Origin of the sequence: Sphaerisporangium flaviroseum (genome assembly GCF_039537005.1) — a bacterium.
GTDB classification, from domain to species: domain Bacteria; phylum Actinomycetota; class Actinomycetes; order Streptosporangiales; family Streptosporangiaceae; genus Sphaerisporangium; species Sphaerisporangium flaviroseum.
Genome location: NZ_BAAAZR010000043.1, coordinates 127,214 through 184,884 on the forward strand (window position 1 = coordinate 127,214; position 57,671 = coordinate 184,884).

Below are 57,671 nucleotides of genomic sequence, written 5' to 3' on the forward strand. Positions count from 1 at the left end.
CCGGAAACGGGCGGTCCTCAGGTCGCGGGTCATCGAAGTTCCTTTCAAAGGTTCATGAGCAGGTGGGATGCGGGCGTGCCGGTGCGGCACTCCTGGGCACGCCGGTGAGGCGCAGGGGGACAGGGGGAGCGGTGGGAGGCCGAGCCGAGCAGGCAGGACATGCTCGGGGGCGGTGCTGAGAGGGAACGACCCTGGCCGTCGGGGGGACGCCGGGCGCGGGAACGGCCCTTCCGATGTGACAGGAAGGGTGAGGGCTCAGCGGACGACGGGCCGGGAGGGGGAAGGCTCAGCGGACGACGGGCCGGGAGGGGGAAGGCTCAGCGGACGACGGGCCGGGAGGGGGGAGGCTCAGCGGTCGACGGGCCGGGAGGGGGAGGGCTCAGCGGGGTCACGGGCCGGCGAGGAGGGCGAGGAGCCGCTGGCGCAGTTCCTCGTAATGGGCCTCGTCGTACAAGCCCGGATCGTGGGTCGTCACGTCCCACAACCCCTCGCAGGCGAGCCGGACGATGCGGGCCGCCATGGGATCGGGCTCGGTGTCCATGCCCTCGCGATGCCACCGGGCCATCGCCTCGCGCAGGGGGGCGAGTAATGCCGGGTCACCGGCCGCGCCGGTCACCACCGCCCAGCGTCTCAGCCGTTCGCTCTGGACCGCGACGAACGTCGCCGCGAGATAGGCGCGGCTGTACGAGCTTTCGTCCTGAGAGGCGACCAGCTCGTCGAAGTCGGCGATGAGCCGCTCGATCATGCCCCTGACCAGGGCTTCCTTGGTGCTGAAATGATAGAGGAGACCGCCTTTGCTGACGCCGGCGCGCTCGGCCACGGCCGACAGGGTGAGACACTGGGCCCCCTGGTCGGCCAGCAGCCTTTCCGCCGCGTTCAAAAGCTCGTCTTTCCTCATGTCCGTAACTATACCGGCTGGACGGTACAGTTCTCAAACTGGGTACCCTGAGTAGGTCATGGCTTACCTAGACCACGCGGCGACGACGCCGATGCTCCCCGAAGCGATCGAGGCGCTGACCGCACAGCTCGTGCGGGTCGGCAACGCCTCATCCCTCCACGCGGCGGGCCGCCGCACCCGCAGGGTCGTCGAGGAGTCGCGCGAGACCATCGCCGGCGCGCTCGGAGCACGGCCGAGCGAGGTCGTGTTCACCTCCGGGGGCACGGAGGCCGACAACCTCGCCATCAAGGGGCTGTTCTGGAAGCGCCAGGCCGCCTCCGGTGCCAGACGGGTGCTCGTCAGCGCCGTCGAGCACCACGCCGCTCTCGACCCGGCCCACTGGCTGGGTGATCGGCAGGGGGCGTCCGTCGAGCTCCTCGACGTCGACGAGTTCGGCCGCGTCCATCCCGGCACCCTGCGCGCGGCCATCGAGAGCGACCCGGGAAGCGTCGCCCTGGTGAGCGTCATGTGGGCCAACAACGAGGTCGGCACCGTCCAGCCGATCCCCGCGCTGGCGGCCATCGCCCGCGAGCACGGCATCCCGTTCCACACCGACGCGGTCCAGGCGGTGGGGCAGTTGCCGGTGTCGTTCAAGGAGGCCGGCGTGGAAGCGCTGACCCTGTCCGGGCACAAGCTCGGCGGGCCGATGGGCGTCGGAGCCCTGCTGCTGGCGCGGGGCGTCGACCCGGTTCCGGTGCTCCACGGCGGCGGTCAGGAGCGCGACGTGCGTTCTGGCACCCTCGACGCCCCGGCGATCGCCGGCTTCGCCGCGGCCGTACAGGCCACGGTCGAGCGGCGCGAGGAGAGCTCCAAGCGGCTGGCGGCCCTGCGCGACGAGCTGATCGCCCGGGTACGGGAGGCCGTGCCCGACGTGGTGCTCAACGGCCATCCGGACGATCGCCTGCCCGGCAACGCCCACTTCACCTTCCCCGGCTGCGAGGGCGACGCGCTGCTGATGCTGCTCGACGCCAAGGGCATCGAGTGCTCCACCGGGTCCGCGTGCTCCGCGGGCGTCGCCCAGGCGTCACACGTACTGCTCGCCATGGGGGCCGACGCCGTACAGGCACGCGGGTCGCTGCGCTTCTCCCTGGGGCACACCTCGACCCGGGCCGACGTCGACGAGTTGATCGGCGTGATCGGCGTCGTGGTCGAGCGGGCCCGCAGGGCCGGGTTGACCTAGTCCGACTCCTTCGGCCCATCGAGCGGGTGAACCGTCCAGTTACTGGAGGCCCGGCTGGAATAATGGGCGCATGGTTCGGCGGGGCGACACCTACACCATCGGGCAGCTCTCCAAGATCTCCGGGCTCCCGGTGAAGACCATCCGGTTCTACTCCGACGTCGGCGTCCTTCCCGAGCAGGAGCGGACACCTGCCGGATACCGCATGTACGGCGAGAACGACCTGGCCAGGCTCGAGCTCGTCCGCACCCTTCGGGAGATCGGCGTCGACCTGGCGACGATCCGCTCCCTGGGCGAGCGCGACCTCCGTCAGGTGCTCGCCCTCCACCTGCGAACGGTGGAGATCCAGCTCAAAAGCCTGCAGCGCACCCGCGCGGTCCTGCGGGCCACGCTCGACCGGGGCGATCCCTCCGAGGAGGACCTGCGCAGGCTCAACACGCTCGGCCGCCTCGGCTCCGCCGAGCGCGACGCGCTGATGGACTCGTTCGTGGCGGAGGTCGGGGGCGGCAACCGGGCCCGCGAGCAGTGGCTGGCGTGCCTTCGGGAGGCCATGGTGCCCGAACTGCCCGCCGAGCCGACCATCGCCCAGCTCGACGCCTGGCTGGAGCTGGTCGAGCTGCTCTCCGACGACGACTACCGGGCCACCCTCCGCCAGATGGGCACCGAGTTCTGGAAGGCGCAGGAGGCCGGCGGAGGGCCCGACCTGGAGGGCTGGAAGGACGCCGGCGACAGCGTCGTCGAGATCGTGCTCACCGCCATGGACGACGGCGTGGAGCCCGGTTCGGCCGCCGCGGGCCCGGTCCTCGACCGGGTCGTGCCCCAGCTCGGGCAGATGCACGGCGCGGTCGACGGCCCGGAGTTCCGCGAGTCGCTGTCACGGGCCTACGAGGAACACGATCCGAGGGCCGAGCGCCACTGGGAGCTCGTGGCCGCCATCGAGAACACCCCGTGGCCACACCCGCAGACCCTCGCCCACCGCTGGATCGCCGAGGCGCTGCGCGCGCGAGCATGAGCCAAGGCGCCGGTCGAGACGGGCCGGCTCAGGAGCCGGGGAGCGTGTCGGCTCGGGGGCCGGGGGGTCAGCTCTGGAACCGAGGGGGCGGGTCGGTTCGGGGCCGGCGGGTCAGCTCTGGAACCGGGGGCGGGTCAGCTCAGGAACGGGGAGATCGCGATCCAGCCGGGGTCGCTCACCACGTCGACGCGGGCCGGTCCTTCCTCCCAGCCGACGATCAGCTCCTTGGCGTGGATCGCCGCGTCTCCGGAGGGATCGGCGTAGACGTGCAGCACGCGTGCGCCCTCGGCGCTCATGTGGGCGGCGAGCACGGCGGTGCCGTTGAGCCGGTCGATGCGGTAGGCGAGGCGCTCCTCGAACTCGCGGAGCGCGGCCGACGACCCGCCGGCGGGCAGGCCGTCGTCGTCGGCGTCGATGTACGGCAGGGTGATCGCGATGTGCTGGTCGAACAGCGGATAGTCGACCGGGCGCAGGGGATAGCGGGTGGTGGCGATCAGGCGCGCCCCGCTCGCCGTCTGCCCCTCCATCAGCGCCCACTGCTCCTCCTGGTATTCGGAGGCGAGGTCGGCCACCACGGAGGGAAGGTGGACGGCGGCCACGGCGTCGAGCGGCTGGAACGAGGCGGCGACGATCTCACCGACCCAGCGGGCCACCTCGTCCTCCCCCAGAAGCCAGTCGAGGGCGAGCATCGTGGCCTCGATGCGGGTCTCGTCCTCCAGGTCGGGAAATATCGGGTGATAGGCGGCGACGTCGATGCGAGGCGTCCCCTTGGGCACGCGCAACCCCAGCACCAGTTTGTCGAGGTCGAACTCGTGCCCGCCCACGTCGAGGGTCAGTTCCATGGCCCCGGGGTTGGCCTGACGGGACGGATGGAACTCCCACAGCTCGTCGGGCGGCGGGGCGGCGAGCGCCCAGCGGTGGGCGAGCGGGCGCAGCTCCGGATTGCCCGCCGACGACACGATCAGGGCCTGCTGGGCCGTCTTGCCCGGCGTGATGTCCCAGACCAGTGCCGGATCGAGCGCCGTGACCGCCGGGGCGATCTCCTCCGCCAGCCCTATGGCGTCGCCCGCCTCCAGCAGCGCGTCGGCCCTCGGCCGGGCCTCGGCCCACCACGCCCAGAAGTCGGCGATCCCGTCGACCGGCTCTCCCGGCTCACTTCTCCGCCCGAACAGTCGCATGGCCCTCGATCCTCCCAGGTGTCCGGCACGGACGCCAACGCCGATACCCGCCATTCCCCGCCGGGCGGGTAACCTCGGGGTGTTATGAGTCTTCGTGTGCTTGCCGCCATGTCGGGTGGTGTCGACTCCGCGGTGGCCGCCGCCCGCATCGCCGAGGCCGGCCATGACGTCACGGGTGTCCACCTGGCGTTGTCCGCCAATCCCCAGTCCTACCGCACCGGTGCCCGTGGGTGCTGCACCCTGGAGGACTCCCGGGACGCCAGGCGGGCCGCCGATGTGATCGGCATCCCGTTCTACGTGTGGGACATGGCCGAGCGGTTCCATCGTGACGTCGTCGAGGACTTCGTCAACGAGTACGCCGCCGGCCGCACGCCCAACCCGTGCCTGCGCTGCAACGAGAAGATCAAGTTCGAGGCCGTGCTCGACCGGGCGCTCGCGCTCGGGTTCGACGCGGTGGCCACCGGCCACCACGCCCGGCTCTCCGACGGGGTCCTGCGCAGGAGCGTCGACGCCGGCAAGGACCAGTCGTACGTCCTCGGGGTCCTCACGCGCGAGCAGCTCTCCCACGCGATCTTCCCGCTGGGCGGCTCCACCAAGGCCGAGGTCCGTGAGGAGGCCGCCGCCCGAGGTCTCGCGGTGGCCGACAAGCCCGACAGCCACGACATCTGCTTCATCGCCGACGGCGACACCCGGGGCTTCCTGGCCGAGCGGCTGGGCGCCGCGCAGGGGCCGATCGTCGACGAGGAGGGCGCCGTCGTCGGCAGCCACGCCGGGGCGTACGGCTTCACCGTGGGCCAGCGCAAGGGCCTGCACATCGACCGGCCCACCTCCGACGGCCGCCCGCGCTACGTGCTGTCGATCGAGCCGGTGTCCAACACGGTCACGGTGGGCCCGCGCTCGTCGCTGGCCGTCGGCTCCATCGTCGCCGAGCGTCCGGTCTGGAACGGCCCGGTGTCCGCGCCGTACGAGCCGCTCGCGTGCCACGTGCAGCTGCGAGCCCATGGCGAGGTGTACGGCTGCCGCGCCCAGCTCTCGGGCGGTGTGCTGCACATCGAGCTGGACACCCCCGCGACGGGGGTGGCGGCGGGCCAGGCGGCCGTCCTGTACGACGGGGACACCGTCCTCGGCTCCGCCACCATCGCATCGTCCTCCTGACCGCCCGACCCGGGGCCTGGTCCTCCGCTTCCGCGGAGCCCGGCCGACCGGCTCTCGCCGGGAGCGTCAGGAGCCCAGGGTGACGCTCTCGCCGGTCTTCAGGCGGCGGAAGTCGCCACCCTGCGCCTCGCCCCGGCGGGTGAGGATGCCGTCCACCAGCATCAGCCCGATGTCGTTGTAGAGGCCGTCGTGAATGGAGTACGCCCGCTGGGGCGCCACCTCCAGCAGGTAGTCGACCATCTCGGAGGCCTTCATCCACGGGCCGCTGGTCGGCGTGAGCAGTGTGCCCACGCGCTGCTCGGGCACGGTGAACGCGTCTCCGGGGTGGAACACCTCGTCGTCGACCAGGAAGCCGACGTTCTGCACGACCGGCATGTCGAAGGCGATCACCGCGTGCTCACGGCCGACCACCCCGACCTCGAAGCCCGCCGCGGTGAAGGAGTCGCCTTCGCCGATGACGTTCACCTTCGCGCTCAGGCCCTCCAGTTGCCGGGCCACGGCGGCGCAGGTCCAGATCGGCACTCCGGAGCCCAGGGCGGCGAGGCGCTTGACCTCCAGGTGGTCGAAGTGCTCGTGGGTGATGAGGACGGCGTCGGCTCCTTGGAGCGCGGACTCCTCGGTGAGGCCACCGGGGTCGATGACGAGGGTGGACCCGTCCTTCTCCAGGCGCACACAGGCGTGGCCGTGTTTGGTGAGCTTCATACCTCCATCATGGCCCGCGTGAGATTCTGACCCGCGACCAGAGTCGCGTACTCGCCCCCGAGGGCGAGCAGGTCGGCGTGGCGCCCGCGCTCGGCGACCCGACCGTCACGCAGGACCAGGATCACGTCGGCGTCCCTGATGGTGCTGAGCCGGTGCGCGATCACGATCCGGGTCTGCCGCAGTTCCGACAGGCGCGTCTCGATCGCGGCCTCGGTGGCGGAGTCCAGGTGGCTGGTGGCCTCGTCGAGGACGAGCATCCGGGGCTCGGCGAGCAGTGCCCTGGCCAGGGCCAGCCGCTGGCGCTGGCCTCCGGACAGGCCGTGGCCCTCCGGTAACGGCGTCTCGTACCCCAGGGGCATGCGTGCGACCTCCTCGTGGACACAGGCCAGCCGCGCGGCGGCGATCACCCGATCCAGGGGGGCGCCGGGGTCACCGAGGGCGATGTTCTCCCTGATCGTGCCGGTGAACAACGCGGGCTCCTGGGTGACCACCCCGAAGCGGCGGCGCAGCGCGGGCATCCGCCCGGCGGCAACCGGCGCGCCGTCGTACCGCACCTCGCCTTCCACAGGTGTGTACAACCCGAGGAGGATCCGGGCGAGCGTGCTCTTCCCCGACCCGGAACGGCCGACCAGCGCGATCTTCTGGCCGGGCTCGGCCGTGAAGGAGATGTCGCGGAGGGTCCATCCGTCCCTCGGGCCGTACCGGAAGCCGACCCCGCGCACCTCGACCGCGCCCTGGACCTCTGGGCCGGGACCTTCAAGCAGACCTTCCGCTTCCGGCTCGCTGTCCAGGATGTCGGCCAGCCGCCCGATCGCCGCACCGGCGACCTGGAGCCGCTGCAGGGCGCTCATCAGGGAGTTCAGCGGGGTCAAGGTGGCCAGGGCGACGGCGTTGAGCGCGAGCAGGGTGCCGAGGGTCATGCTCCCGCCGATCACCCGCCAGGCTCCCACCCAGAGCAGGAGCATGGGCGTCAGCGCGTGGATGGCGTTCTGCGCGGCGACCACCCCGCCGATCGCCACCGTGCCGCGGGCGGTGGCGTCGAGCTGCCGGGCGAAGAGCGCGGACCACCGGTCGACCACGCGCGACTCGGCACTCATGGCCTTGAGCGACTCGATGCCCTTGATCGACTCGATGAGCCGTCCCTGGGCCTCCGCCTGGGCGGCGAGCCGGCGCTGGACCAGCGCGCCCGTACGGCGCCTGCTCGCGAACAGCAGGGTCCCGTGCGCGGCGACGGCCGTGAGCAGGCAGGCGCCCAGCCCAGCAGGGGATCGAAGGCCGTGACGAGGGCGATGTACGCGAGGGCGAGCGGGCCGTCCAGCAGCGCGGGCAGCACCTGTCCGGTCGCCAGCTCACGGATCGCCGTGACGCCCTCCGTCCGCGCCACCAGGTCACCGGTGCCGCGCTGGGCGAAGAAGCGGTAAGGCAGCGAGAACAGGTGCCGTACGGCCTCGGTGGTGAGGTCGCGATCGGCCCGGACCTGGAGCGCCGAGAGCGTCCTGACGCGCAGGTGGGCGAGCGCGAGCTGTGCCGCCACCGCGACGGCGATGCCCGCTCCGGCGAGCGGGAGCGCCTCCGCCGACCCCGAGGGCAGGATCCGGTCGACGATCAGGCCCGCGCCGAACGGAAGGACGAGCCCGAGCGCCTGGAGCAGCAGAGAGGCCAGCAGGGCCAGGGCGACCAGCCCGCGTGAGCGCCGCAGGACGTCGGCGGGCATCCGCCGCCGCCACGGGCGTGTGGGGAGGCCGAGACGCCGGGGCAGGAAGCCCGGTCCAGGCGTGGCCACCAGGACCACGCCGGTGAAACCCGCCGCGAACTCCCCGGGTGCCGGGCGCAGCCGCCCGCGCGCGGGATCGACGATCTCCACGCGCCCGCGGCGGCATCGCTCGACGACCACGAAGTGACTCCCCCGCCAGTGAGCGATGGCGGGAAGGGCGACCTCGCCCAGGCGTTCGGGGTCGATCTTGAGGGCGAGGGTGTCCAGGCCGTACTCCCGGGACGCGGCCACCAGCGCCCTGGCGGTCGTCCCGTCGCGGGAGACCCCGATCCTCTCGGTCACCTCGTGCAGGGTCGTACGCAGGCCGTGGTGGCCGAGGACCATCACCAGGCAGGCGGCTCCGCAGTCGGTCAGCGTGTTCTGCCGGACGACGCGCACACGACGGCTCATGATCTCCTCTCAGCGTGGTCCCGGGCCTGGAACGGCGGCCCCGCCCCAGGCCCGCGTCATCGTGCACGGGTCACCGGCTCCCGGGCGTCAGGCCCCCGGTCCGCCGGGTCGTCTCAGCCGGGCACGCAGATGCCGGGCGGGTCGATGTAGATGCCCACCTCCACCTTGACCTGACCACCGCTGAGCTGGTCGAGCTCGCCGTCGTCGAGCACCTGTCCGATCGTCTCCGGGTTCTCCACGCTCACCCCTCCTTTCGTCGCGCCGGGAAAGCCCGGCGGCTCAAGAGATAGGAGAACGCTCTTGGATCCGGCTTGTATCACGCTGAACGGCCCACGCGGCTCCCTGTGTCACCCGCCGCCGTAATGCTCTCTAAGCTTGCGTTTCGTGAGCGAGTTCCCGTGGAAAGCGGCCAGTGCGACCGGCGTCGGCTCCCATCCAGGCGATGACCCGGCCGAGACGCTGCGTATGGTGCTGGGCGAGCTTCCCGACCTGCCGTACCTTCCGGAGCTGCCTGCCCGGGGCGTGGGCGCGGACATGGTCGGGCGCACGGCCTCCTTGCTCGTCGACCTTTCGGTGGAGGTGCAGCCGTCCGGGTGGCGCTTCAGCGACCGCCCGGGACGCGACGCCGGCCGCGCGAGGGACCACCTGGCCCGAGACCTGGACGCGCTCGAGGAGCTCGCGCAGGGGTACGAAGGGCCGTTCAAGATCCAGGTGTGCGGCCCGTGGACCCTCGCGGGCTCCATCGAGCTGCGGTACGGCGACAAGACGCTCGCCGATCCAGGAGCGGTGCGCGACCTGACCGAGTCGCTGGCCGAGGGACTGGCCCAGCACGTCGCCGGCGTGCGTGCCCGCGTGCCGGGTGCCCAGGTGCTGGTCCAGCTCGACGAGCCGGGCCTGCCGGGGGTGCTCGCCGGCTCCGTGCCGACCGCCTCGGGTTTCGGGCGCCTCGACGCCGTCGAGGCGCCGATCGCCGCCGACCGGCTCCGCGCCGTGCTGCCCGCGGACACCTTCACCCTCGTGCACTGTTGCGCGCCCGAGGTGCCCTTCCGGGTGCTCAGCACGGCCGGGGTGAGCGCCATCTCGCTGGACGCGAGCCTGCTGCGCAGGAAGAGCGAAGATCGGATCGGTGAGGCGATCGAGGCAGGGACGGCGTTCTTCCTCGGCGTCGTCCCCGGCACGGAGACCCGGCTCCGGGACATCGGCGAGATCGCCAAGCCCGTCGCCGGGCTGTGGCGGAGGCTGGGCTTCGATCCCGCGCGGCTCGCCGGGCAGGTCGTGCTCACGCCGTCGTGCGGGCTCGCCGGAGCCTCCCCCGCGTACGCCCGGGCGGCGCTCGAGCGGTGCAGGGAGGCGGCGCGCGCGCTGGCGGAGGACCCCGAAGGCCTGGCCGGATCGTGAACGCCCCGTCCTCCACGGCCTAGGCGGCGCGGGGCGCCTCCACGGGGTGCGAACCGGATGATGATCTCGGTGGTCTCGATCCGGTCGACATCGGGCGTCATCGGACATGGCGTGCGTAGCATGCCTGCATGCCCCCCAGGGAAGACGACGGTGGCGACTTCGCCGGTATCGATCCCGTCCTGATGCGCGCGATGATCAAGGATTTGGAGACCGCCAAGGGCCTGGTGGACGCCAAGGTCCCCGGCCTGAAGGACGCCTTCGGCAAGGTGGGCCTGTCGACCAAGCCGATCGTCACGCTGACCGGCATCGCGGGCTGGATCAACGGCGAGCTGCCGATGCTGAACCGGCGCCAGGGCATGGCCGAGCAGCTCTCCAAGGAGAACAACCAGTTCGGCTTCACCGGGACCATGGTGGAGACCGATTGGGAGGGCCTGTTCAAGAGCAAGGCGGAGGCCGAGGCCAAGGCCAAGGAACTCGCCGCCCAGTACGAGGAGCCGGCCGGCTTCCCCGACGACGTCTGGGAGCAGATCGAGAAGTACCAGAACGACCCTGACTTCGCGGAGGCCTTCCTCAAGGCTCTCGGGCCGGAGAAGGCGGCGAGGGCGGCCACCTGGGCGCGCGATGGGGCCGATTCGGGGAACCGCGTGGCCGCCTTCGCCACCCTCATGGCCACGGCGAGCCACCGGGGCGTGATCGACGACGCCTGGCTGAAGAAGTTCGGCGTCATGGCCCCCGGCACCGCCCCTGGCGGCGGCGAAGGCCCGGACCTCCATCTGCTGGCCACGCTGATCAAACATGGCGTGTGGAACACCGACACCCTGGTCACCATCGGCACCAAGGCGTTGACCACCACGCAGCCGCACGACGACAACCGCCTCAAGGCCGACATCCTCGACGGCATCTCGAACAATCCCCTGGCCGCCAACAGGCTCTACTGCGACAACTTCGATCTGATCAACGCCATGGCGTCCGGCGGGATGGACGGCTGGACCTCCGGCGATCCCAGGTTCGGCGACCCGCTGGGCAGGTTCATGGCGGCCGCCACCACGGGGGCCAGGGAGGTCTACGGCCGTATGCAGCCCACCGGCCGGCCGAACCCGGCGGACGTCCTCATCTCCCGCCTGCTGCAGCGGACACAGATCAGCAGCGGCTTCCCGACCGACTTCGAGGGGGTCAAGAAAGCGCTGGACGGGGTCGCGGGGCTCGCCGGTGAGGTCGCGGTGCCGAACCCCGCCCTGGACGTCCAGGACGGCGAGAAGTTCGAGTTCGCCTACACGCAGCCGCAGCCGGACCCGAACACGCCCATCGACTGGGCGTCGGTCTCGCAGGGCATGCTCGGCGACTGCTACTTGCTCGCCGCCGTCCAGGCCGAGCTGAAGCGCAATCCGTACTTCCTGCGCGACCGTATGGTGCGCAACCCCGATGGCACCTACACCGTGACGTTCTACAAGGACGGCAAACCGGTCAAGATCACCGTCACCGGCGACACCGCGAAGTACAAGGGGGCGAACGACAAGGCCTTCGTGGACCCGCCCCTGCTGGCGATCTACGAGAAGGCGTACGCCCAGTTCAAGGGTTCGGGTTCGTACGCGAAGATCGAGGGGGGCGAGGCCGTCGAGCCCTGGCCGGACATCAACGGCAAGAAGGTCGAGGAGCTGGAGGACCTCAGCTTCAAGAACCTGAAGGCGATGAGCGACCAGGGTGTGCCGATGACCGTGAGCACTCCGGGCGACGGGATGTTCGACGACGACGCCCGCACGGGTCCGGGCGGCCAACTGGTGACCGACCATGTGTACTCCGTCAAGGAGGTCAAGATCAACGACAGGGGAGAGGAGGTCGTCGTGCTGGTCAACCCCTGGGGCAAGAACGCCTCCGCTCCGCACGAGGTCGAGGTCCCGTTGAGCTGGCTCAAGGACGGGGTCGGCGAGTGGGCTCCGAGGTGGCAGGTCAAGGTGGCGGCGAAGCAATGACCCACCGGTGGGCGGCCACCGGGGGGCGACGGAGGGATGGGGACAGCGTGACAGCCGACCGGACGGTGCGGGTGCGCCGGGGGATCGACACTCCCGCCTGGGGACTCCAGGTGGGCATCCGCCAGTTGAGGTACAAGGACGGCGTCCCGGCCGTGCTCCTCGGCGTCCGCGAGAGCGGCGCGCAGGAGCCGGAGGCCTTCCTGCTCGGCGTCGGTGAGACCGCCCAAGTGGGGGAGCATGTCCTCGCCGTGCGGGAGATCGCGGCGGACCATGTCGTGGTCGAGTCGCTCGGTCCACGGCGGCCCGCCGAGCCGGAGCCGCCGCGGTGAGGATCTGGGTGGCCGTGGTCGCGCTCGTGGTGGTCGCGGGGGCGGTGTTCGGCGTGGTGAGGTACACCGCGGAGCCGCCGCGGCTCGATGGCGGGGCGGTACGGCTGACGCTGGCCCGGCCGGGACTGCCACCTCTTCAGCACCCCTACGCCGGCGGCGCGGTGTCGCTGAACGCGCTGTCCGACGACGCCGCCGTGATCGGCCTGCGGGGTGCGGCCGACGGATCCGGCCGGGAGGTGAGGGTGCGTACGGGCGAGACGATCGACATCCCGGCCGGCAGGCTGCGCCTCCTGCATGTCTGGGACATGTGGCAGAGAGAGCATGATGCGGTAGATGTCATACTCACTCCGCGTTGACGTAGAAGGTCCCTTTCGTGCAGAAATGTCGGTGGTAGATGGCATGGTGGAAGTAACGATTCCCCAGGTAGACCGCATATGCGGAGGCGCGAGCAGTCGTCGCTGCCCATAGCGTTCTCCCTGGGTCTGATCGACGAGGGGAGACGGCATGGCTGCCGACGTGGAAGGCGTGCCGGTGGGCGCACTGGAGCGCCACGCCGAGCTGGCAGAGCTGGCCGACGAGGCCAACTGGCGCTACTACGTGCTCGACCAGCCCACCGTGAGCGACGGGGAGTACGACGCGTGGATGCGCGAGCTTCGTGAGCTGGAGGAGGCGCATCCGAGCCTGCGGACCCCCGACTCGCCCACGCAGAAGGTCGGCGCGCCGATCTCCACCGACTTCACGCCCGTCCAGCACCTGCGGCGCCTCGAAAGCCTCGACAACGCCTTCAACCCCGCCGACCTCGCGGGCTGGCAGGCCAGGGCCGAGCGGCTCCTTGAGGCCGACCCGGGACCCTACCTGTGCGAGCTGAAGATCGACGGCCTGGCCATCGCCCTGGTCTACGAGAAGGGCAGGCTGGTCAGGGGTGCCACGCGGGGTGACGGGCGCATCGGGGACGACGTGACCGCGAACGTCCGCACGATCGAGGGCATCCCGCACCGGCTCGCCGGGGACAACGTGCCCGACGTGGTGGAGGTCCGGGGAGAGGTGTTCTTCCCGGTCTCGGGGTTCGAGAAGCTCAACGAGCAGCTTGTCGCGGCGGGCAAGGCGCCGTTCGCCAACCCCCGCAACTCGGCGGCCGGGTCGCTCCGCCAGAAGGACCCGCGCATCACCGCCCAGCGCGAGCTCCGCATGATCGCGCATGGGGTCGGCACCTGGGAGGGCACCCCACTGCCGAAGACCCAGTCGGCGGTGTACGAGAAGCTGCGGGAGTTCGGGCTGCCGATCAGCGACATGTACAAGGTCGTCGGCAGCCTCACCGAGATCGACGAGTTCATCGAGTACTACCGGCAGCACCGCCACGACCCCGCGTACGAGATCGACGGCGTCGTGGTGAAGATCGACAAGATCGAGCTGCAGCGGCAGCTCGGCTCCACCTCGCGGGCGCCCCGGTGGGCCATCGCCTTCAAGTACCCGCCGGAAGAGGTCAACACCAAGCTCCTGGACATCCAGGTCGGCATCGGCCGCACGGGCCGTGTGACTCCGTACGGGGTGATGAAGCCGATCGTGGTCGCCGGGTCCACCGTCGAGCGGGCCACCCTGCACAACGCCTCTGAGGTCGCTCGCAAGGCCGTGCTCATCGGCGACACCGTGGTGCTGCGCAAGGCGGGCGACGTGATCCCCGAGATCGTCGGGCCGGTGGTCGCCCTGCGGGACGGCAGCGAGCGCGAGTTCGTCATGCCGACCCACTGCCCCGAGTGCGGCACCGAGCTACGCCGCATGCGGGAGGCCGATGTCGACATCCGCTGCCCCAACGCCCGGTCCTGCCCGGCGCAGCTTCGCGAGCGCATCTTCTTCGCCGCCGGCCGGGGAGCGTTCGACATCGAGGGCCTCGGCTACGTCGCCGCCACCGCGCTGACCGCCCCGCTGCCCCCGCAGGAGCCTCCGGTCCGCACCGAGGCCGACCTGTTCGACCTGACGATCGAACGGCTGCTGCCGATCAAGTCCGTGGTCCGCGACCAGGCCACCGGCCTGCCCAAGACCGATCCGGAGACCGGCGAGCCCAAGATCGTCACGTTCTTCGCCAACATGAGCGGCGAGCCCAGCAAGAACGCCGAACACATGATGCGTGAGCTGGAGAAGGCCAAGTCGCAGCCGCTCTGGCGGGTGCTGGTCGCCCTGTCGATCAGGCACGTCGGCCCCACGGCGGCGCAGGCGCTGGCCTCCTCCCTCCTGTCGCTCGACCGCGTCTTCGGTGCCTCGGAGGAGGAACTGGCCGCCGTGGAGGGGGTCGGCCCGACCATCGCCGCCTCCATCAAGGAGTGGTACGCCGAGGACTGGCACCGCGAGATCGTCGAGCGCTGGCGCGCGGCGGGTGTCCGGATGGAGGACGAGCCGCCGGTCGGACAGGGCGTGCAGACACTCGCCGGCCTGACCCTGGTGGTCACCGGCACGCTCGTGGGGTTCACCAGAGACGAGGCCGGCGAGGCCATCCAGAGCCGCGGCGGCAAGGTGACGAGCTCGGTGTCCAAGAAGACCGACTTCCTGGTGGCAGGAGAGAACGCCGGCTCGAAGTACGACAAGGCCTCCAAGCTGGGCGTCCCCATCCTCGACGAGGCGGCGTTCCAGGCCCTCCTCGACCACGGGCCACAGGCCGTCGCCCCCGCGGCGGCCCAGGAGGAGCCCCCGGAACCGGAGGAATCCCCCAGGGCGGAGGAGTACGAGGAGGCTGCGCAGCAGGGGTGACCGGCGGAGCGGCCCGCTGAGCGGGCCGGAGGATCGCCTGGAGCCGGTGAAAGCCGGTGTGCCGGTGAGTGACCAGGAGAAGCCGGCCGCCGAGTCGGCGCGACCGGTCGAGCATGCACGTAGCCGGGCAGCGGGCGTGTGGACGCCCGGCCCCTGCCGTTTCCGGTTTTGGACGAGCGGGTTTCGCGAGCCGTCCGTAGCCTGGTGGTCACCGAAAGAAGTAGTAACGATCCATCAGAACATCTCATCCTGTTTCGTCATCCGTGACCATCGCCGGTCACGAACAGGAAGAGCCGGATGCTGGAAATTGTCGGTGACGGAACGTGCCCAATCGGTTTCGCGAAGTGGCCCAGAGGTCGTACCCTCCCATAGTGACCTCTTGGGGGTTTACTTGCTTATGACGGACCCATCCGACACGCGCGACACCGCACCGCGTCCCTTCTCCCCGCTCTGGACTTACCTGACCGGGGTCATCATCACCGGGATAGCGGCGCTGATGGTCGCCGAGGTCCGGCTCGGCTTCGGCCAGCTGGCCACCCTGACGCGCACGTCGCTGTTCTGGGTGCTCTTGGTCCTGGTCGTGCTGGGAGAGCTCCGGCCGATCGTGGTCTCCACCTCGCGCCTGGCGGGTGGCACGGCCACCTCGACGCTGTTCACCTTCGCCGTCCTCCTCTACCAGGGCCTGTCCGTGGCCGTGCTGATCCACTCCCTCGCGCTGGTCGTGAGCGGCCTGGTCCACCGCAGGGCCTGGCACCGGGTGCTGTTCAACGTCTCACAGGTGAGCCTGGCCTCCATGGCGGCGGCGGTGGTGCTCGGCGCCTTCGGGCACCATCCCCATCCGGTCCAGCCGTGGGTGCCCGGGGGCACCGACATCACGGCGGTCGCGCTGGCGGCCGTGGCCTACTTCGCCGTACGCGGCGTCCTGGTGTGCGCGGCCGTCGCGCTGCATGAGCGCCGGTCGCTGTTCCGGGTGATCCGCACGACGATCGGGCACCAGAGCCTGGTCTACGCCGCGCTCCTCGGCCTCGCCCCGCCGGTCGTGATCGTGATGAGCCACTCGCCCGCCCTGGTCCCCCTGTTCGTCGCCCCGCTCGCCACGATGTACCTCACCGCCTCGCTCTCGGTGCGCCGTGACCACCAGGCCATGCACGACGGCCTGACCGCCCTGCCGAACCGCAAGCTGCTGATCCTGCGTACCGAGGAGGCGCTGGCCGAGGCCCGCGACGACGCGCGGGTGGGCCTGCTGCTGCTCGACCTCGACCGGTTCAAGGAGGTCAACGACACCCTCGGGCACCCCGTGGGGGACCGGCTGCTGCAGATCGTCGCGCACCGCCTCACCCACAGCGTGCGGCCGGGCGACGTCGTGGCCCGGCTCGGCGGTGACGAGTTCGCGGTGCTGCTGCCCACGGTGCGCGACGCGGTCGCCGCCCGCGAGGTGGCCGCCCGGCTCAGGGCGGCGCTCACCGAGCCCGTACGGCTGGAGGGCATGACGTTCGACGTGGACGCGTCGGTGGGCATCGCGCTGTATCCCGACCATGCGCCCGACTTCGAGCTGCTCCTGCAGAGGTCCGACGTGGCGATGTACTTCGCCAAGGAAGGACGCACCGGGGTGGAGGTCTACCTCGCCGAGAAGGACCGCAACTCGCCCGAGCGGCTGAACCTCCTCGGCGACCTGCGCAGAGCCGTCGGCCAGGGCGAGCTTGTGCTGCACTACCAGCCCAAGGTGTCCCTCGCTTCGGGCGCGGTCGAAGGCGTGGAGGCCCTGCTGCGGTGGTGGCATCCCGACCGGGGGCTGGTGTCCCCGGCCGACTTCATCCCTCTCGCCGAGCAGTCCTACCTGATGCGGCAGATCACCCAGCACGTGATCGACGCCGCGCTGGAGCAGGCGGCATGCTGGTGGCACTCCGGGCTCCAGGTGCCGGTGTCGGTCAACGTGTCGGCCCGTGACCTGCTCGACTCGGCCCTGCCCGACCAGCTTGAGGCCGGGCTCGACCGGCTCCAGCTTCCCGCCGGGGCGATCCAGCTGGAGGTGACCGAGCGCATCCTGATGACCGACCAGGCCTACACCGCCGATTCGGTGCGCGCCCTGGTCGACCTCGGGATCCCCCTCGCCCTCGACGACTTCGGCACCGGCTACTCCTCGCTCGTCCGCCTCCAGCGCCTCCCGGTCGACGAGGTGAAGATCGACGGCTCGTTCGTCCAGCGGCTGGGCAAGTCGGTGGACGACGAGCGGATCGTCCGCTCCATCGTCGATCTGGTGCGCTCCCTCGGCCTGCGGTCGGTGGCCGAGGGCGTGGAGACCGAGGAGGTAGCCCAGCACCTTCGTGAGATGGGCTGCGACGCCGCCCAGGGATGGCGGTTCGGCGAGCCGATGCCCCCCGGCGAGATGACCGTCTGGCTCCAGGAGCGGCTCAGCGCGGCGACGTACGGCAGGTGCGAGCCCGCCCAGGTCAGGGCCCTCTAGGAGCGTGGCGGGGCGGCCGGCGGCGGTGGGAACGCAGGTGCCACTGGGTCCTGGCGTGACAGGGGCGGTCATGAGCTCGGAGAACATGGTTAATGGTTCGGCCACGTTCGAGCACGAGCCCTAGGATGACACTGTCCAATTGCCATCCATGAAACGGGTTAACGACTCATGTCCGCCATAACCCGCGACGAGGTCGCTCACCTCGCCCGGTTGTCCCGGCTGGCGCTGGCCGACGCCGAGCTCGAGCACTACGCCGCCCAGCTCGATGTCATCATCGGCGCGGTCGCGCGTGTCGCCGAGGTCGCCACCGACGAGATCCCGCCGTCCTCGCACGCGCTGCCCCTGACGAACGTCTACCGTCCCGACGAGGCACGGCCCAGCCTGACCCCGCAAGAGGCGCTGGCAGCCGCCCCAGCCGTCCAGGACGACCGTTTCCGCGTCCCGCGCATCCTCGGGGAGGAGGCATGAGTCTCACCCGCAAGACCGCCGCGGAGCTGGGCGCGCTGATGGCCTCGGGCGAGGTGTCGGCCGTGGAGGTCGCCCAGGCCCACCTCGACCGCATCGCCGAGGTCGACTCGCGGGTTCACGCCTTCCTGCACGTCGCCGCCGACTCGGCGCTGGAGCAGGCGCGCTCGGTGGACGCCAGGCGCGCCGCGGGCGAGGAGCTCGGCCCGCTCGCCGGCGTCCCGATCGCGCACAAGGACGTCTTCACCACCAAGGACATGCCGACCACCGCCGGGTCGAAGATCCTCGAGGGCTACCGCCCGCCCTACGACGCCACGGTGACCACGCGCCTGCGCGAGGCCGGCCTGGTCATCCTCGGCAAGACCAACCTCGACGAGTTCGCGATGGGCTCCTCCACGGAGAACTCCGCGTACGGCCCGACGCACAACCCGTGGGACCTCGGCCGGATCCCCGGCGGTTCCTCGGGCGGTTCGAGCGCGGCGGTCGCCTCCTACCAGGCCCCGCTTTCCACCGGCACCGACACCGGCGGTTCGATCCGCCAGCCCGCCGCCGTCACCGGCATCGTGGGCATGAAGCCCACCTACGGCGGCTCCTCGCGGTACGGGCTGATCGCCTTCGCCTCCTCGCTCGACACACCGGGGCCGTTCGCCCGCAACGTGCTGGACGCGGCGCTGCTGCACGAGGCCTTCTCCGGCCACGACGTCATGGACACGACCTCGATCCACTCGGAGGTGCCGCCGGTCGTCGAGGCGGCGCGCCAGGGCGACATCGCAGGGCTGCGCGTCGGCGTGGTCAAGGAGTTCGGGGGAGAGGGCTACCAGCCCGGCGTGCTGGCCCGCTTCCACGAGGCGGTCGACCTGCTGGAGTCCCTGGGGGCCAAGGTCGTCGAGGTCTCCTGCTCCAGCTTCTCCTACGCGCTGCCGGCCTACTACCTCATCGCGCCCTCCGAGTGCTCGTCCAACCTCGCCAGGTTCGACGGCATGCGCTACGGGCTGCGCGTCGGCGACGACGGCACCCGAAGCGCCGAGGAGGTCATGGCGCTGACCCGGGCCGCCGGGTTCGGCCCGGAGGTCAAGCGGCGCATCATGCTCGGCACCTACGCGCTGTCGAGCGGCTACTACGACGCCTACTACGGCTCGGCCCAGAAGGTCCGCACACTGATCGCGCGCGACTTCGAGGCGGCCTTCCACCAGGTCGACGTGCTGGTCTCGCCGACCACGCCCACCACGGCGTTCCCGATCGGCGAGCGTGCCGACGACCCGATGGCGATGTACCTCGCCGACCTGTGCACCATCCCCGCCAACCTCGCGGGCAACGCCGCCATCTCCGTGCCGTGCGGCCTCGCCGACGAGGACGGCCTGCCGGTCGGCCTGCAGATCATGGCTCCGGTCCTGGGCGACGACCGCTGCTACCGGGTGGGCGCCGCCGTCGAGAAGGCGTTCGAGGACCGCTGGGGCGGCCCGCTGCTGAAGGAGGCTCCGTCCCTGTGACCACCACTCACACCGTCATGCCCTACGACGAGGCGCTCGAGCGCTTCGAGCCGGTGATCGGCCTGGAGACCCACGTCGAGCTCGGCACGACCTCGAAGATGTTCTGCGGGTGCTCCACCACGTTCGGCGCCCCGCCCAACACCCATGTCTGCCCGGTCTGCCTCGCCCTCCCCGGCGCGCTGCCGGTGGCCAACGACAAGGCGATCGAGTCGACGATCCGCATCGGCCTCGCGCTGAACTGCACCATCGCCGAGTGGTGCCGCTTCGCCCGGAAGAACTACTTCTATCCGGACATGCCGAAGAACTACCAGATCAGCCAGTACGACGAGCCGTTGTGCACCAATGGCTACCTCGACGTCGAGGTGGGCGGCGAGACGGTCAGGGTCGAGATCGAGCGGGTCCACCTGGAGGAGGACACCGGCAAGTCCACCCACATGGGCGGTGCCACCGGCCGCATCCAGGGCGCCGACTACTCGATCGTCGACTACAACCGCGCGGGCATCCCGCTGGTGGAGATCGTCACCAAGCCCGTCGAGGGCACCGACCGGTTCGCCCCCGAGGTCGCGAAGGCGTACGTCACCGAGCTCCGCGAGGTGATGCGCACGCTGGGCGTGTCCGACGTCCGCATGGAGGAGGGCTCCATGCGGTGCGACGTGAACGTCTCGCTGATGCCCCGCGGCACGAGCGAATGGGGCACCCGCACGGAGACCAAGAACGTCAACTCCCTGCGGAGCGTCGAGCGGGCGGTGCGCGGCGAGATCGAGCGCCAGGCGGCGATCCTCGCCGACGGCGGCCGCATCATCCAGGAGACCCGCCACTTCCACGAGGACACCGGGGTGACCACCGCGGGCCGGTCCAAGGAAGAGGCGCAGGACTACCGCTACTTCCCCGAGCCCGACCTGCTGCCGATCGCCCCGTCCCCCGAGTGGGTCGATGAGCTGCGGTCCGAGCTTCCCGAGCTGCCGACCGTGCGGCGCAGGCGGCTGCAGGCCGAGTGGGGCGTCTCCGACCTCGACATGGCGGCGATGCACAACGCCGACGCCATCGGCCTGGTCGAGGCCACCGTCACGGCGGGCGTGCCCGCCGCCGACGCGCGCAAGTGGTGGATGGGCGAGCTGGCGCGGCGCGCCAACGAGTCCGGCACCTCTCTCGCCGACCTGCCGATCACGCCCGCGCAGATCGTCCGGGTCGTGGAGCTCGTGGCGTCCGGCGCACTGAACGACAAGCTGGCCCGCCAGGTGCTCGAGGGCGTGCTCGCGGGCGAGGGGTCCCCCGACGAGGTCGTCGAGGCCCGGGGCCTGCGCATCGTCAGCGACGAGGGCGAGCTGTCCTCGATCATCGACCAGGTGCTGTCGTCGAACGCCGACGCCGCCGACAAGGTCCGCTCCGGCAAGATCGCCGCGGTGGGCGCGCTGGTGGGCGGTGTGATGAAGGCCAGCCGCGGCAAGGCCGACGCCGGTCGTGCCCGCGAGCTCATCCTGGAGAAGCTCGGCGTCTCCGAGTAGGCGTTCCCACGGGCCCCGCGAGCACTCGCGGGGCCCGTGGTGCTGAGGGGTGTCCGTTCGTTGCCGGGGATGGCTTTTCCCGCGGTAGAGGCTTGATACCTGGGGTGTGATTCATCCACCGATGTAGCGGAATTTGGGAGTGTTGTTGGTTTAGGGTGATGCGGGGGAATCGGTACGGAGCGGGAGGAGACGAAGGCGTGCGGAACGCCGGATCGTCCATCGACCCGCCGTCCGACCCGTTCGCGGCGGTGCGCCCCGAGTCCCCCGTGGCGCCGCCCGCCGACCGCCGGTTTTCGAACGACCAGACGAACGGACGCTCGGCCGGGCGTAAGAAACTTCCTCCGGGCGTCTCTCCGCTCCCGCCCGGCGTGTCGCCCGACATCTTCGCGCAGACCCCACCCCACGCCGGCAACGGGCCGTCCGGCCAGCCGGGGACCCTGCCGCCCCCCGCGCCTCCGCCCCAGCCGTGGCCCATGACCACGAGCGTGCGCGTCCGCCGGACCGGTGACGACCTGACGGCCGAGCCCTCCGTCGTGATCGCGCAGGAGCCGGTGGAGAGCCGGAGCAGGTGGCGCGCGCTGTGGCTCGTCACGGGCGGGCTCGCCTTCCTGTTCGTCCTCGCCTACGCGATCCCCGCCACGTACATGTGGGGCAGGGTGCTGCCCGGCACGCACGTCGCCGACGTGCGCATCGGCGGTCTGACCGAGACCGAGGCGATCGACCGCCTCCATGAGCGTTTCGACGGGAAGGACCTGGAACCCGTCGGGCTCATGGTGGACGGCCGGCGCGTCGACGTGCTGGAGCCGCGGGACGCCGGGCTGACCATAGACGTCGAGGCGACGGTCGCCGACGCGCAGACCGGGTTCCCGTCCCCCCTTGCCGTCTGGCAGGCGCTCACCGGCGAGAACGACCTGCCGCTGCGGATCTCGGTGAACACCGCCAAGTTCGCCCAGCGGATCCGCAAGGTCGCCAAACAGGTCGATCGGCCGGCCGGTGAGGGCGCGATCGTCTACAAGGGCGTCAGGGCGCAGGTCGTGCCGCCCAAGGACGGCGCCGTCCTGGACCAGGGGGCCACCGCGGAGGCGATCAAGCGGGCCTTCGTCAACGCCCCGGTATCCGTCGCGCTTCCGGTGTCGCCCGTGCGGTCGAGGGCCGGCAGGGAGGCGTTCGACCAGGCGCTCGGCATGGCGCGCAGCGCGGTGGCCGCGCCGATCACCCTGGTGAACGGCGACAGGCGGGTGCGTCTGTCCCGGCAGGTGATCGCGGCCGGCCTGAAGTTCGTGGCGGACGAGCATGGTGTGGTCCGCCCGCGGTTCGACGCCTGGAAGGCGGTCAAAGGTCTGGAGACCAGGCTGGTCGGGGTCGCCGAGGCGCCGCGCGAGGCGGGATTCGTCATCGAGAACGGCGCCCCGAAGCTGGTCCACGCCCGCACGGGCAAGGGCGTCGACGCCACGCAACTGGCCGCGGCGGTGGCCAAGGTGATCACCGACGGAGGCGGCCGTACGATCCCGGTGTCCCTCGCGATCATCCAGCCCACCCTCACCGACGAGGCCGCCGTGAAGCTGGGCGTGAAGGAGAAGGTCCACGAGTCCACGACGACCTTCCCGTGCTGCGTCGCCAGGGTCGTCAACATCCACAAGGCCGCCGATCTGGTGGACGGCATCGTGGTGAAGCCCGGGGAGACGTTCTCGCTGAACGAGGTCATCAAGGCGCCGGACGCCGACCGCGGCTTCGTGCCGGCCCAGGCGATCGTGGACGACCACCTGGCCATCACCATGGGCGGCGGGGTCTCCCAGCTCGCCACCACCATGTACATGGCCGCCTACTTTGCCGGGCTCGAGGACGTCGAGCACACCCCGCACCAGTTCCACGTCCGGCGCTACCTGCCGGGTCAGGACGCCGCGGTGAGCTATCCCGACCAGGACCTGCGCTGGCGGAACGACTCGGAGTACGGCGTGCTGATCAAGACCGCGTACACCGGCACCTCCGTGACCGTGGCCCTGTGGAGCACGAGGCAGTACGACCGCGTCGAGGCCGAGACCTCTCAGCGGTCCGACGTGACCCAGCCGGAGACCAGGTCGGAGAGCGGCCCCGGCTGCCTGCCGATGGAGGGCGCGCCGGGCTTCACCGTCACCCTGACCCGGGTCTTCTACAAGGACGGCAAGGTCGTCAAGCGCGACCGCCCGCAGACCACGGTGTACGAACCGCAGGCCAAGGTGATCTGTGAGCAGGCGCGGTCCTCCCCGCCGGCGAGACGCGGCGGGCCCAGCGGCCAGGACGCCGTCGAGCTCCCCGGTCCCGAGGGAACGATCGACGGCGACACCGGCGACTGACCACTCGGACCTGGTCCCCCCACGGCGCCGGCGCGGGCAGCCGACGGTTCCGGGCGCGGGCCGCCTCCATCGTGCCGGCACCGGCAGGTTCCGGTCCGGGTCACTTCATCGGAATGACCAGGATGCGGTCGTCGCCCTCCTTGGCCGAGCCTCGCCCGTCCTTGTTGCTGGTGCTCACGTACAGGGTGCCGTCCGGTGCGGTCGCCACGGCGCGCAGCCGCCCGTACTCGCCCTCGTACCGGGCGACGGGCTTGCCCGCGCGGCCGTCGCCGGACAACGGGACCTGCCACAGCCGCGTTCCACGCAGCGCCGCCACCCACAGGGATCCGGCCGCGTAGGCCATGCCGGAGGGGGACGCCTCAGCGGTGGACCAGGTCAGCAGGGGGTCGACGTACTCGTCCTTGCCGCCGAACCCCTCCACCTCGGGCCACCCGTAGTTCTGGCCCTTCTTGATCTCGTTGACCTCGTCGTAGGTGTTCTGACCGAACTCGGAGGCGTACATACGACCCGAATCATCCCAGGCCATGCCCTGGACGTTGCGGTGGCCGTAGCTCCAGATCACGTTCTGGAACGGGTTGCCCGGGGCCCCCTTCCCGTCGACGGTCATGCGCAGGATCTTGCCGCCGAGCGAGCCCATGGCCTGCGCGAGGGGCCGGTCACCGGTCTCGCCCGTCGACGCGTACAGGTAGCCGTCCGGGCCGAAGGCGAGCCGCCCGCCGTTGTGGATGCCCCCCTTGGGGATGCCGCTGAGGATCGTCACCGGGTCGGCCAAGCCGTTCTCGTAGCGGTAGCGCACGATGCGGTTCCCGGTCGCCGCCGTGAAATACACGAAAATATAGTGATCTTGCGAGAACTTGGGGGAGACGGCCACGCCGAGCAGGCCGCCTTCCCCACTCGGGGACACCCCCTCCACCACGCCCACCTGGCTCGTCTTCCCCGCCGGGGTCACGCGCAGCAGCCGCGCGGAATCCCGCTCGGTCACCAGCGCGTCGCCACCGGGCAGGAAGGCGATGGCCCACGGCACCGACAGCCCTTCGACGAGCGTGCGGGGGGACCCCGGGTCCCGCTGCGGAACGGCGCTCGCCGCCGGGGCCGGCGTTCCCCCTCCGTCCTGGCGCTCCGCGGTCCCCGGGGTGCACCCTGCCAGCAGAACGGCCACCGTGACCCCGGCGACCGCGCGCCCGGCGGCGGTGGTGCGCCGGTGTGGCCCACCGGTGGGACGAAACGAATCGTTCGACATATCGGACCTCCTCCGTGACTCCATACTCGTGCCTCGGGCGTGAGGTTCCCGGCCCCGCGAGCGATCGTTAGGGTTAACGGTCATGAAGATTTGGGCTCCCTCGCAGGCCATCGTCGACGTCTTGACCGATCTGCCCGACGTGGAGTGCGTCATGTACGACGGTGGCCCCCGGCCGCCTGAGGGTGCCGAGGACGTCGAGGTGTGGATCCCCTCGCTGATGCCGCCGCGCCAGACTCCCGAGATTCTCGGCCGCATGGCCAAGCTCCGCCTCCTGCAGACGGTGACGGCGGGTGTGGACGCCTACCGCCCGCACCTGCCCGAGGGTGTCATCCTGTGCAACGCGCGGGGTGTGCACGAAGCGGGGACCGCCGAGTGGGCCGTGGGCGCGATGATCGCCGTACTTCGGGACTTCCCCGCCTTCGCGGACGCCCAGCGGCACGGCCACTGGTCCTACCACCACACGGGCGTGCTGGCCGACGCCACCGTGCTGATCGTCGGGTACGGCTCCATCGGCCAGGCGCTGGAGCGCCGGCTCGACGGGTTCGAGGTGAACGTCGTCCGCGTGGCGAGGACCGCCCGCGAAGGCGTGCACGGGCAGGAGGAGCTTCCCGCCCTGCTCCCCGGGGCCGACGTGGTGGTGCTGCTGGTTCCCTCGACCTCCGGTACCACGGGCCTGGTGGACGCCGCGTTCCTGGCGGCGATGAAGGACGGCGCGGTGCTGGTGAACGCGTCCAGGGGCACGGTCGTCGACACCGGCGCGCTGGTCGCCGAGCTCGAACGCGGAAGGATACGGGCGGCGCTGGACGTGACCGACCCCGAGCCGCTTCCGGACGGCCATCCCCTGTGGGCGGCGCCGGGGGTCTTCATCACGCCCCATGTGGCCGGCAGCACCCCCGCCTCGGTGCGGCGCGCAGGCAAGCTCGTACGGTCTCAAATGTTGAGATATCTGTCCGGAGAACCACTGAACAACGTGATCACAGGCATCTACTGAGCGGCTTGACTCAACTTTCTGACTCGTAACGATAGGAAAGCAAACCCAGACCGTGGCTGCCTCGTGACCTCGGATGCGTAGCGTGAATCTTGCCGCGCGACCGTTCGGAAGCATCACGGCGGTTATCAGATCGGTGACGACTGAACGGTTGTCGCCTCTTCCGCCGCCGCGCGGACGCGACACTGGCGACGTGACAGAGATGAGCCACATGGGCGACGACATTGAACGGCCTTCGTGACCCAAGGGTCCCGTTGACCGCCGCCGCCGGGCTCGGCGCGGTGGCCCTCGCGGCTGCCCTTCTCGTCAGCAAACCCTTCATCGTCGTCACGGCCATCGCCGGGGTGGTGGCGGGCCTTGTGGCCGCCGTCTCACTCTTCGTCGCCGCGGCACGCGTCAGGCCGCCCTCGCGGCACCAGTCGTCATCGTGGCGCTGGCTCGCCTGGGGTTCGATCACCTGGCTCACCGGTGTCGGTCTGCGGCCGGTCGCGGAGGGCACGCCGTTCGTGCTGACCTTCGCCGATGTCCTGCTCCTCGTGGGCACCGTTCTGCTCGGCATCGGCTGTGGCCGCACCGCGAGGCGGCCCGCGTACGGCAGGTCGCTGCTCCACTACGTCACAAGCGCCTACATCAGCGCCGCGTCCCTGTTCGCCATCTGCTGGGTGCTGCTGCTCGGGCCGGTGTATTCCAAGGCCGACGAGCCGAGCACCCTGGTACTGCCGGTGGTGTGCCTGCTCGTCATCTGCGCCGTGGCCCCGGCCGCGCTGGCCGCCCGATCCGCCGGGCGGCGCATCGGCATCGCCGCGCTCGCCGTCCTGGCGGCGATCACGGTCGAGGAGATGGCCACGGCGATCGGGCGGCTGACCGCCGGCGGCACCCCGGCGCTGATCACGGGCATCGTGGCCCCCGCCGCCTTCCTGCTGCTCGCCGCCGTGCCATGGGGGGGCCGCGCCGGCGCCGAACCGGTGCGCTCGACGCCCTCGGCCGTGGTCGACGGCGCGCCGCTCGCCCTGGCCGGGATCGCCACCGTCGTCCTGGTCGTCCGCGTGCTCGCCGGCCGTCCCGACGAGCCCATGCCGGTGCTGCCGATCGTCGTCGGCTCCATCGTCGTGGTGCTGCTCGCCAAGGTGTTCGTGCTGGCGCTGGAGACGGTGAGCATGCGCGGCACCGTCGAGTCGGGCGAGCGCCAGCTCGTCCACCTCGCCGAGAGCGCCGGAGACGTGGTCCTCGTCTGCGACCACGACGGGGTGATCCAGGAGATGGGCTCCGGGGTCGAGGCCATGTACGGCTACCGCCCCCAGGAGCTGGTGGGGCGCTCGATCCTCGACTACGTGCATTCGGAGGACGCCCCCGCCGTCCAGGCGGCCCTGAGGGCGATGACGGCCGAGGAGGAGTCCTCGGCCGACCGCCAGGGTGCCTGCCGCGTCTCCTGCCGGGTGCGTGCCGCCGACGGCACCTGGCGGCCGGCCGAGTCCGTCGCCACCCGGCATCCTGGCGACGTCGAGGATCTGGTCCTGATCTCCACGCGCGACGTCAGCGACCAGGTGGCGCTGCGCAACCAGGTCGCCCACCTGACCTTCCACGACGGCGTGACCGGGCTGCCCAACCGTGCCTACTTCGAGGAGCGCACCCGGGAGGTGCTGGCCCGCAAGGGGCTCGGCGGCACGGCCGTGGTCTTCCTCGACCTCGACGGGTTCACCGGCGTCAACGACTCCGTGGGCCACGCCGGCGGCGACTACCTGCTCAGCCAGGCGGCCCGGCGCCTGCGCGCGGCCGTACGCGCCGACGACACCCTGGCCCGCTGGGGCGGCGACGAGTTCGCGGTGCTGCTGGAGTCGGGCAGCTCGGGCGGCTCCGGTCCTTCGGCGAGCTCGGGGACCGCCGACGCCCAGTCCGCCATCGACCTGGCCGAGCGGCTGGTGCGCGCGGTCTCCTCCGAGCCGTTCCGGGTGGCCGACCGCGACATCGCGCTGACCGCGAGCGTCGGGGTGGCGTTCGCCGAGGACGGCGTCCCGGCGGGCGACCTCATCCGCAACGCCGACGTGGCGATGGCCCGGGCCAAGGAGCTCGGCGGGCGCCGGGTCGAGGTGTTCGCCGCACACATGCACGCCGACGTCGTACGCCGGCTCGAGCTCGCCGCCGACCTTCAGCGCGCGCTGCTGGCCGAGCAGTTCGCCGTGGAGTACCAGCCGGTGGTCGACCTCGCGACGTCGAGGGTCACGGCGGTGGAGGCCCTGGTGCGCTGGTGGCGCGGCAGCACGTTCGTGCCGCCTCAGCAGTTCCTCGGCGCCGCCGAGGACACCGGCCTGATCGTCCCCCTCAGCGAGTGGATCCTGCGGGAGGCCTGCCGCGAGGTCGCCAACTGGCGGGCGTCGTCCTGGGACATCGGGCTCTCGCTCAACCTGTCCAGCCGCCAGATCACCGCCCCACGGTTCGTGGAGACGGTCGAGGCGGCCCTGGCAGAGAGCGGGCTTCCGGCGAGCGCTCTGACCCTGGAGGTGATCGAGGAGATGCTCGTCGAGGACGCCGAGGAGATCATCAACCGGCTGTCGGAGCTGCGTGCCCTCGGCGTGCGGCTCGCGATCGACGACTTCGGCACCGGGTACGCGTCGCTGGCCCTGCTCCGCCAGCTGCCCGTCGACATCATCAAGATCGATCCTTCCTTCGTCTCGGGTCTCGGACGTGACGAGACGCTCACCTTGCTGACCCGCACGATCGTGCGGCTCGGCCACGATCTCGGCCTGATCGTCGTGGCCGAGGGCATCGAGCGCCCCGAACAGCTCGAGTTGCTGCGCGAGATGGGCTGCACCCGGGGCCAGGGATACCTCGTGGCCAGGCCGATGGCGGCCAGGGGCGTCGACTCGCTCATGCGCACGAACCTGTCGCCTTTGCAGAACACCGCGTGACGACCAGCGTCCGACATCCCATATGGTGAGACATGTGTCCGGGGATTTGACACGTCGGCCCCGTGAGGGGCTATCGTTGCGGGCATGCGTATCACTGGGAACCTCATTGCCGGGCTCATGCGAGCACGGCTTGAGGGTGTAGTACTTCGCCGGCGCGCGGGTCGCTGACGAATAGTCCCCAGCCTGCGCGCAGCCCCAGCACCGCCTCCCACGGCGGGCGGGGCATTTTTTATGGCCACACCCAGCTCAGCCACGCAAGGAAACGAGCCGATGACCGAAGAGATGACAGGTGCGCAGGCCCTCGTCAGGGCGCTGGAGCAGGTCGGGGTCGACACGGTGTTCGGGATCCCCGGCGGTGCGATCCTGCCCGCCTACGACCCGCTCTACGACTCCGCCAAGGTCAGGCACGTGCTCGTACGTCACGAGCAGGGCGCCGGCCACGCCGCCGAGGGGTACGCCCAGGCGACCGGCCGCGTCGGGGTGTGCATGGCCACCAGCGGCCCCGGTGCGACCAACCTCGTGACCGCGATCGCCGACGCCTACATGGACTCGGTGCCGATCGTCGCGATCACCGGCCAGGTCGCGGCGCCGCTCATCGGCACCGATGCCTTCCAGGAAGCCGATATCTCGGGCATCACCATGCCGATCACCAAGCACAACTTCCTCGTCACCGATGCCGACGACATCCCGCGGATCATCGCCGAGGCCTTCCACATCGCCTCCACCGGCCGTCCCGGACCGGTGCTCGTCGACATCTCCAAGGACGCGCTCCAGGCGACCACCGCCTTCTCCTGGCCGCCCGTCATGCGCCTTCCGGGCTACCGCCCGGTCACCCGGCCGCACTCCAAGCAGATCAGGGAGGCCGCGCGCCTCATGGTCGAGGCCAAGCGGCCGGTGCTCTACGTGGGCGGCGGCGTGCACAAGGCCCAGGCGTCGGCGGAGCTGGCCGCGCTGGCCGAGCTCACCGGCATCCCCGTGGTGACCACGCTGACGGCCAGGGGAACCTTCCCCGACACCCACCCCCACCACCTGGGCATGCCCGGCATGCACGGCACGGTGGCGGCCGTGGGCGCCCTGCAGCGCAGCGACCTGATCATCGCGCTGGGCACCCGGTTCGACGACCGGGTGACGGGCAGGCTCGACACCTTCGCCCCCTTCGCCAAGATCATCCATGCCGACATCGACCCGGCCGAGATCTCCAAGAACCGGCACGCCGACGTTCCGATCGTGGGCGACTGCCGCGAGGTCCTCGTCGACCTGGTGGCGGCGGTGAAGCACGAGAACGACGAGGGCCGCGTCGGTGACTACACCGCCTGGTGGGCGGTGCTGAACGGGTACAAGGAGACCTACCCCCTCGGCTACGACCAGCCTGAGGACGGCTCGCTGGCCCCCCAGTACGTCATCGAGCGGCTGAGCAAGATCGTCGGCCCGGACGCCTACTACCTGGCCGGCGTGGGCCAGCACCAGATGTGGGCCGCCCAGTTCGTCACCTACGAGAAGCCCGGCACGTTCATCAACTCGGGCGGCGCGGGCACCATGGGCTTCGCGGTCCCGGCGGCGATGGGCGCGAAGATGGGCCTGCCCGACGCCACGGTGTGGGCCATCGACGGCGACGGCTGCTTCCAGATGACCAACCAGGAGCTCGCGACCTGCGCGCTCGAAGGTGTGCCGATCAAGGTGGCCGTCATCAACAACGGCAACCTCGGCATGGTGAGGCAGTGGCAGACGCTGTTCTACAACCAGCGCTACTCCAACACCGACCTGCAGTCCGTCCGCCGCATCCCCGACTTCGTCAAGCTGGCGGAGGCCTACGGATGCGTCGGCCTGCGGTGCGAACGGCCCGAGGACGTCGACGCGACGATCCGCAAGGCCATGGAGATCAACGACGTTCCCGTGGTCATCGACTTCGTGGTCCACAAGGACGCCATGGTCTGGCCCATGGTCGCGGCCGGAACCGGCAACGACGAGATCAAGATCGCCCGGGACATGGCTCCCGTGTGGGACAACGAGGAGGATTCGTGAGCCGGTCGAGCCGCCTCGGCGTCGCGCGCAGCGGCCGCCTGACGGGTTTCATGGGAGGGAACGCATGAGCCGCCACACGCTGTCGGTTCTCGTCGAGAACAAGCCGGGTGTCCTTGCCCGGGTCGCCGCGCTGTTCAGCCGGCGCGGATTCAACATCGACTCGCTCGCGGTGGGGCCGACCGAGCATGCCGACGTGTCACGCATGACCATCGTCGTGAACGTCGCCGAGCTCCCGCTGGAGCAGGTCACCAAGCAGCTCAACAAGCTGGTCAACGTGATCAAGATCGTGGAGCTCGACCCTTCCCAGTCCGTGCAGCGCGAGCTGACGCTGATCAAGGTCAGGGCCGACGCCGAGACCCGGTCCCACGTTCTCGAGCTCGTGCAGCTGTTCCGCGCCCGCTGCGTGGACGTCGCCACGGACGCGGTGACCATCGAGGTCACCGGCACACCGGACAAGCTCGACGCCTTCATCAGGGTGCTGGAGCCGTTCGGTATCAAGGAGCTCGTCCAATCGGGCATGGTGGCCATCGGCCGCGGCGCCCGGTCCATCACCGACCGCTCGCTCCGGGCCCTGGACCGCAGCGCGTAGGCGTGCGGGCGCGAGCCATACGAAATTCACGAAAGGCAAGCTAGTGACTGAGATCTTCTACGACGACGAAGCCGACCTGTCGGTCATCCAGGGCCGGCACGTGGCCGTGCTGGGGTACGGAAGCCAGGGCCACGCCCACGCGCTGTCGCTCCGCGATTCCGGGGTGGACGTCCGGGTGGGCCTGCCCGAGGGCTCCAAGAGCCGTGAGAAGGCCGAGAACGACGGTCTGCGCGTCCTCGCACCGGGGGAGGCCGCCGAGGAGGCCGACCTCATCATGATCCTCGCGCCCGACCACATCCAGCGTCACCTCTACACCGAGCACGTCGCGCCGAACCTCGTCGACGGCGACGCCCTGTTCTTCGGCCACGGACTGAACATCCGCTACGGCCTGATCGAGGCGCCCGAGGGCGTCGACGTCGCCATGGTGGCGCCGAAGGGCCCGGGTCACCTGGTCCGCCGGCAGTTCACCGCCGGCCGCGGCGTCCCGGTGCTCGTGGCCGTCGAGCGCGACGCGACCGGCGGGGCGTGGCCGCTCGTGCTGTCGTATGCCAAGGCCATCGGCGGCACCCGCGCGGGCGCGCTCAAGACGACCTTCACCGAGGAGACCGAGACCGACCTGTTCGGCGAGCAGGCCGTGCTGTGCGGCGGCGTCTCCGAGCTGATCAAGACCGGTTTCGAGACGCTGATCGAGGCCGGCTACCAGCCCGAGGTCGCCTACTTCGAGTGCCTCCACGAGATGAAGCTCATCGTCGACCTCATGTACGAAGGCGGCATCTCCAAGATGTACTGGTCGGTCTCCGACACCGCCGAGTACGGCGGTTACTCGCGCGGGCCGCGCATCGTCACCTCGGAGACCAAGAAGGAGATGCAGCGCATCCTCGGCGAGATCAAGTCCGGCGAGTTCGCCCGCGAGCTGGTGGACGAGTTCGACAGTGGCCAGAGCAACTTCCGCAAGTACCGCGAGGAGCTGGCCGAGCACCCCATCGAGAAGACCGGGGCCAAGCTGCGTCCGATGATGAGCTGGCTGAAGGAGAAGTAGCCTTCCGGCCTGAGCGCCGCGAAGGAGGAGCAACCCTTCTGGCCTGAGCGCTTTGGCCGAACACTGCGGACGCCACCGGCTCCGTCCCGTATCGCGCGGGGCGGAGCCGGTGGCGTCCGGTGTCAGGGCCGTGTCATCGCGGCCGTCGTGCGGAGTGCGGCGTCACCGGGTCTCCCCGGCGGCCGGGGTCAGCACTGGACGGGCTTGAGCCAGGAGCATTCGAGATCGGCGTCGGCGCCCTCGGGGGTCGCGGTCCTAAGCTGCACGGTGGCGTCCACAGGGGTGTCACGCTTGAAGCGCGCCAGCCGGACGGCGATGGCGTCCTCCACGGTCGTCTTCGGGCTGCCGGACAGGTAGTTGTTGGTCAGGATCGAGAACACCAACGGCTCGCCGTCGGCGCTGGTCACGTACCCGGAGAGCCCGGTGACGCTGGTCAGCGAGCCGGTCTTGGCGTGCACGTTGCCGGCCGCGGGGGTGCCTGCCATGCGGCTGCGCAGGGTCCCGCCGGTGAGGCGGTCGGCGTTGCCGGCGATCGGCAGGGCGTCGTACCAGGTCTTGTACCAGGGCTTCGACCGCATGGCGATGAGGTAGGCCGCGAGATCGCCGGGGGTCACGCCGTCGAGCCGGGACAGGCCCGAGCCGTCGCGCAGCCGCACCGCCTTGACCCCGTTCTTCGCGGCGAATCCGAGCGTGACGGCCAGCCCGGCGTCCCAGGTGCCCTTGCCGGAGACCTTGCGGCCCATGGCCTTGGTGAGGATCTCGGCGTGCATGTTGTTGCTGAGCTTCATGAAGGGCACGAGCAGCTCGCTGAGCGGCATCGACTCCTTCTGCGCCACGCTGGTGGCGGCGGCCGGCGTCGCGCCCCGTCCGGTGGTGCCGAGGACGCGCACGCCGTGCTTGGCGAGCGCCTTCCTGAACAGGGAGGCGGAGTACCCGGTCGGGTCGTCGACGGTGACCCACTCGTCGTACTCCTCCGCCACCGTGCCGGTGATCACGACCTTGTTCGTGCCGTGCAGGCGGTTCACCAGGACGTCGGTCTCCGCGCCGGTGGTGGCGCGGTTCTCGATCTTGAGGTAGTCGGTCTCCGGCGTGGTGGTGACCTTGGCGGGCGCGCCGGCCGCGTCGCCGGGGGCGACCGAGACGATCACCGAGCCGGCGTCGTAGTCGGTGTCGGGAGACGCGGTGAGCGCGGAGATCTGCGCCGCGTAGTAGTACGGCTCGTCGTCCCACGCCCAGTCGGTGCCGAGCCGGACGTCGTCGAACCAGGTGTCGTCGGCGACCAGCCTGCCCGCGACGAGCTTGACGCCCGAGCCGGCGACCTTGGCCGCGAGCGCGTCGTAGTCGGTGGCGAGCATGGTCGGATCGCCGGTCCCCTTGAGGTACAGGTCACCGGCCAGGGTGGAGCCCACGCGGCGTCCGGAGCTCAGCACGCTCGTGGTGAAGCGGTAGTCGAGGCCCAGGGTGTCCACCGCCGCGGCGGAGGTCAGCAACTTGGCGTTGGAGGCGGGGAGGAAGATCTTCCCGGTGTCCTGGGCGTAGAGTTGCTCGCCCGTCTCGGCGCTTCTCACCACCACGCCGGAGCGGGCCACGGCCAGGTTCGAGGCGCTGAGGATCTGGTCGATGTCCTTGACCAGGTCGGTCACGCCGGGCGTGGGGTCGGCGGCGCCGGCGGGAACGCCCGATGCCCAGGTCACGGTAAGGGTCAGGAGTACTGCCGCCAGCAGTCCGGCCGGTCGTCGGGGCATCCGCACGGGTTCCTCCAGGGATAGATGGCCCGGATCATGCCGCGATCATCGAGAACCATTGACCAGACGGCAATACGGAAATATTCGTATCTTGTCTGATTTCTAGCAGCCGCCTGGCCCCGTCGCCCGGCTCTTGCCGTATCCGGATGGTCCTACTGGGGCACGGACACGAGGAACGCGCACTCGCCGAAGGAGATCTCGTCGCCCGCCCGGACGTGCGCGGGCCCCACGAGGCGCCACCCGTTCAACCGGGTGCCGTTGAGCGATCCGAGGTCGACGAGCAGCCAGGCCTCGCTGTCGCGGCGCAGCTCGGCGTGCACGCGCGACACGGTCAGGTCGGTGAGGACCAGGTCGCACTCGGAGCCCCGGCCCACCACGTAGCGCGTGCGGCTGTCACCGGGGAGGGCCAGCCTGGGCAGGCGAGGGCGGCGCCACGCGGTCTCGATGCGCGTGGTCAGGTCGGAGACCGATGCGACGGCCTCGGTCAGCCTGCGCCGCCACTTCCCGGAGGGCGGAAGGTCGGAGACGAGGTCGGTCAGCTCGACCTGACTGCGGGCACGCAGCGCACGATCGACGCGTCCAAGGAAGGTGTCGTGCGAGATCTGTCCTTCGAGGGCATGATCGCGGAGCTCGCTGATCGCGCGATCACGGTCTCCATCGGAGGCGCGCACAGGCGGGTGCGTCGAGCTCATGTCCCGAGTATCAGGCTGGCACGGGCAAGGTGTCCAGAATATGCGGGATCTGTTGAGTTCGGGGCGTCACTTCCAGGAGCCCGGCGGCGTCCGCGCGCAGCGGGGTCACACGGGGGCACCGGGCGGCGTGACCTGGGCGGGCGTCGCCTGGGCCAGCCGGTCGGCGGTCAGGTCGTACTTACGGGTCATCAGGATGCCGATGAGGACGATGATGGCGGGGATGATCGCCTGGGCGACGATGACGGCGGTGAGGGCGCTTTCGGGCTGGGCGACGGGGTGCTCGGGGTCGGAGGACAGGAAGCCGCCGGCCGCCAGCACCGCACCGACGATGAGGGCGCCGAACGCGCTCACCGCGCTCTCCACGGCCGTCCACAGGCCGGTGAAGACGCCGCCCCTGCGCTTACCGCTCGTGGCCGAGTCGTGGGCGATCACATCGGCCAGCATGGAGAACTGAAGAAGCTGCAGGCCGGCGTATCCCACGCCGACGATCACCACTGTGAGGTGGGCGTAGAGCACACCGAAGGCGGGGGTGAGCGCCGACAGCAGCGCTCCGGTGAGGAAGAGCGACCCGGCGAGCAGCATGGCGCCGCGCTTGTCCATCTTGCGGGCGATCCAGACCCAGAGGGGCATCGTGATCAGCATCGGCCCCACCAGCGCCGCGAACAGCGTGCTGGTGGCCGAGTGATCGCCGAGCGTGTAGGTGGCGAAGTACGGGGCTCCCGCGAGCATCACGCCGGCTGCCAGCGTCTGCGCGCTGGACAGGCCGAGCAGCCACATGAACGGGCGGCTGGCCCGGGCCGCCGCGAGCTGGGCCCTGAGGTTGACCTCCGGTTCCGAGCTGCCCGTCAGTGGGGCGCGGGCCGTACCGAAGAAGGTGGCGAGCATGGAGACGAGCAGGACCGCCGCGAAGATGATCCCCATCTGGCGGTAACCGTCGATCGAGCGTGCGGCGATGGCGGGCGCGAGGATGCCGGCCAGCGCCACCGCCAGGGCGATGAAGATCATCCGCCACTGCAGCAGCGAGGTCCGCTCGTGGTAGTCGTCGGTCATCTCGGCCGGCATGGCCTTGTACGGGACCTCGTACAGCGCGTAGCCGGTGGCCGCGATCAGGAAGAAGACGCCGACGTACAGGGCGGCGGGCATTCCCTTCAACGGCGGCCCCGCGAAGGTCAGCGCGAAGCCGATCGGGAGGACCGCGGCGCCGGCGAGCAGCCAGGGCCGCCGGGGGCCCCAGCGGGACACCGTGCGGTCGGACCACTGGCCCACGAGCGGGTTGATGATCAGGTCCCACGCCTTGGGGGCGAACACCACCACGCCGGCCAGCCACGCGGGAACCGCGAGGAAGTTGGTCATGTAGAACAGCAGCAGCAGGCCCGGGATCGCGCCGAAGGTCGCGGTGCAGAACGAGCCCACACCGTATCCAAGCCGCACGCCTCGCGAGACGGCCGCGGCCGGTCGCGCCGTGGTCGATGGGATCATTGCGCAATTACAGCCCAGTGAGCGTTTGGCCGCTAGGCCTAACGGCACTCATATCCGGGCATCGCCATCGATACACGAGGCCGATCCGTGGTCCCCGGCGGGCCAAGTGTCCTCGCCCGTGCGGTGGTCCCCGGCGGTCCAGGTGTCCTCGCCCGTGCGGTCAAGGGGATGTCCGGCGGTCGTGGAGACGCCCGGTCCGGGCTCGGCCGCCCGGAGGCGGCTGAGCCGGTCCTGGAGCCGTCAGGAGTCCGAGACGTCGGCGCAGACGACGTGCGCGCCGAGCTCGATCATGCGGCGTTCGGTGTTGGCGTCCGCGACGCGGGCCATGAGCACCGGCGCCTCGCTCGCGGCGAGCTGTGGCAGCCGTGCGCGGACCATGCGGTGCAGATCCCTCACGATGTCCTCGGCCGCCCTCATGTGCACCTTGACGTGCAGCATGATCCCTGAGGAGCCGGAGACGGTCCGGGCCTCGGAGATCCACACGTGGTGCACCAGGGGGAAGTCGCGGAGCAACTCGGAGATCGCCACGCGCAGTGCCGGGAGGATCGGATGGACACACCGCTTGTAGCCCGGATCCACCTGCTGCATGGGGCCGGACAGGTGGGGTCGCGGGGCGGGGATCCACGGCATCGCGGGCGCGTCCGGCGCGCTGTGCGGCACGGGTGCCGCGGCGAGCATCTCGTTCCGCCCCAGAGCCGGCATGCTCGGCACCGTGGTCTGGCGCGAGACCGTCGCCATGGCGCCGGTGGCGTAGGCGGTCGGTGACGCGCTGGACATGGCGGGCGCGTGCTGCCCGCTCCGGGTCGACGCGAGGTACCGCTGGAGGTCCTCGATCGGAACGGCTGCCGCCGCGGGCCCGGCCGCGTCGATGACGATCTCCCGCACACCGGTGACGCGCTGGATGTCGAGGATGGTGTCGGCGTCGCAGGCCGACAGCGAGTGGTTGCCGCGGTGCCGCGCGTAGGTGTTCGGGCCGGTATACCCGAGGAGCACACGTTCACCGGCCTGCGTCGTGCCGAGCACGACGGAGCGGTCCGGCCGCACGGCCACCAGGATGCCCCACTCGGCAAGAGCCGCCAGTAGCCGGTGCGGGCTGCCGTGCTGCGCGAGCACTTCTCCGAGAGCGGGGTTCCCGATGCTCATACGACAAACGATAGGTAGTGGGACACAGCTTATCAGCCTAATCGTCAAGAAATGTTGTGATCAATACCAAGATGGCGGCTTGCGCGTGGAATCTAGTTTAGATGGGTACGCGCCGATGTCTCGTATGGCGGACGTTCGTGAGTGCTTTCACAAGCGCGGATAGACTCGAACCTTGTCCGTGCATCCGCACTTCCCAAAGGACCCACCAGTGAACAAGCCCGTCGTCCTGGTCGCAGAGGAGCTCTCCGAAGCAGGTCTCGCCGTGCTCGGGGCCGACTTCGAGGTCCGTCACACCGACGGTGCCGACCGGTCGCAGTTCCTGCCCGCCATCGCCGAGGTGGACGCTCTCATCGTGCGCAGCGCCACCCAGGTGGACGCGGAGGCGCTGTCCCACGCGCGCCGTCTACGCGTCGTCGCCCGAGCCGGGGTCGGCCTGGACAACGTCGACGTCGAGGCCGCCACCAAGGCCGGTGTCATGGTCGTCAACGCCCCGACCTCGAACATCGTCAGCGCCGCGGAGCACACCGTCGCCCTGATCCTCGCCAGCGCCCGCAACGTCGCCCAGGGCCACGGCGCGCTCAAGGCCGGGGAGTGGAAGCGCTCGAAGTACACCGGTGTCGAGCTCGACGAGAAGGTCATCGGCATCCTCGGGCTCGGCCGCATCGGCCAGCTCGTCGCGCAGCGCCTCGCGCCCTTCGGGGTCGAGCTCATCGCCTACGACCCCTACCTCCAGCCGGCCCGCGCCGCCCAGATGGGCGTGCGTCTGGTCTCCCTGGACGAGGTGCTCAAGCAGGCCGACTTCATCACCGTTCACCTGCCGAAGTCCAAGGAGACCGTCGGTCTCATCGGTGAGAAGGAGCTGCACACCGTCAAGCCGTCGGCCCGCATCATCAACGTCGCCCGTGGCGGCATCGTCGACGAGGGCGCGCTGTACGCCGCCATCAAGGAGGGCAGGCTCGCCGGGGCGGGCATCGACGTGTTCTCCAAGGAGCCCTGCACCGACAGCCCGCTGTTCGAGCTCGACAGCGTCGTGGTGACCCCGCACCTTGGCGCCTCCACCCACGAGGCGCAGGAGAAGGCCGGCACCCAGGTGGCGCGGAGCGTCAAGCTCGCGCTCGCCGGAGAGTTCGTGCCGGACGCGGTCAACGTCCAGGGCGGCGCCGTCGCCGAGGACGTCAAGCCCGGTCTCCCGCTGGCCGAGAAGCTCGGCCGCGTCTTCACCGCCCTCGCCGGGGAGGTGGCCACCCGGCTCGACGTCGAGATCCGCGGTGAGATCGCCGCCCACGACGTGCGCGTGCTGGAGCTGGCCGCGCTCAAGGGCGTGTTCACCGACGTGGTCGAGGACGCCGTGACCTACGTCAACGCGCCGCTGCTCGCCAAGGACCGCGGGGTCACGGTGGAGCTGGTCACCAGCGACGAGAGCCCCGACTGGCGCAACGTCGTCACCGTCAGGGGCGTGCTGGCCGACGGCCGCACGGTCTCGGTGTCGGGCACCCTGTCCGGCCCGCGCCAGATCACCAAGATCGTCGAGGTCAACGGTTTCCAGATGGAGATCGAGCCCACCGACCACCTGGCGTTCTTCACCTACGCCGACCGGCCGGGCATCGTGGGCATCGTCGGCAAGATCCTCGGCGAGCGCCAGGTGAACATCGCCTCGATGCAGGTCGCCCGGGACGCCAAGGGGGGCAGGGCGCTCATCGCCCTGACCGTCGACTCCACGATCACCGCCGATGTCAGCGACCAGATCGTGCAGGAGATCGGCGCCGAGGGCGGCCGCACGGTGGACCTCACCGACTGAGGCCGCGCAGGTGGCCGCCATCCGGGGCGGTTCCTGAAGGCCCGTGCGTACCGTCTCGCCGGTCGAGTCACGCGATCTCGGCGACTGGACGTACCGAACGGAACCAAGGCCCCTCGCCCATCGGGCGAGGGGCCTTCGTCGTCTCATATGTCGAGATACTAGGTCGTCCTACGAGACAGGACGTGTACCGGCAGGTAACGTGAACGGTGATGACGCGCCAGGTTCTCGTACTCATTACCTGCCGCGGCGGGGCCTGATCAGGGCAGGCCGGCGACCCGCCGCGGTGTGTGGCGTTCGTCGGCTGTGAGACCCGTCCCGATCCGCGATCCGGATCAGGACAGGAGCGCCGGTCCGCATTGGTGACCGGAGCCCGACTAACCCGTTCCCCATCGCGTGCGCCGAGCGCACGCTTCCTAGCGAGCGAGACTTCGACATGTACGACATGTATCCCTGGAACCGTCCGGACGAGCCGCGCCACGAGGACGAGACACCCGACCCCGTGCAGACCGCACTGGACCGCCGCGACAACGGCGGCGTGCCGGTCCGCTAGCACCACGATCACCCTGACCGCGGGGTGATCACTCCCTCGCGGTCAGGGTGAGGGCGAGGGCGCCGTAGAGGGGGGCGTCGTCCACGAACCTGGCCGCGGTGACCTCGGGCGGGAAAGGAACCGCTCGCCGGATCTCCGCCGTCAGCCGGGGCACGATCCGGCGTGACGCCCCCATGAGCCCGCCGCCGATCACCACGCGCTCCGTGTCCAGGACCACGCACACGTTGGCGATGGCCATGGCGAGGGCCTCCACCGCGCCGTCCAGCAGGGCACGTACGGCCGGGTCGCCGTCGGCCTCGAAGAGCGAGGCGGCGTTCACCGGCCGCCCCAGGAGGGCCGATCCGCGCTGCGCCAGAGCGTGCCCGGACACCACCTCCTCCAGCGGCGCGTGGCCGTCGGCGAAGGCCGGGTCGCCGGGCCCGCTGAGCAGGTAACCGATCTCGCCCGCGGCGCCGTGCGCTCCTTGCACCACCATCCCGTTGACCACGAGCGCCGCGGCGAGCCCCGTGCCGAGGTTCAGGTAGAGCCCCGTACGGACACCGCGGAGCGCGCCCCAGCGCAGTTCGGCGGTGGCCGCCGCGTTCACGTCGTTGTCGATCGCGACCGGAGTGTCGCCGAACTCCTCGCGGAGCAGCCGGGGCAGCTCCAGGCCCTCCCAGCCGGGCACCGTCGGCGCGAGCAGGACCGTCTCCCCCCTGACGACGCCGAACGTGGAGACCCCCACCGCCTGGAGCGTTCCCGGCCACTCCGCCAGCTCGCGGGCGGCGGCCAGCGACCTCCGCAGCACCTGCTGGGCGCCCTCGCCGCCCAGGGTCGGCAGCCGGGTCTTACGCAGCGGCCGGTCGACGCTGTCCCACGAGGCGATGGCGAGGGCCACCTTGGTGCCGCCGAAGTCGATGCCCAGCACGAACTCCTGGCTCACCGGGCGCTTCCACGGCGGGCCAGCGAGTCGATCGCCACGGCCAGGGCGAGCACGCTCGCGGTGACCATGTACCGCACCGAGGAGTCCACGTTCAGCAGCAGCATGCCGTTGGTGATCGACTGGATCACCAGGATGCCGAGCAGGGCCGCGTACGTGCGTCCCCGGCCGCCGAACAGCGACGTGCCGCCGATGACCGCCGCCGCGATCGCCATGAGCAGGATGTCGCTGCCGCCTGAGCTCTGGTTGACGGCCGCGAGGCGGCTCGCCGCCAGGATGCCGCCGAACGCGGCCAGCGCCGCCGAGAGCACGAAGGCGAGCAGGCGGATGCGGGTGACGTTGATGCCCGCTCGCCGTGCGGCCTCGGCGTTGCCGCCCACGGCGTACATCCACCGTCCGAAGGCGGTGTGCCGCAGGACCAGGTCGAGGACCACGACCAGCGTGCCGAAGATGACCAGCAGAAGCGGCACGCCGCGGTCGGCCTGGAGGACGAGCACGGCGGCGGCCAGGACGAGGGCGAGCCCGCCGGCCCGTACGGCGGCCCAGTAGGCGGGGCCGACCGGCAGGTCCGCCGCGCGGCGCAGCCGCCGGCTCAGCAGCAGAGACCCTCCGTAGACGCCGGTGAGCGCCAGCGCGAGCGTCCACGCCGACCATGGCGGGAGCCAGGTGTCGCTCAGCTTCGCGACGAACCCGTCGAAGGGCAGGTTGACGGTGCCGCGCTCGCCCAGCAGGTACAGCAGCAGCCCCTGCCACCCGATCAGCCCGGCCAGCGTCACCACGAACGAGGGCATCCCGATCCGGGTGAACAGCAGGCCCTGCACCAGCCCGACCACAGCGCCCGCCGCCACCGCCACCGCGATGGCGAGCACCGGATTCCACCCCTGGCGGACGTTGAGGATGGTCATCACGACCGCGCAGAGGCCGCTGACGGAGCCGGCGGACAGGTCGATCTCGCCGAGGAGCAGCACCATGATGATGCCCAGCGAGATCGTCCCGGTCGCCGCCATCTGCAGGGCCAGATTGGTCAGGTTCTCCGGCGACAGGAAGTGCTCGTTCAGGGAGCCGAAGACGATCGCGATCGCCACCAGCCCTCCGACGACGGGCCAGGCCCCGAGGTCGCCCCGCCGTGCCCGCTCGATCGCCTGTTTGGGGCTGTACGGCCTGCGTGGCGGGTTCATGGTCGTCGTGCTCATGCGGCGGCTCCGGTGATGGCGGCCACGATGGACTCCTGCGAGGCGTCGGCCGTGCGGAACTCGCCGGCGTTGCGGCCGAGACGCAGCACGGTGACGCGGTCGCTGACGGCTCGTACATCCGCGAGGTTGTGGGAGATGAGCAGCACCGCGAGCCCTCGGTCGCGCAGCCGCCGTATCAGGTCGAGGACCTGGGCGGTCTGCTCGACGCCGAGGGCGGCGGTGGGCTCGTCGAGGATGACCAGGCGGGGCTCGCCGATCAGGGCGCGGGCGATGGCCACCGACTGCCGCTGGCCGCCCGACAGCATGGCGACCGGCACCCTGATGTCGTGGATGCGCACATCGAGCTGGGTGAGCAGGTCGCGGGTCGCCCGTTCCATGCGGATGTGGCCGAGCACCGACCAGCGCCGCCGCTCGGATCCGAGGAACAGGTTGGCCACCACGTCCAGGTTCTCGCACAGGGCGAGGTCCTGGTAGACCGTGGAGATGCCGAGGGCCTGCGCGTCGTGGGGATTGCCGATGCGCACGGGCCGGTCGTCCATGGTGATCTGCCCGCTGTCGGGTGAGATGACCCCGGAGATGGCCTTGACCAGCGTGGACTTGCCCGCCCCGTTGTCGCCGACCAGGGCCACCACTTCACCCGGAGGCAGGTCCAGGCCGACTCCGTCGAGGGCCTGGACCGCGCCGTACCGTTTGGAGATGTCTGTCGCGCGGATCATCTAGCCGATGCCCGCCTTGGCGCACGCGGAGGCCGCCTCGCCCTTGCAGATGTCGGCGACCTTGTAGAAGCCGTCCTTCACGATCGTGTCCTTCACCTTGTCCGCCGTGACCGCGATCGGGTCGAGCAGGAAGGCGGGGATGGCGGCCGTCCCGTTGTCGACGGTGGTCGCCGCAGGGGGCTTCTCGCCCCTGCCGACCGCGACCGCCAGCTCCGCCGACTTCTCCGCCTCGCTCCTGATGTCCAGGTAGATGGTCATGTACTGCTCGCCTGTCAGGATGCGCTGGACCGCCGCCAGCTCGGCGTCCTGCCCGGTGATGGGAAGCATCGGGTCGTAGCCGGCCCGCTTCATCGCGGCGATCGCGCCGCCCGCCATGCCGTCGTTCGCGGAGAGCACGCCAACGATCTTGTCCCGGCCGAGCGCGGTGATGGCCTGTTCCATCTCCTGCTGGGCCTTGTCGGGGCTCCAGTCGGGGGTGTCGAACTCCCGCCCGACCTTGACCTTGCCGTCGAGGACGTTGTGGGCGCCCTTCTTGTAGTCGGCGGAGCTCGGGTCGGTGGTCGCACCGTTGATCATGACGATCTGGCCCTTGTCCCTCGTGCCCTTGGCCTCGAGCGCGTCCAAGAGCGCCTGGCCCTGCATCTCGCCGACCCGCACGTTGTTGAACGAGACGTAGTAGTCGTAGGCGATGCCGGAGATCAGCCGGTCGTAGGCGATGACCGGGACCTTCTTCTGCTTGGCCTGGTTGACCAGCGGGGCGACCGCCGCCGCGTCGACCGCGTCGAGCACCAGCACGTCCGCCCCCTGGGTGAGGGCGGCCTCGACCTGTTGCTGCTGCTTGGCCGCGTCCTGGTCGGCGTTGGAGTACAGCACCCGGCATTCGGCGCACAGGGCCTTGACCTTGGCTTCGAACAGGGGCCTGTCGAAGGCCTCGTACCGCGTGGTCTTGGACTCGGGGAGGAAGAGGGCGATCGTCGGGGCCTTCGTGGCGCCGGTGTCCCCCTGGCCCGAGGGGGCCGCCTCGCCGGTGGAGCCGCCGCAGCCGGTGGCCAATACTGCTATCGCAAACGGAACCGCGAACCATTTCGCTCGCATGCTTCCCTCTCAAGGGGTTCGGGGAGGTCACTACAGGTACTTGGCAGCATGCTGAACTGCGCGTACAAATTTGGCAAGGTCTTTAACGAACTTGCCGCGCGACCGTGCCGTGGTGGAGCGTGTGCCAATCTTGGGGGCGTGGTGGGTATCGCCGGTACGGCAAGCACGACAGCGGTGCTGCGAGTGATGAACGAACGCGCGGTCTTCGGGGAGATCTTCCGGCTGGGGAAGGTCTCGCGGCCCGAGCTGGCGCAGGCGACCGGCCTGTCCAAGCCGACGATCTCCATGGCCCTGGCCGACCTCGAACGCGCACGCCTCGTCCGGCCGATCGGCCTGCGCACCGGGAACGCCGGGCGCGCCGCGTTGCTCTACGAGATCCGTCCCGAGGCGGGCTGGGTGCTGGCCGTCGACGTCGGCAGAGAGTTCGTCCGGCTGGCGCTCGCCGACCTGGTGGGGGACATCGCCGCCCGCGGGGACGAGCGCCGCAAGGGCGGGGAGACGCCCGCCGAGCTCGTCGCCCGGCTCGGCGAGCTGACCCGCGAGCTGGCCGACGAGGCCGGAGCGGCCCTGGAGGACATCACCCTGACGGTCTTCGGCACTCCCGGCATCCATGACAAGGAGACCGGCTCCCTCCAGTTGGCCCCCAACCTGCCCGGATGGGAACGGCCGGGAGCGATCGAGCTGCTCGCCGGCGTGGTCCCCGACACGCCGTACATCGTCGAGAACGACGTCGACCTCGCGGCCGTGGGGGAGGGCGCCTACGGTCTCGGCCAGGGCGTCGACCACTTCGCCCTGGTCTGGATCGGCACGGGCATCGGCATGGGCGTGGTCATCGACGGCAAGCTCTACCGCGGCGCCCAGGGGGCGGCAGGGGAGATCTCCTACCTCCCGGTGGGGGAGGGCGACCCGCTGGTGAACAGAGGGCGGGGCATGCTGGAGTCGGTCGCCTCGGCCGACGGCGTGGTGGCGCAGGCCGCCCGGCTCGGCCTGGAGGGTCTGACCAGCGCCAAGGACGTCTTCGACGCGGCCCGCCGGCAGGACCCGATCGCGTGCCAGGTCGTCGCCGCCGAGTCCGACCACATCGCCCACGCCCTGGCCGGCGTCATCGCCGTGCTCGACCCCGAGCTGGTCGTGCTGGGCGGGGGCATCGGCGTGCAGGCGGGCGACCTGCTGATCGGCCCCGTCACCGGCCGGCTGCGCGACCTGGTGGCGCTGCGCGTGCCCATGATCAAGGCCTCCACGCTCGGCACGGAGGCGGTGCTGCTCGGCGCGATGGCCGTGGGCCTGACGACCGCCCGCGACCTGGTCTTCGAGCGCGCGGTGGCCCAGGCCCCGCCGGGCTAGCGGGAGCCACGCGTGTCCGATTGCTGAGACGCGGTGTTCGTTGGTCGAGACGGACCGGTAGGGTACGACCATGCGGGATTCTCACAACATCCGTCTGGCCGTCATCCCGGGAGACGGCATCGGCAGCGAAGTGGTCGCCGAAGGGCTCAAGGTCCTCGACGCGGTCGGCCTGAAGGTGGACACCACCACCTACGACCTCGGCGCCGCGCGCTATCACGCGACCGGCGAGACCCTGCCCGATGAGACCCTTGCCGAGCTGCGCGGATACGACGCGATCCTGCTGGGCGCGGTCGGCGATCCCAGTGTGCCGCCCGGCGTGCTCGAGCGCGACCTGCTGCTCAAGCTCCGCTTCGAGCTCGACCACTACGTCAACCTGCGTCCGGTCAAGCTCTTCCCCGGCGTCGAGACCCCGCTGGCCAAGGCCCGCCCCGAGGACATCGACATGGTCGTCGTCCGCGAGGGCACCGAGGGGCCGTATGCCGGAGCCGGTGGCGTCATGCGCCGCGGCACCGCCCAGGAGATCGCCACCCAGGAGAGCCTCAACACCGCCTTCGGTGTCGAGCGTGTCGTGCGCTTCGCCTTCGACAAGGCGATGTCCAGGCCGCGCAAGAAGCTGACCCTGGTCCACAAGACCAACGTCCTCACCTACGCAGGCGACCTGTGGGCGCGCGTCGTCGAGCGGGTCTCCGCCGAGTATCCCGAGGTCACGACCGACTACTGCCACGTCGACGCCGCCTCGATGTTCTTCGTCAGCCAGCCGCAGCGGTTCGACGTGATCGTCACCGACAACCTCTTCGGCGACATTCTCACCGACCTCGGCGCGGCCATCGCGGGCGGCATCGGCCTGGCCGCCAGCGGCAACGTCAACCCCGCGCGCCCCGGCTCGGCCTCCTGGTCGCCCAGCATGTTCGAGCCCGTGCACGGCAGCGCCCCCGACATCGCCGGGCAGGGCAAGGCCGACCCCACCGCCACGATCCTGTCGGTGGCCATGCTCCTCGACCACCTCGGGTTCACCGACGACGCGGCCCGGGTCGAGCGCGCCGTGGCCGACGACCTCGTCGAGCGCCAGGTCGACTGGGTCGCCCGCGCCACCTTCGAGGTGGGCGACGACATCACCGCACGAGTAGCCGGCTGAGGGGCCGCCCGACGCCGAACCGACGCGCATGGTGGCCCTGGGGGCCGCCGTGCGCGTTTTCGCGTTCCGGGGGCCGCTCCGGGGACACACTCCCGTATGTCCAGATGATGCAGTAGTTTCCCGTTACCTGGTCCGTCGCAGAATGGATGCAGGCGAGACCTACAGAGAAGAGAAGGATCTCCGACATGACCACCGCTCAACAGCTCCGCTTCGACGTGCAGCTCTCCGACGCCGCTCGCACTCCGGGCGAGCGTGAGCGGGTACTGGAGGACCCGGGATTCGGGCAGACGTTCACCGATCACATGATCACGGTCGAGTGGACCGAGGGGCAGGGCTGGCACGACGCCCGCCTCACGCCGTACGGGCCGCTCACGCTCGATCCGGCCACCTCGGTCTTCCACTACGCGCAGGAGCTCTTCGAGGGCCTCAAGGCCTACCGGCAGGCCGGCGGCTCGATCGTGAGCTTCCGGCCGTTCGCCAACGCGGCCCGCTTCAACAGGTCCGCCCGCCGCATGGCGATGCCCGAGCTGCCCGAGGAGGTGTTCGTCGAGTCGCTGGAGCTCCTCGTCCAGACCGACCGCGACTGGGTGCCGACCACCGAGGGCCACAGCCTCTACCTGCGACCCTTCATGATCGCGACGCAGGCGGCCCTGGGCGTCAACTACCCGTCCAGGACCTACAAGTACATGGTGATCGCCTCGCCCGCCGCGGCCTACTTCGAAGGTGGCGTCAAGCCCGTCTCGGTCTGGCTGTCCCAGGACTACACGCGCGCCGCTCCTGGCGGCACCGGCTTCGCCAAGTGCGGGGGGAACTACGCCGCCGCGTTCGTCGCCCAGCGGCAGGCCGTCGAGCAGGGCTGCGACCAGGTGGTGTGGCTGGACGCGTTCGAGCACCGCTATGTCGAGGAGATGGGCGGGATGAACCTGTTCTTCGTCTTCGGCGACCGCCTGCTCACCCCCGAACTGACCGGGACGCTGCTTCCCGGCGTCACCCGTGACTCGCTCCTCACCCTCGCCGCCGACCTCGGGCTCACCGCCGAGGAGGGCAAGATCTCCATCGAGGAGTGGCGGGCGGCCTGCGAGTCGGGCGAGCTGACGGAGGTCTTCGCCTGTGGTACGGCCGCGGTGATCACGCCGGTGGGCTCGGTCAAGGGCGTCGGCGGCGGCTGGACGATCGGCGACGGCAGCCCAGGAGAGCTCACGCTTCGCCTGCGCGAGGAGCTGATGGGAATCCAGTACGGCACCCGCCCCGACCCCCACGACTGGGTGCACAAGATCTGCTGACCCGGTGGAGGAGCCCGGCCGCCGGCCGGGCTCTCCTCGGTACGGCTCCGGCGGAACCGGTCAGCGCTTGCGGATGAAGGTGAGGCCGTCGGCGATCGGCAGCAGGGTGCTGGTGACGCGGAGGTCGCCGATGACCAGGTCGTTGAACTCCCGCATCGTGGCGGCGTCCCCGTCGGTGTAGTCGGCCACGGTGCCGTGGCGAAGCGTGTTGTCCGCGAGGATGACGCCGCCGGGCGCCAGGCGGGACATGATCGCCTCGTAGTAGGCCGGGTAGCTCGCCTTGTCCGCGTCGATGAACGCCAGGTCCACCTCGGGCCGTACGGGGAACTGCCGCAGGGTCTCGGCGGCCGGGCCCAGCCGGAGCTCGATGAGGTGGGAGACCCCCGCCTTCTCCCAGTATTTGCGCGCGATGGCGGTCCACTCGTCGCTGACGTCGAAGCAGGTCAGCCTGCCGTCGTGGGCCAGCCCCCGGGCCATGCAGATCGACGAGTAACCGGTGAACGTGCCGATCTCGACGACGTTCCTGGCCCCGGTGATCTGGGTGATCATCGTCAGGAAGGTGCCCTGCTCGGGGGATATCTGCATGCCCGCGCTGTCGCCCGTGGCGGTCAGTGTCTCCTCGGCCAGCTCCTTGAGGATGTCATCAGGCGGGGTCGTGTGTCCGACGATGTACTCGGCGACGTCGGCGTTGAGGAACGAGAAAGCCTTCATGGAGGCCATTCTCGCCCCTCCCGCGATCGTGGGCCGTGCATGCGGCCGGACCTGGCCATCTTCGGATCTCACCGCCGCCGTGGTCCGCATGGTGAGATCAATGTGCCACATGGTGGCGATGTGTGGCACACTTCGTTGCACCATGTTCTACGGTCTGCTCATTATCAGCAGGCGCGCCGGCTGACAAAGGACACCGCCGGCGCGCAGACCTCTCACGTCCGTGAGGGGTCTTTTTGTTTGGGCCAGGGTTCCGGCCGAAGGCGAAACCGCGCGTGGCGAACGAGAAGCAACCCCGCGAAGGAGACAGAAAACCATGGCCGACGACCGCTTCCACGTCTACGACACGACACTGCGCGACGGGGCGCAACAGGAAGGGCTCTCCCTGACCGTTGCCGACAAGCTCGCCGTCGCGCGCCATCTGGACGACCTGGGCGTCGGTTTCATCGAAGGCGGCTGGCCCGGGGCCAACCCCAAGGACACCGAATTCTTCCGGCGGGCTCAAACAGAGCTCGACCTGAAGCACGCGCAACTCGCCGCGTTCGGCGCGACCCGCCGAGCCGGAGTGAAGGCAGCCGATGACCCATTGGTGGCCGCATTGCGCGAATCCGGCGCGCCGGTCGTGACCCTTGTCGCCAAGAGCCACGACCGGCACGTGGAGCTGGCCCTCCGTACGACTCTCCAGGAGAACCTCGCGATGATCCGCGACACGGTTTCTCACCTTCGTGCGGAGGGGCAGCGGGTCTTCCTCGACGCCGAGCACTTCTTCGACGGCTACGCCTCCAATCCAGCCTACGCGCTGGAGGTCCTGCGCACCGCGGCCGAAGCCGGGGCCTCGGTGATCGCCCTCTGCGACACCAACGGCGGCATGCTGCCCGACGAGCTCGCCGATGTCGTCCACCACGCGGTCGGCACCGGCGCCCGCATCGGCATCCACTGCCACGACGACACCGGGTGCGCCGTCGCCAACTCGCTGGCCGCGGTGAAGGCGGGCGCCACCCACGTGCAGGGCTGCGCCAACGGGTACGGCGAGCGCTCCGGCAACGCCAACCTGTTCACCGTCGTCGCCAACCTCCAGCTCAAGCGGGGCTTCGACCTGGTGCCGCGGGAGTCGCTGGCCGACATGACCCGCATCGCCCACGCGATCACCGAGGTCACCAACGTCACGCCGAACTCCCACCAGCCCTACGTCGGCGTCTCGGCGTTCGCCCACAAGGCGGGGCTGCACGCCAGCGCGATCAAGGTCGACCCCAACCTCTACCAGCACATCGACCCCGCACAGGTCGGCAACGACATGCGCATGCTCGTCTCCGACATGGCCGGCCGGGCGTCGGTGGAGCTCAAGGGCAAGGAGCTGGGCTACACCCTGGACTCCGACCAGTCGCGGCAGCTGGTCGACCGGGTCAAGGACCTGGAGTCCCGAGGGCACACCTTCGAGGCGGCCGACGCGTCCTTCGAGCTCCTGCTGCGCGACACGGTCACGGGGGAGCGCAAGCGGCACTTCACCGTCGAGTCCTGGCGCGTGATCGTCGAGCGCCGGCCCGGCGGGGACGTCGTCAGCGAGGCGACGGTCAAGCTGCACGCCAAGGGGGAGCGCATGGTCGCCACGGGCGAGGGCAACGGCCCCGTGAACGCCCTCGACCGTGCTGTGCGCCTCGGCCTGGAGAAGCTGTATCCCGAGCTGGCCGAGGTGGAGCTGATCGACTTCAAGGTCCGGATCCTGGAGGGCACGCACGGCACCGGCGCCATAACCCGCGTCCTGATCACCACCAGCGACTCCACCGGCGAGTGGGCCACGATCGGCGTCGACGAGAACATCATCGAGGCCTCCTGGCAGGCGCTGGAGCAGGCGGTGACCTACGGCCTCCTTCGGGCGGGCCACGCCGTCTGATCCCACCGGCGGTGCCGTCGGATCCCCGGCGGCGGCGGGGGCCGGGGCCGCGGGGAGTGACGGCCCAGGTCCCGGCAGGGACGCGGGCCGTCACGAAGATCAGGAGACCAGGACGCGATCCGGGTGGAGCCTGCGCCTTCGGCGGGTCCTCAGCAGGCTCCGCACCCACATCACGATGCCGCCGCCGTTGAACAGGATGAACAGCACGGCCAGTGACAGCATGTCCGGCCAGGTGAACCCGCTCTCGTTCGAGCCACCCGCGAAGAACGCCACCACCTGGCCGCCATAGAAGATCAGCAGCGGGACGGTGATGAAGGCCAGTGACGCGATCGCGGCGAACCTTCCCACCACCCAGAGCACCGCGAACAACCGGATGGACCACATCTCCCGCCGTTTGATGCCGGACTGGTCGATCAGCCTGCGTGACCTGCGTACCCTGCGGACGAGGTTGAGCAGGTACGCCTCGGTGTCGGCCATCAGGCTCTTGCAGTTGAGTGCCGTGGCCACGGCGTAGTAGAGATCCGTGCGTACGAACATGTAGCACTGCACGATCAGCCGGATGACGTAGGTGAAGATGAGGGCGGCCAGGACGATGCGCACCGGCTCGGGCAGGGGGACGATCTCGCTGCGGTCCAGCCACAGCACGATGATCAGAAGTGACGAGGAGACGATGTCGAAGAGCACTCCCGCGAGCAGGGCGAAGTAGCGCTTCCGCCGGGGGAGCAGCCAGACCCCTGACATGTCGGTCTGCGCGACCATGATGTAGAGCTGGTTCCCGATCTCCATGCGCGCTCTGACGCCCACCCTGCGAGCGGCCAGCACGTGCGCCAGCTCATGCAGGACGACGCCCACGAGAGCCAGGATCATCACCGTCCACAGGTACGCCCAGAAGTGGTCGTGGAACCGCAGGCTCGATTCCCCCGGCATCAGCGACGGGTCGGACACCACCAGGGCGGCGGCCGTCAGGACGATCAGCGCGCACACCACCATGACGGGCGCGCTCAGCAGACGCTGGGCGGTCTCCTGGGACACCCAGTCCAGGTTCCACACCCGGCGGCGTGGCCGCTTCGATGCGGCCTCGGGCGCGGTGACGGTGGCGGTGGGGGGGACCACGAACCCCTCCTCGGCCAGCGCGTCGAGGAACGGCTCGATGTCCGGGGTCTCGTGGTACTTCTCCTCATACCGGCGGGCGGCTTCTTCGACGGTGTGACCGGCGGCCAGCCACTCCAGGATGTCCAGGCCCTCGATCGGCACGGAGAGGTACACCTGGCGCTGGTCGTCGCCGATCACGGCGGTGTCGCCGTCGCGCCGCGACAGGTAGGGACGCACCTCGACCGGCGTGTCGGGTGGATAGCGGGTCATGGCGGAGACCGGCGTCTCAGTGGCGGAGTGGCTCATGGCAGAGCCCTTTCTGGGTGGGGGGAGGACCTGGACGGCCAGTAGGCGGGAGCCCGGGATACGGGCTCCCGCCTACTGGTTCCGCGGGCTTACCACGAGAAGTCCGTGGATCGCCTGGCCGGCTACGCCGGGGGCTTGACGCACGAGTCGACCGGCGAACTCGCCTTCACCGACTCCAGCCGGCGCACGGGCAGGCTCTTCTTCTTGTTCTTCATCGACACCTCCTTCCCGGGGTCGTGCGCTGACACCGGCCGGGTCCGGACGGTGGGGTCATATCCGGTGCGTACGCGGCCCCAGGTCGCGCGACACGCACCGGCAGGTCCAGCAGGGACGACGGCGACGGGGTGCCGCCGTACTGGGCCCCTGGAGGACTGGTCATGCATCGGGCTGCCGATCGTCGTACGGGTCACAGTCACAGGCGTCGGTGGACGTGTCATTTGCCGGTAGGGGGTACGTATTTCCGAACGCCACGGTGACCTCGTTTCAGAACTTGATGTCCATGGCGTTATCGTGCGGTGCGCAGGTGTGTGCGGGCATCTTCTTGATTGCGATACAGAAAACGGTGTAAAAATGTAAACCCGGGGGTCAGTGAACGGGCTCGGGCCGGATGACCGAATCCCTCGCGGACCTCGATCGGCCACCACTTCGACGAACCGTTGTCACAGCCCGTTCTTCCTGCTCAGCATCTAGATCACCGCGATTTGAAATTCACTCGCGCCACATTTCACTGTGCGGCGGCGGCGATACCGGCGGCCGGCGCGCTTTCGAGGTTTCCTGCGCCGGAGTGCGCGGGCCGAGAGGCGAGGGCATCACTCGCGGAGTGGCCGCGTCGCAGCCTTCTTTCTTAGGCGTGACGAGGCCGTCGAGTTCCGAAATGCGCACCCCTTACGGGGTGGGAGGCCGTTTCGTCGCCTGACGCCGTGGCGATCGAGGAAGGCGGAGAAGGCCGCAGGGGCCGTCTGGCGACCGCCATCGGGGCCGCGCGGCACCGCCTCCGCACCGGCCGCCGCTCGGCCTGGCAGGTGGCCGGCCCAGCGCGTACGGGAAGGGCGTCAGCGCCGGGGCGGCCGGCGTCGTCGGCGGGGATTCGCCCCGCCTGCGCCGCCGACGCGATATCGGCCCGGTGAACATCCCGAGATCGGCCAAGTTCTGGACTGGGCATAACGGTCGGTAGCAAATGCGAAACGGATGATGTTTCTGTGACAAGGGATGCGATTGCTGCTTAAATAGCCGCGGATCTCGTGGTCCACACGTACGCCACATCTTGGACGCGACCTGAGCCTCCAGCATGCCATGCTCTGACGTCGGCGGAAGGTGGGGGCGTGCTCATAGGGCCGGCTCCGCGCCGGCTCTGCGCATAGCGGCGAAAGCCTGCCCAGCTGCGCTTCCCTTGCACTACGGGATCGGTCAAATGTGCCTGGTATAGGAGGATTTGTGGCGATTTCGCCGTCGTATTACGACCAGATCGCTGGTGCACAGGTTCTTCCGGATATCGTCCAGCAGTTCTATACGATCGTGCTCGATGACCCCGATCTCAAGCCGTACTTCGACGACGTCGACATGGCCAGGCTGAGGCGGCACATGGTCATTCTGCTGGGCGCCATCCTCGGCGGACCATATGTATACGAGGGCCGGGAGTTGGGTGAAGCTCACAAGGGGCTGGGCATCACCGACGAGCACTACGGCAAGGTCGTCAAGATCCTTGTCACGCTGCTGCGCCGGAACGGTGTCGGCCAGGAGGTCATCAACCATCTCGTCGTCAGCCTGACCCACGCGCAGCCGGCCATCGTGGCCGGCCCGGCCTAGGGACCGGTCACGTGGACACCCAGGCATTGAAGGAAAGCTGGCGGGCGGTCGCCCTGTCGGGCGATCAGGTGCCCCTGTTCTTCTACTCGGCCCTGTTCCTCATGCACCCCGAGACACGCGACCTGTTCCCGGTGTCCATGGCGGGACAACGCGACCGGCTGGTCCGCGCGCTGGGGCACGCCGTCAGCAGCGTCGATCGGCTGGATGAGCTGGTCCCCTTCCTCCAGCAGCTCGGCAGGGACCACCGCAAGTTCGCCGTCGTCGCCGGTCACTACCCGGCCGTGGGCGAGGCGTTGCTCGCCACGCTCGCGCACTTCCTCGGTGATCGCTGGACGCCCGAGCTGGCGCAGAGCTGGACGGAGGCGTACGGGGTGATCTCGGAGGCCATGATCGGCGCCGCCACCGACGCTTCCCGGACGACACCGCCCTGGTGGGAGGGCGAGATCATCGCCCACGAACCTCGTGCCCTCGGCATCGCGGTGATCCGCGCCCGCCTCAACTACCCCTATCCCTTCCGTGCGGGCCAGTCGGCGTCGATCTCGCTCGGTATGCGGTCAAGGCTCTGGCGCTACTACTCCATGGCCAACGCGCCCCGCCAGGACAACACCGTCGACCTGCACGTACGGGTGGTGGACGGCGGCACGGTCAGTACGACGCTCGTCCATGGCGCAAGGGTCGGCGACGTGCTGCGCATCGGCGCGCCGGTGGGCGACCGGCTGACGCTCGACGGCCGCATGCCCGGAGATCTTCTGCTGATCGCGGGCGGTACGGGCGCCGCCCCGCTCAAGGCCCTTGTGGAACAGGTGGCCTACGAGGGACCGCAGCGCAGGGTCCACCTTGTCGTAGGAGCCCGCAGATCAAGGGAGCTGTACGACCTCGACGCGCTGTCCAAGCTGGAAGCCGTCCATCCTTGGCTGACCGTGACCCCCGCCGTGTCCCACGACCCTCTCTACCAGGGCGATCAGGGATACGCCGTGGACGTTGCGTTGCGGTCCGGCTGGCGTGGCGAAGAGGTCTTCGTGTGCGGTTCCGAGCCGATGGTCCAGGCGAGCGTCGCACGGCTCGTGGACGCCGGCGTGCCATCCGAGCAGATCCACTTCGACGAGTTCACCAGCGACCGAGGCCGGGAATCATGACGGTAGAGATGACATGGGAAGGCCCGCGACGTGACCGCCGGCCGCTCACCCCCGATCGCATACGCAACCAGGCGTTCCCGCGCACCAAGATCGGACACCGGGGTTACAGCTCGGAGGAGGTGCACGCCTTCCTCCACCGCGTCGCCGAGGACGTCGCGGCCGGCGACAAGGAGAAGGCCGATCTGCGCGCGGAGATCGACCGCCTGAAGCACTGGTACGCCGATCACGGAGTGGACGTGGACGACTCCGGCACACGGCGCGAGGCCAGGCTGAGCGTCGACGCGGTGAACATCCTCTCCCGCGCGCAGCAGACGGCCGACGCCCAGATCGCCGAGGCCGAGGACTACGCCCGCCGGCTCGTCGCCCAAGCGCGACACCAGTACGAGGAGATCCTGCAGGAGGCGCAGCAGCGGGCCGAGGAGGCCGCCCGCCAGGCGGTCACGGTGTACCGCTCGGGGGACGGCGTCCAGACGGCGGAAGCCGAGGAGCTGGAGCGCCGTATCGCCTACCTGCGGACGTTCACGGAAGTGACACAGGTCCAGCTGCGTGCGGTCCTCGAAGGGCTGTCGCACCAGGTCGACAAGCTCGGCAGCGTCCCAGAGCCGGTCCCGAAGCCGTGACCGGCAGTGCCCCGTGCCGCCCGGCACGGGTCGCCAGGCTGGTGCGCAGGGCCGCTTAGCCGGCGCGCGGGGGCGCCTGTGCCGTGCTCCAGGACGCGCCTAGCCGGCGCGCAGGGGAGCCAGTGCCGTGCTCCAGGACACGACCTGGTCCAGCATGGCGTTGAGGGTCTGCACGTGGTGCTCGCCTGGCTTGAACACGGTTGCGGATGAGCGAGCTCGCCTTGGCGTGCGACCTCTCCCTGAGCGGGATGACCCGCCTGGTCACCCGGCTGGAAGCCGGCGGCCTGGTCGAGCGTGTCCAGTGCGCCGAAGACGCCCGTGGATACAAGGCCGTCCTGACCGACGCAGGTCTGGCCCGCCTTGAGGAGGCCTACCCCAGCCACCTGGCCGGCATCCGGCGCCACATCGTCGACCATGTCGACCCGGCGGCCCTCCCGGTCCTCACCCAGACGATGGAACGCATCGGCGTCCCCGCCGCCGAGATCATCCGATCGAACGCCCGCTCGTAGCCGTTTCCGCCCTGATCCGGATCTGCGGGTTCCAGTGATCTCCATGACGTCGATCGAGGGCAGGTCCTGGAGCGCGAGCCGGTGACGGGTTACCGTTCCGGCATGATCCCGCGGGAGCTGGCCGGCAACGTCGTAACGGTGTGGGGCGACGATGGAGCCCGATGGCTGGAGAAGCTGCCGTCCATCCTGGACACCGTGGCCCGCGACTGGGATCTGACGGTAGCGGAACCGTACGAACTGTCCTACCACTACGTCACCCGGGTCGTCTGCGGAGATGGCGAGCCGGCCGTGCTCAAGCTGGGCGTGCCGGGCGCGACCTCACTCGCCGAGGAGGTCCCCGCGCTGGCGGCCTTCGGCGGTCACGGGGCGGTCCGGCTGCTGCGGGTCGACTTCAGCCGCGGTGCCCGGCTGCTGGAGCGTGTCACCCCCGGCCGGCGCCTGCGCGAGCTGGTGCCCCGCCGAGACACCGAGGCGACATCGGCGCTGGCCGCCGTGATGAAGCGACTGCACGTACCGCCACCGGCCGACTGTTCGATCCCCGATGTGCTGTCGCAGATCGAGGCCTTCGACGACTACGCGACCGCACACGGGGAGAGCGGACCGCTGCCACTGGACCTCATCGTGCGTGCGGCTGGACTGATGCGTGAGCTGTGCGCGTCGGCCACCGGACGTGTCGTCTTGCATGGCGACCTGCACCACGACAACGTCCTGCGTGCGGCGCGCGAGCCATGGCTGGCGATCGATCCGCACGGCCTGGTCGGTGACCCCGGCTACGACGTCGGCGCGTCGCTGGTCAACCCGGATCCGGACGACCGCGACGAGGCGCTCACCGCACTGGTCCCCGCGCGGGTCGAACAGTTGGCCGAGGAACTGGCGATGCCGGTGGACCGCGTCGTGGCCTGGGGCTTCGTCAAGGCGGTCATGTCGGATGTGTGGACGGCCGAGCAGTGGACCCCCGGCGCGCACTGGTCCCCGATCAGCCGAGCCTTCGACGTGGCCCGCCTCCTCCTGCCCCGCCTGGCGTGATCCGGTCGTTGGAGGTGTGGGGGCTTGCCCCACAGGGCGCGGCCCGAGCGCGATTGCGCGAAGCGCGGGACCGCGAGGCCCAATTCGTACGGTGAGCTGCCCACATTGGGTTTCCCGGGGAACGGCCTTCACGTACAGCGAGTGCTCGGGGGCGGTTCTTACGAGAGGGTTCCGGAGGCGCCGGCCTGGAAGGAGGCGTCACCGGTGGAGGTCGTGACCGTGACGCGGGTGCCCGAGCAGGTGACGTCGGGCTTGTCGGTGCCGGGGACCACGATGGTGAGCAGGGAGCCGGTGGCGGGGGAGGTCACCACCGAGGCGGGCACCTTGCGCATGTACGACGGCGACACCCAGCCCTGGTAGGGGCTCGTCCGGCCGCGCACCACCGACTGGCCGGAGACGGGCTTGCAGGACGGCATCGCGAGTTGGACCAGCGTGGCCTTCCAGCCCGACTTGTCCTTCACCACGATCTGGCCGCCGCTGGTCGAGACCGGGGTCAGCGACGGGTCCAGGTGCCAGTGACTGCGCGCCCGCGCGCCGGACGGGACGGTGTCCAGCACCGCCATCAGGTCCTCGTCGTGGTTGACCAGCACCGACCGGTTGCGGCTCACGCCGTAGGCCTTGTCCGTCAGCTTGTACGACTGCCGGTCGTCCTTGACCGAGGAGCGGACCAGGGACGTCGCCGTGCGGCCGCGGAACGGCCTGCCGACGACCACCGGCACGTTGTGCGCCTCGGGGGAGATCGTCCAGTAGCGGTACGGTGTCTGCTCGTAGGAGTGGAAACCGGCCTCCACCAGCACGTCGTGTCCTTGGGCGTAGTAGGTCACGCCCATGTGGTCCTCGTGCCCGTGGAACTTCAGGCCGGGGCCGAAGCGGATCGAGTAGAACGCCGACTCGGGCTTGTCCCACGCGGTACGCCCGAAGACGTAGCCGGCGCGGAACACCTCCACCGTCTTCTTGGGATGCTTGAATCCCGCGGGCTTGACGTCGGCGCCGCCGTCCCCGATGGGGACCATGAAGCCGTTGGGCCCGGTGGCGTGGGTGATGTAGGACTCCAGCGACTCCCAGCGCCTCTGGATGTCCGAGGGCACCTTGCGGCCGCAGTCCTCGATGGCGTCCATCGCCACCTTCAGCCGCTCGTGGACGTAGATGCCGTAGCGCGGGGCCTGTTCCTGCAGCGCCCCCTGGGAGTCGATGGCGAGCTTCGCCGATCCGCTCATGCGGCGGAGGGCGAGGTCGGCCCACTCCTTGTGACGGGTACGGCAGCCGATGCCCAGCAGCGCGATGTCCTGGTCCAGGCCGTGGTTGTGCCCCTTCTCGTACAGGGCCGGGTTGGACAGCATCCTGGCGTGGTCCCCGAGGCTGCGGGTGAGCCATGACGCCTTGACGTGCTTGCTCAGGCAGACAAGGACGGGGGCGCGCAGGGCGATGGGGTGCTCGGCCCAGGCGTACGCGCTCGCGCGGGAACCGCCCCGCGGGTTGCTCTCCACCCACGACTTGACCAGTTCGGTGGCGCGCTTGAGGTACCTGTCCTCTCCGGAGGTCTCGTAGTCGGCCACGAGCCGGCCGACCCAGCGCAGCGAGGCGAAGACCATGTCCCACGAGCGGTTCTTGTACGGGCTCCAGCGCCAGTTGATCGTCTTGCCGATCTTGACGGGCGGGAGGTCCAGGAACTGCACCTCG

46 protein-coding genes (1 of these 46 cut by a window edge) are annotated in these 57,671 nt (G+C 70.2%); 28 read left to right on the forward strand and 18 right to left on the reverse strand.

Features of this window, described 5'->3' with window-relative positions:
- Window positions 1-388: 388 nt before the first annotated feature.
- Window positions 389-898 (reverse strand): TetR/AcrR family transcriptional regulator, encoded by a 510-nt coding sequence (locus ABD810_RS35425; RefSeq protein WP_344951222.1) that lies wholly within the window; start codon window positions 896-898, stop codon window positions 389-391.
- Between the two features lie 58 nt (window positions 899-956).
- Here ABD810_RS35425 and ABD810_RS35430 point away from each other — a divergent pair, with 58 nt between their 5' ends.
- Together ABD810_RS35430 and ABD810_RS35435 are read left to right on the forward strand one after the other, a co-directional pair.
- Window positions 957-2,117 (forward strand): cysteine desulfurase family protein, encoded by a 1,161-nt coding sequence (locus ABD810_RS35430; protein ID WP_344951226.1) that lies wholly within the window; start codon window positions 957-959, stop codon window positions 2,115-2,117.
- Window positions 2,118-2,187: 70 nt separating this feature from the next.
- Window positions 2,188-3,126, forward strand: a complete 939-nt coding sequence (locus ABD810_RS35435) for a MerR family transcriptional regulator (protein WP_344951229.1) — start codon at window positions 2,188-2,190, stop codon at window positions 3,124-3,126.
- A gap of 134 nt (window positions 3,127-3,260) precedes the next feature.
- Here the strand turns inward: ABD810_RS35435 and ABD810_RS35440 are convergent, their stop codons facing one another.
- Entirely contained in the window at window positions 3,261-4,304 is a 1,044-nt protein-coding gene (locus ABD810_RS35440) for a DUF695 domain-containing protein (protein WP_344951234.1), read from the reverse strand.
- 84 nt (window positions 4,305-4,388) lie between these two features.
- Here ABD810_RS35440 and mnmA point away from each other — a divergent pair, with 84 nt between their 5' ends.
- Window positions 4,389-5,459 carry a tRNA 2-thiouridine(34) synthase MnmA gene (gene mnmA, locus ABD810_RS35445; RefSeq protein WP_344951237.1) on the forward strand — a complete coding sequence of 357 codons (1,071 nt, stop codon included), beginning with the start codon at window positions 4,389-4,391 and terminating at the stop codon, window positions 5,457-5,459.
- A 66-nt stretch (window positions 5,460-5,525) separates the two neighbouring features.
- Here mnmA and ABD810_RS35450 read toward each other — a convergent pair whose 3' ends face one another.
- From ABD810_RS35450 to ABD810_RS35465, 4 genes are all read right to left on the reverse strand, one after another.
- On the reverse strand, window positions 5,526-6,161 hold the full coding sequence (locus ABD810_RS35450; protein ID WP_344951239.1) for an MBL fold metallo-hydrolase: 636 nt from the start codon (window positions 6,159-6,161) through the stop codon (window positions 5,526-5,528).
- Window positions 6,158-7,372 (reverse strand): peptidase domain-containing ABC transporter, encoded by a 1,215-nt coding sequence (locus tag ABD810_RS35455; protein WP_344951671.1) that lies wholly within the window; start codon window positions 7,370-7,372, stop codon window positions 6,158-6,160. The genes ABD810_RS35450 and ABD810_RS35455 overlap by 4 nt, the downstream gene beginning before the upstream one ends.
- A complete protein-coding gene (locus tag ABD810_RS35460; protein ID WP_344951242.1) occupies window positions 7,255-8,325 on the reverse strand; it encodes a cysteine peptidase family C39 domain-containing protein in 1,071 nt (356 codons plus the stop codon). Before ABD810_RS35460 ends, ABD810_RS35455 begins: the two co-directional genes overlap by 118 nt.
- A 113-nt stretch (window positions 8,326-8,438) precedes the next feature.
- Window positions 8,439-8,564 carry a hypothetical protein gene (locus ABD810_RS35465; RefSeq protein ID WP_344951245.1) on the reverse strand — a complete coding sequence of 42 codons (126 nt, stop codon included), beginning with the start codon at window positions 8,562-8,564 and terminating at the stop codon, window positions 8,439-8,441.
- A gap of 145 nt (window positions 8,565-8,709) precedes the next feature.
- Between ABD810_RS35465 and ABD810_RS35470 the strand changes: the two genes are divergently transcribed.
- The 10 genes from ABD810_RS35470 to ABD810_RS35515 all read left to right on the forward strand — a co-directional run bounded on the left by ABD810_RS35470 (window position 8,710) and on the right by ABD810_RS35515 (window position 23,021).
- The gene (locus ABD810_RS35470; RefSeq protein ID WP_344951248.1) at window positions 8,710-9,723 is read left to right on the forward strand and encodes a methionine synthase; all 1,014 of its coding nucleotides are present in this window, start codon (window positions 8,710-8,712) and stop codon (window positions 9,721-9,723) included.
- Window positions 9,724-9,851: 128 nt separating this feature from the next.
- The gene (locus tag ABD810_RS35475) at window positions 9,852-11,693 is read left to right on the forward strand and encodes a C2 family cysteine protease (protein WP_344951251.1); all 1,842 of its coding nucleotides are present in this window, start codon (window positions 9,852-9,854) and stop codon (window positions 11,691-11,693) included.
- A gap of 47 nt (window positions 11,694-11,740) precedes the next feature.
- Complete coding sequence (locus ABD810_RS35480; RefSeq protein WP_344951254.1) at window positions 11,741-12,022, forward strand: hypothetical protein; 282 nt, start codon at window positions 11,741-11,743, stop codon at window positions 12,020-12,022.
- On the forward strand, window positions 12,019-12,378 hold the full coding sequence (locus tag ABD810_RS35485) for a hypothetical protein (RefSeq protein ID WP_344951257.1): 360 nt from the start codon (window positions 12,019-12,021) through the stop codon (window positions 12,376-12,378). The genes ABD810_RS35480 and ABD810_RS35485 overlap by 4 nt, the downstream gene beginning before the upstream one ends.
- 148 nt (window positions 12,379-12,526) lie before the next feature.
- Window positions 12,527-14,764 (forward strand): NAD-dependent DNA ligase LigA, encoded by a 2,238-nt coding sequence (ligA, locus tag ABD810_RS35490; protein ID WP_344951261.1) that lies wholly within the window; start codon window positions 12,527-12,529, stop codon window positions 14,762-14,764.
- Window positions 14,765-15,161: 397 nt separating this feature from the next.
- On the forward strand, window positions 15,162-17,228 hold the full coding sequence (locus ABD810_RS35495; RefSeq protein WP_344951264.1) for a putative bifunctional diguanylate cyclase/phosphodiesterase: 2,067 nt from the start codon (window positions 15,162-15,164) through the stop codon (window positions 17,226-17,228).
- Between the two features lie 168 nt (window positions 17,229-17,396).
- Window positions 17,397-17,696 (forward strand): Asp-tRNA(Asn)/Glu-tRNA(Gln) amidotransferase subunit GatC, encoded by a 300-nt coding sequence (gene gatC / locus ABD810_RS35500; protein ID WP_344951267.1) that lies wholly within the window; start codon window positions 17,397-17,399, stop codon window positions 17,694-17,696.
- Window positions 17,693-19,183, forward strand: a complete 1,491-nt coding sequence (gene gatA, locus ABD810_RS35505; RefSeq protein ID WP_344951270.1) for an Asp-tRNA(Asn)/Glu-tRNA(Gln) amidotransferase subunit GatA — start codon at window positions 17,693-17,695, stop codon at window positions 19,181-19,183. Before gatC ends, gatA begins: the two co-directional genes overlap by 4 nt.
- A complete protein-coding gene (gatB, locus tag ABD810_RS35510) occupies window positions 19,144-20,688 on the forward strand; it encodes an Asp-tRNA(Asn)/Glu-tRNA(Gln) amidotransferase subunit GatB (RefSeq protein ID WP_425567015.1) in 1,545 nt (514 codons plus the stop codon). The genes gatA and gatB overlap by 40 nt, the downstream gene beginning before the upstream one ends.
- A 197-nt stretch (window positions 20,689-20,885) precedes the next feature.
- A complete protein-coding gene (locus ABD810_RS35515; RefSeq protein ID WP_344951275.1) occupies window positions 20,886-23,021 on the forward strand; it encodes a VanW family protein in 2,136 nt (711 codons plus the stop codon).
- A gap of 100 nt (window positions 23,022-23,121) precedes the next feature.
- Here ABD810_RS35515 and ABD810_RS35520 read toward each other — a convergent pair whose 3' ends face one another.
- On the reverse strand, window positions 23,122-24,261 hold the full coding sequence (locus ABD810_RS35520) for a PQQ-dependent sugar dehydrogenase (RefSeq protein ID WP_344951277.1): 1,140 nt from the start codon (window positions 24,259-24,261) through the stop codon (window positions 23,122-23,124).
- Between the two features lie 82 nt (window positions 24,262-24,343).
- On the opposite strand from ABD810_RS35520, the gene ABD810_RS35525 reads away from it, so the two are divergent.
- The 5 genes from ABD810_RS35525 (at window position 24,344) to ilvC (ending at window position 31,805) form a co-directional block, all read left to right on the forward strand.
- The gene (locus ABD810_RS35525; RefSeq protein ID WP_344951283.1) at window positions 24,344-25,252 is read left to right on the forward strand and encodes a 2-hydroxyacid dehydrogenase; all 909 of its coding nucleotides are present in this window, start codon (window positions 24,344-24,346) and stop codon (window positions 25,250-25,252) included.
- Between the two features lie 251 nt (window positions 25,253-25,503).
- Window positions 25,504-28,155, forward strand: coding sequence for a putative bifunctional diguanylate cyclase/phosphodiesterase (locus ABD810_RS35530; RefSeq protein ID WP_344951286.1), 2,652 nt, complete (start codon window positions 25,504-25,506; stop codon window positions 28,153-28,155).
- 231 nt (window positions 28,156-28,386) lie between these two features.
- On the forward strand, window positions 28,387-30,177 hold the full coding sequence (locus ABD810_RS35535; protein ID WP_344951290.1) for an acetolactate synthase large subunit: 1,791 nt from the start codon (window positions 28,387-28,389) through the stop codon (window positions 30,175-30,177).
- A gap of 64 nt (window positions 30,178-30,241) precedes the next feature.
- Entirely contained in the window at window positions 30,242-30,766 is a 525-nt protein-coding gene (gene ilvN, locus ABD810_RS35540) for an acetolactate synthase small subunit (RefSeq protein WP_344951294.1), read from the forward strand.
- Window positions 30,767-30,818: 52 nt separating this feature from the next.
- Window positions 30,819-31,805: a ketol-acid reductoisomerase gene (gene ilvC, locus ABD810_RS35545; RefSeq protein ID WP_344951674.1), complete on the forward strand. Its 987-nt coding sequence runs from the start codon at window positions 30,819-30,821 to the stop codon at window positions 31,803-31,805.
- A 188-nt stretch (window positions 31,806-31,993) separates the two neighbouring features.
- On the opposite strand, the gene dacB is transcribed toward ilvC, so the two are convergent.
- The 4 genes from dacB to ABD810_RS35565 form a co-directional block, all read right to left on the reverse strand.
- A complete protein-coding gene (gene dacB, locus ABD810_RS35550; protein WP_344951299.1) occupies window positions 31,994-33,550 on the reverse strand; it encodes a D-alanyl-D-alanine carboxypeptidase/D-alanyl-D-alanine endopeptidase in 1,557 nt (518 codons plus the stop codon).
- Window positions 33,551-33,702: 152 nt separating this feature from the next.
- The gene (locus tag ABD810_RS35555) at window positions 33,703-34,242 is read right to left on the reverse strand and encodes an FHA domain-containing protein (RefSeq protein ID WP_344951302.1); all 540 of its coding nucleotides are present in this window, start codon (window positions 34,240-34,242) and stop codon (window positions 33,703-33,705) included.
- A 105-nt stretch (window positions 34,243-34,347) separates the two neighbouring features.
- Window positions 34,348-35,721 carry an MFS transporter gene (locus ABD810_RS35560; protein ID WP_344951305.1) on the reverse strand — a complete coding sequence of 458 codons (1,374 nt, stop codon included), beginning with the start codon at window positions 35,719-35,721 and terminating at the stop codon, window positions 34,348-34,350.
- 240 nt (window positions 35,722-35,961) lie between these two features.
- Entirely contained in the window at window positions 35,962-36,864 is a 903-nt protein-coding gene (locus ABD810_RS35565; protein WP_344951307.1) for a hypothetical protein, read from the reverse strand.
- 208 nt (window positions 36,865-37,072) lie between these two features.
- On the opposite strand from ABD810_RS35565, the gene serA reads away from it, so the two are divergent.
- Window positions 37,073-38,662 carry a phosphoglycerate dehydrogenase gene (gene serA / locus ABD810_RS35570; RefSeq protein WP_344951310.1) on the forward strand — a complete coding sequence of 530 codons (1,590 nt, stop codon included), beginning with the start codon at window positions 37,073-37,075 and terminating at the stop codon, window positions 38,660-38,662.
- 578 nt (window positions 38,663-39,240) lie between these two features.
- Here the strand turns inward: serA and ABD810_RS35575 are convergent.
- From ABD810_RS35575 to ABD810_RS35590, 4 genes are read right to left on the reverse strand one after another with little or no spacing between them, the layout of a single operon-like run.
- Window positions 39,241-40,134: an ROK family protein gene (locus ABD810_RS35575; protein WP_344951312.1), complete on the reverse strand. Its 894-nt coding sequence runs from the start codon at window positions 40,132-40,134 to the stop codon at window positions 39,241-39,243.
- On the reverse strand, window positions 40,131-41,324 hold the full coding sequence (locus tag ABD810_RS35580; protein WP_344951315.1) for a sugar ABC transporter permease: 1,194 nt from the start codon (window positions 41,322-41,324) through the stop codon (window positions 40,131-40,133). Before ABD810_RS35580 ends, ABD810_RS35575 begins: the two co-directional genes overlap by 4 nt.
- Window positions 41,321-42,040, reverse strand: a complete 720-nt coding sequence (locus tag ABD810_RS35585) for an ATP-binding cassette domain-containing protein (RefSeq protein WP_344951317.1) — start codon at window positions 42,038-42,040, stop codon at window positions 41,321-41,323. Before ABD810_RS35585 ends, ABD810_RS35580 begins: the two co-directional genes overlap by 4 nt.
- Window positions 42,041-43,135, reverse strand: coding sequence for a sugar ABC transporter substrate-binding protein (locus ABD810_RS35590; RefSeq protein ID WP_344951320.1), 1,095 nt, complete (start codon window positions 43,133-43,135; stop codon window positions 42,041-42,043).
- Between the two features lie 396 nt (window positions 43,136-43,531).
- Here ABD810_RS35590 and ABD810_RS35595 point away from each other — a divergent pair, with 396 nt between their 5' ends.
- The 3 genes from ABD810_RS35595 to ABD810_RS35605 all read left to right on the forward strand — a co-directional run bounded on the left by ABD810_RS35595 (window position 43,532) and on the right by ABD810_RS35605 (window position 46,897).
- A complete protein-coding gene (locus ABD810_RS35595; RefSeq protein WP_425567016.1) occupies window positions 43,532-44,479 on the forward strand; it encodes an ROK family protein in 948 nt (315 codons plus the stop codon).
- A 70-nt stretch (window positions 44,480-44,549) separates the two neighbouring features.
- Window positions 44,550-45,614: a 3-isopropylmalate dehydrogenase gene (locus ABD810_RS35600; RefSeq protein ID WP_344951324.1), complete on the forward strand. Its 1,065-nt coding sequence runs from the start codon at window positions 44,550-44,552 to the stop codon at window positions 45,612-45,614.
- Window positions 45,615-45,799: 185 nt separating this feature from the next.
- Window positions 45,800-46,897 carry a branched-chain amino acid aminotransferase gene (locus ABD810_RS35605; RefSeq protein ID WP_344951327.1) on the forward strand — a complete coding sequence of 366 codons (1,098 nt, stop codon included), beginning with the start codon at window positions 45,800-45,802 and terminating at the stop codon, window positions 46,895-46,897.
- Between the two features lie 60 nt (window positions 46,898-46,957).
- Here the strand turns inward: ABD810_RS35605 and ABD810_RS35610 are convergent, their stop codons facing one another.
- On the reverse strand, window positions 46,958-47,608 hold the full coding sequence (locus tag ABD810_RS35610) for an O-methyltransferase (RefSeq protein WP_344951330.1): 651 nt from the start codon (window positions 47,606-47,608) through the stop codon (window positions 46,958-46,960).
- Window positions 47,609-47,921: 313 nt separating this feature from the next.
- Here ABD810_RS35610 and cimA point away from each other — a divergent pair, with 313 nt between their 5' ends.
- Window positions 47,922-49,496, forward strand: a complete 1,575-nt coding sequence (gene cimA / locus ABD810_RS35615; RefSeq protein WP_344951333.1) for a citramalate synthase — start codon at window positions 47,922-47,924, stop codon at window positions 49,494-49,496.
- A 99-nt stretch (window positions 49,497-49,595) separates the two neighbouring features.
- Here the strand turns inward: cimA and ABD810_RS35620 are convergent, their stop codons facing one another.
- On the reverse strand, window positions 49,596-50,894 hold the full coding sequence (locus ABD810_RS35620; protein ID WP_344951336.1) for a zinc metalloprotease: 1,299 nt from the start codon (window positions 50,892-50,894) through the stop codon (window positions 49,596-49,598).
- 1,434 nt (window positions 50,895-52,328) lie between these two features.
- Between ABD810_RS35620 and ABD810_RS35625 the strand changes: the two genes are divergently transcribed.
- The 5 genes from ABD810_RS35625 (at window position 52,329) to ABD810_RS35645 (ending at window position 55,991) form a co-directional block, all read left to right on the forward strand.
- A complete protein-coding gene (locus tag ABD810_RS35625) occupies window positions 52,329-52,700 on the forward strand; it encodes a group I truncated hemoglobin (RefSeq protein ID WP_344951339.1) in 372 nt (123 codons plus the stop codon).
- Window positions 52,701-52,711: 11 nt separating this feature from the next.
- Window positions 52,712-53,836 (forward strand): globin domain-containing protein, encoded by a 1,125-nt coding sequence (locus ABD810_RS35630; protein WP_344951342.1) that lies wholly within the window; start codon window positions 52,712-52,714, stop codon window positions 53,834-53,836.
- Window positions 53,833-54,456, forward strand: coding sequence for a DivIVA domain-containing protein (locus ABD810_RS35635; protein WP_344951345.1), 624 nt, complete (start codon window positions 53,833-53,835; stop codon window positions 54,454-54,456). The genes ABD810_RS35630 and ABD810_RS35635 overlap by 4 nt, the downstream gene beginning before the upstream one ends.
- Window positions 54,457-54,662: 206 nt before the next feature.
- A complete protein-coding gene (locus ABD810_RS35640; RefSeq protein WP_344951347.1) occupies window positions 54,663-54,965 on the forward strand; it encodes a MarR family winged helix-turn-helix transcriptional regulator in 303 nt (100 codons plus the stop codon).
- Window positions 54,966-55,046: 81 nt separating this feature from the next.
- Window positions 55,047-55,991: an aminoglycoside phosphotransferase family protein gene (locus tag ABD810_RS35645; protein WP_344951350.1), complete on the forward strand. Its 945-nt coding sequence runs from the start codon at window positions 55,047-55,049 to the stop codon at window positions 55,989-55,991.
- 158 nt (window positions 55,992-56,149) lie between these two features.
- Here the strand turns inward: ABD810_RS35645 and ABD810_RS35650 are convergent, their stop codons facing one another.
- On the reverse strand, window positions 56,150-57,671 hold the 3' portion of the coding sequence (locus ABD810_RS35650) for a heparinase II/III domain-containing protein (protein WP_344951353.1). It continues 182 nt past the right edge of the window; only the last 1,522 of its 1,704 coding nucleotides appear in the window; its start codon lies beyond the right edge, outside the window — the gene reads right to left on this strand; it ends in the stop codon at window positions 56,150-56,152.

Coding starts and splice junctions, on each gene's coding strand:
- ABD810_RS35520 (WP_344951277.1), bottom strand. CDS start 24,261: ATGTCGAACGATTCGTTTCGTCCCACCGGTGGGCCACACCGGCGCACC.
- ABD810_RS35580 (WP_344951315.1), bottom strand. CDS start 41,324: ATGAGCACGACGACCATGAACCCGCCACGCAGGCCGTACAGCCCCAAA.
- ABD810_RS35640 (WP_344951347.1), top strand. CDS start 54,663: ATGAGCGAGCTCGCCTTGGCGTGCGACCTCTCCCTGAGCGGGATGACC.
- ABD810_RS35450 (WP_344951239.1), bottom strand. CDS start 6,161: ATGAAGCTCACCAAACACGGCCACGCCTGTGTGCGCCTGGAGAAGGAC.
- ABD810_RS35620 (WP_344951336.1), bottom strand. CDS start 50,894: ATGAGCCACTCCGCCACTGAGACGCCGGTCTCCGCCATGACCCGCTAT.
- ABD810_RS35590 (WP_344951320.1), bottom strand. CDS start 43,135: ATGCGAGCGAAATGGTTCGCGGTTCCGTTTGCGATAGCAGTATTGGCC.
- gatA (WP_344951270.1), top strand. CDS start 17,693: ATGAGTCTCACCCGCAAGACCGCCGCGGAGCTGGGCGCGCTGATGGCC.
- ABD810_RS35440 (WP_344951234.1), bottom strand. CDS start 4,304: ATGCGACTGTTCGGGCGGAGAAGTGAGCCGGGAGAGCCGGTCGACGGG.
- mnmA (WP_344951237.1), top strand. CDS start 4,389: ATGAGTCTTCGTGTGCTTGCCGCCATGTCGGGTGGTGTCGACTCCGCG.
- ABD810_RS35585 (WP_344951317.1), bottom strand. CDS start 42,040: ATGATCCGCGCGACAGACATCTCCAAACGGTACGGCGCGGTCCAGGCC.
- ABD810_RS35600 (WP_344951324.1), top strand. CDS start 44,550: ATGCGGGATTCTCACAACATCCGTCTGGCCGTCATCCCGGGAGACGGC.
- ABD810_RS35525 (WP_344951283.1), top strand. CDS start 24,344: ATGAAGATTTGGGCTCCCTCGCAGGCCATCGTCGACGTCTTGACCGAT.
- dacB (WP_344951299.1), bottom strand. CDS start 33,550: ATGCCCCGACGACCGGCCGGACTGCTGGCGGCAGTACTCCTGACCCTT.
- ABD810_RS35430 (WP_344951226.1), top strand. CDS start 957: ATGGCTTACCTAGACCACGCGGCGACGACGCCGATGCTCCCCGAAGCG.
- ABD810_RS35560 (WP_344951305.1), bottom strand. CDS start 35,721: ATGATCCCATCGACCACGGCGCGACCGGCCGCGGCCGTCTCGCGAGGC.
- ABD810_RS35610 (WP_344951330.1), bottom strand. CDS start 47,608: ATGAAGGCTTTCTCGTTCCTCAACGCCGACGTCGCCGAGTACATCGTC.
- ABD810_RS35535 (WP_344951290.1), top strand. CDS start 28,387: ATGGCCACACCCAGCTCAGCCACGCAAGGAAACGAGCCGATGACCGAA.
- ABD810_RS35460 (WP_344951242.1), bottom strand. CDS start 8,325: ATGAGCCGTCGTGTGCGCGTCGTCCGGCAGAACACGCTGACCGACTGC.
- ilvN (WP_344951294.1), top strand. CDS start 30,242: ATGAGCCGCCACACGCTGTCGGTTCTCGTCGAGAACAAGCCGGGTGTC.
- ABD810_RS35425 (WP_344951222.1), bottom strand. CDS start 898: ATGAGGAAAGACGAGCTTTTGAACGCGGCGGAAAGGCTGCTGGCCGAC.
- ABD810_RS35605 (WP_344951327.1), top strand. CDS start 45,800: ATGACCACCGCTCAACAGCTCCGCTTCGACGTGCAGCTCTCCGACGCC.
- ABD810_RS35555 (WP_344951302.1), bottom strand. CDS start 34,242: ATGAGCTCGACGCACCCGCCTGTGCGCGCCTCCGATGGAGACCGTGAT.
- ABD810_RS35435 (WP_344951229.1), top strand. CDS start 2,188: ATGGTTCGGCGGGGCGACACCTACACCATCGGGCAGCTCTCCAAGATC.
- ABD810_RS35495 (WP_344951264.1), top strand. CDS start 15,162: ATGACGGACCCATCCGACACGCGCGACACCGCACCGCGTCCCTTCTCC.
- cimA (WP_344951333.1), top strand. CDS start 47,922: ATGGCCGACGACCGCTTCCACGTCTACGACACGACACTGCGCGACGGG.
- ABD810_RS35475 (WP_344951251.1), top strand. CDS start 9,852: ATGCCCCCCAGGGAAGACGACGGTGGCGACTTCGCCGGTATCGATCCC.
- ABD810_RS35635 (WP_344951345.1), top strand. CDS start 53,833: ATGACGGTAGAGATGACATGGGAAGGCCCGCGACGTGACCGCCGGCCG.
- ABD810_RS35565 (WP_344951307.1), bottom strand. CDS start 36,864: ATGAGCATCGGGAACCCCGCTCTCGGAGAAGTGCTCGCGCAGCACGGC.
- ligA (WP_344951261.1), top strand. CDS start 12,527: ATGGCTGCCGACGTGGAAGGCGTGCCGGTGGGCGCACTGGAGCGCCAC.
- gatC (WP_344951267.1), top strand. CDS start 17,397: ATGTCCGCCATAACCCGCGACGAGGTCGCTCACCTCGCCCGGTTGTCC.